We start from the raw sequence: 42,551 nt of genomic DNA on the forward strand, positions 1-42,551 counted from the left end.
TTGTTAGGAGCGCGAATTAAATAACTTACAATTTTAATTGTTATTGTGGGATGGGCGTCCCGCCCGTCCTTTTTGGACGGGCGGGACGCCCATCCCACTTTCAAGAGTGGAAGTTATTTAATTCTCATTCCTTATCAGTTTCCATCGGTGCAGAACCCGGATAAAGCAGCCTTGAGCAATTAGATTCCCCGTAGTCGAGGCCAGGAGACGATCGCCGATAATCGACAAATCAGCCCGATTTTTTGCTGCTTTAGCAGGCGATTGATTGACTTTAGGGTCAGTAGACATTTGATAATTAGTGTATAAATCTCCACCGGCCTTGTGAGGGTTATTCATTTCTCCCATTTGAACGGGAGGATTCTCTTGCCGTGCACCTCGAACGTCGCCAGCATTGCAAGCGGTGCTGGTAAACAGCAGCACACCTGCCCTAAATACAGTCAAAAATTTACCGATACGCAGTCTTTAAAAAAAAGCAGTTACAGTGTTCACAAAAACTTTTCCAAATTTTTGCTACTACTTGTCAAGAGCAAAAGTTAAATCCCCATTCCTGCCTCTAACGGCGGTGATATTTTGGTGCGGGTTGCTATCGACTTTTTTATAACTTTAGAGGGATTGCATAAACTGCGGAAATTTTTCCAAAACCAAGCATAATGGTAGGGTGCGCTAGTTCCAATAGTTGCTGAACTTAAAGAGCTTTTTTGTGTTTGACACACCCTACCAGCGCCTAATCTGGGAATTTTTCGACTTTCGCTTCAGCTTGCAAAGTCAGCACACCAGTTTCCACATTTAGCTGCTGAATTCGCAGGGACATTCCCTCAATTTCAAAATTTCGCAAGTTTAAAACTTCACCAGCTTTGTCCGCCAAAGCTGCTGTTAACTCCGGCGAAAATTCCTTATTTTCGGGATACTCGACATCCTGAAGAGAAATTGCCCAACCGCCCGCTGCGATCTCAGGTTTTGCTGTAAAATAAATTTTTTCAGTTGAGGCAGTTTCCTGCACCAATATCTCAGCATTTAAAGCGATTTTTCCGGCTAGCAATTGGCACTCAATAGTTTTAACGTCTATTGTCAGCAGTTGTCCGTCAACAGTAACTTTTAAGTTTTTCAGTTTCCTGCTGATGTATTCGGAATTAAAAGCGCGGTTGATATCGCTTTCTGTTAAAACTGCGCGCGCCCCACCGAAGGCAGGCCCGTTCAGTTCAATTTTGCCAAACATAGCTGTGAGGGGATTGACAGCAATATCCTTGATGTGGATTTGCAATTCTTCCACGCGCAAATCTTGCTGCATTACCAACCCTGTGCCCTCAACCGCAACGGCCTCTACTGAACCCTGGGCTAGCTGGATGGGATCGGTGTTAACTGTCACAGACAAAGTTTCGGATTCGTCTAATTTGCTAGCAATAGCAATCTCTGCCACTTTGTCGATCGCCTGTTCCCCTAAACTTCTATTTTGTTGAAGCACGCTCAGAATTCCTAATAATATTGTTGTCAAAATAGTAGTTAATACTTAAGTCATTTACCGTCTTCCTCACGGCAGGTTTCTCGTCTGAAAAAAACTCAGCCAAAGACAGAGGGTTTCCAGAAAAATACTAAAATTAATCAGGTAATCTTCGGCGCACTCTACATTAACCGAAAGCATCGAGGATACCCGCCACGTGAGTCATCAGTCCAGAAATAAAAAACCTGTATCTGATAAAGGCGCCCCCGAATTTATCCGTGGGTCAATGCTTCAATTCTAAAATCTAAAATCTAAAATCTAAAATCGATTGACTCGGTGGCGAAGCGGTGAAAAATCAAAAACTTGGATTTTTGCCAAAAGTCTTTTCGAGAAGTTCGCAGGCGTAAGCCGAGGCGTAGCCATCGCCCGCTACAATAAGTAAGAGCCGGCACCGCTTTTTGCAATGAATCCAGAATCAACTCTCGCAAGACTACAAGCTACACTTCCTGACGGAAAACTGCCTTCTAGCTACGGGGTATACTTCAAAAACACCCTAGTAGCCCTGTGTCACGCCCTAGAAGACCACATTTTGCAAACCAGTGGCGGGGACAAGAGCGAACTCCAACCCTTAGTTTTGGTGACATTTCAGCAGGGAAAATGGTATTTACAGGAAGCCGATCGCTACCTAGATATTGCTAATGCCTCTAGGCGCGTTGTCATAGGTGCAGTAGCCGACAGCGGTTTCGCTACCCACAAAACCGGGCAATTAGAAAATGTATCTTTAATAAATCTCGATGAGAACGACCCCATAATCGAAGAATGGAATTTAATCATTCTCGCCCCGACATACAAAGCAATGGTGCTTTGTCGCGAACTTTCAGCCGAGGAATACTTGCCAGAAGGCAAGCCTGAAGTAGATACAGAACGAAAGTTCTACGGTTTGTGGTCGTTTGACCAGTCTTTGGTGTCGGCTGCTGCAGAAATTTTTATAGAACAGACGCGACATTACGACTCTCCCCTGGCAGACAGTTTGCTGGAAATGTACCGCGAAATCCTGGCAACCATTGGCCCGCCATTGGCAGACATTAGCGGCGTGGTATCGCGGATAGTCGCTTACCTGCAAAGTTCTCAGCAGCAAATGGTAGCAATTAACCGCCAAACCCGCGAGTTGTGGGAATTGGAAGGTCAAGCTTTGCGCGTCAGCCGCAATTTGAACGCTAACAAACTTCAAGCTTTTCTGCGGATGGCCCAGCGCGTGGACGAACGCGATACCTCAAATCCTACAGCGTCTTTGCAGGTGGCGGCTTTGTCGGAAACTTTGGGTCAACTGCTGGATTTGCCGGCTTTGCAGTTGCGGAGGCTGCGGCTGGCTGGATTGCTATTTAGAGTCGGTTTAGTTTCGGCCCCGAATGAGGTGTTCGATCGCACTCCCGATGCTTTTGACCCAGCAACTTTCTCTTTTTGGCGCGATCGCAGTTTCATCGGTTCCCAACTGCTGCAAGCAATGCCCGAATTAGCACCTGTGGCGGAAATTGTCAAGCACCAACTCGAATATTGGGACGGCAGCGGCAGGCCAGAGGGTTTGCGAGCCGAAACCATACCCGTTGCTTCGCGGATTTTGGGCTTGGTCGCTGATTTTCAAGAATTGACTCAACCGCGCGGCGATCGTCCGGCTTTGAGTTTGAGCGAAGCTTTGGAAGAGTGCCGCGAACTGTCGGGCACTCGCTTCGATCCGGCTTTGGTGGAAACTCTGGGCAACGTCGTCAGGCTGGCAGAAATGGGTTTGATGGAGTTACCAACTCGCCCGAGCCAACTGCCTAACGTGTGGTTGGAGGATTTGGGCGATCGAACGACCGCGACCGCTCCGGCATTATAAAATAACTGGATTGTTGACTGTTGACTGTTGACTGTTGACTGTTGACTGTTGACTGTTAACCAACAACTGACAACCAACAACTGACAACTGACTAATGACTAATGACCTCGAAGCCATACGCAAGGGCAAAATTTTGATGTTAGCCGGCACCGATTTAGCCGGCAAAGACTTAGCGGGAGCCGATCTCGCCGGTGCTAACCTGTCTCAAGCGAACTTGAGTGGAGCTAATCTCGCCGGCGCTAACTTGCAGCGGGCAGTATTGCGAGCCAACCTCCGCGGCGCTGACTTGAGCGGCGCTGACTTGCGAGGCGCAGATTTTCGGAATGCCGATTTGCGGGGAGCTTCCTTCGCTAACGCTTTAGTCCGCGACGCCAGTTTTGGGGGTGCTTTTTTGACGGGGGCTGCGATCGGCAATTTGGATTTGAGCGGTGTCGATTTGCGGGGTGCCGATTTGCGCGGTGCGAATTTGGCTCGGGCAATTTTGCACTCCGCCGATTTGAGCCATGCCAATCTGTCCGGCGCTGATTTGTCGGGATCTGACTTGGAAGAAGCGATCCTGAATGGAGCCGTACTGCGCGGCGCTAACCTGACGGGGGCTAATTTGCTTTGCGCCTCGATCGAACAAACCCTTTGGGATGGAGCTTTGCTCGATCGCGCCTGTCTCCAAGGCACCCCCCTGAGCGTTTAAATTTCAACAATGTTGTTTTGAAGACAGACAAAAAAACAAGATATGCTTATGAGGTGAATAAGCACAAGCGATTTTTACATTTCTTAATAAAGGGTTATAATGGCGACTGTAGATGAGCAAACGAATAAATGGTAGCAGCTTTGTTTAGCGGTACATCCTTTCAAGGTCAAAGTGGCGATCGCCTTGTTAGTAAAGTAGCAGGAGCTGCGATCGCAGCCTTATTCAAGCGTTCTGAAAAGGCCGAGGCCAACATCCGAGTCGAACCAGTAGCCAAACTCTTGCAGGGAAGCATCGACGGTTTCGACTTCATTGGCAAAGGTATGTTGATGTACAACGGCCTTCGCATAGAAGTGATGGAACTCTACCTGCAAGCACTCTCCATTGATTTTGGGGCGATTTTTGCAGGTCAAGTCAAATTACGGCAGCCTACCCAGGCAAATATGCGAGTAGTCTTAAGTCGATCGGATTTAACCACCTCATTCAATACACCTTTTGTAGTTGAAAAACTCCAGAAGCTGAAGTACCAAGAGCAATCTCTGCACTTTCAAAACACTGAAGTCAGTTTCGGAACCGACAAATCAATTCGGCTTCAGTCCGAAATTACCGTAGGCGAGGCCAGCGAACCCGTCAAAATAGATATTACAGCTCAGTTGCAAGTAGAAGACAGACGCAAAATCCAATTCGTCAGCGTTACTTACGGCGGTGACGGGCAAGCAGTAGACTTGGGCCAAGCTATAATTGCCCACGTAAATAACTTGCTAGACTTAGACAAATTTGCCTTAGAAGGCACTCAACTGCGAGTAGACCGCTGCCGAGTTCAGAACGACGAGCTGGTTTTCTACGGTTGGGCTGGTATCGAACATTTCCCCAAAGGCAAGCGCTAAACCTCAGCCTGCTGAGGTTTACCCAGCCATCTAGTTTGGAAAAAGAGCATTTTTTAGTGAGCAAACAACCCGCACCGGCGGGTTTTGCTTTAGATGTTATATCTAGTCCGGTCGATTCCCTCCGCTTCGCTTCGCCCGAAATCAGGTAGGGGCGGGTTCACCAAAAATATCTGCCAATAATTGACAATTTCAAAAACCCGCCCGGCCGGGATATTAAGGTCAATCGTGAGGACTAGATATTAGATGGGAAGCAAAATCTAATATCTCAAATCTCGCATCTAAGGATCGTCAATTAAATAATTTCCCTTTTTTCTTCTTGTGGGATGGGCGTCCCGCCCGCCCAGAAAGGACGGGCGGGACGCCCATCCCACAACAGTCATGGAAAGTGGATTTTATTTAATTCTCATCCCTAAAGTCGATCGACGCAAAATCAGCACTGAGGTTGATTCGATCCGACAAATTATTTTGATAGATTTAAATAATAAATTAAACCACCCTCAAGAATAAAGATGCTGGGATTTTATTTATTTTGTATCTACGTTGCAGTCTTGTCCGTGTTTGCCGGGCCGAACCACCGCCGGTCTGAGAAATGGTGGGTAGAAATTGTTACTGATTTGCCCCGCTGTACCTACTATTTTGGCCCCTTCGACACCGACAAAGAAGCCTCCAGCAATATTCCCGGCTACGTCGAAGACCTCGAAAGCGAGGGAGCTAAAAGGGTTAGTATCCGTATTAAACGCTGTCAGCCTTCGCATCTTACCATTTGCGAAGAAGAATTATCAGCAAGTGTAGAGATTTAAAAAAGTTGAGTTTTGAGTTGATTCAAACCTCAACAATAATATAAACACACTCTTCTTCTAGTCCTTACCTTGCGGACTTTGTATGTCTAGCAGAGACTTACACTCACCCAGCGTCAAACTCTTCTCCACCAAAAGGCTGAATTTTAGACAGCAGCTACTCTCAAAAATTACCTGCGTCAAATCAGCACTGAGGACGATCCGATCGCTCGCATTGCGTTGATAAATTGAGAAGAGTAAAAACTACTTAAGTCTTCCCAGAGGTAAATATGTTTGAAATCTCTATGTTGGGTATGTTTTTCACGGCTTTTTGGCTGCTAGGTCAACCTACTAGCAGCACTCGACGCGACGAATGGTGGGTAGAAGTTGATACAGATTCGCCAAAACGTACCTATTACTTTGGGCCCTATGACAGCAGAGAGGAAGCTTCTGACAGATCGACCGGCTACATCCGAGACCTGGAGAACAAAGGAGCTAAAAAAATTACCATCAACCTCAAACAAGGTAGCCAACCTACTCAGCTAAGAGCTAGTGAAGAGTATTGAGAAGGTGGGAAACTGCAAATTACGGGCGAATAAAAGTTGACTTATTAACAGGGTATTTTTCAAATGAGATCGCGCTGGCATACACTAGGGACACAACAATGCTGTGTCCCGATGAAATAGTGAAGAAAGAATCTTATTTGCGTCCGAGAAATGCACGCTTTTTCAAAGCACCATCTGATTGAGATTACTGCGAGGATTAAAAGTACGATTTGCTTGGATTTTCTCGTAGCATTCGCGTTCGACAGTGGTGAGTTCTTTCGGCGGCACGATCGCAATTTTTACCAACAAATCAGTCCGCTCGTCTTTCTTGGGTTTCGGCCATCCCTTGCCCCGCAACCGCAAAGACTGACCCGAACGAATCCCCGCTGGAACTTTCACAACGATGGTACCTTCAGGCGCCGGCACTTCAATTGAAGATCCCAACACCGCTTCGTCGGGACTTATCGGCACTTCGCAGACTAAATTCTCTCCCTCAAACTGGAAGAAAGGGTGAGGCAAAACTTCTAATTTTAGGTACAAATCTCCCTGTTGCTTCGTGTACGGGTCAACTTGACCTTTGCCTTTTATCCGAATTTTGCTGCCAGTTTTAACTCCTGCTGGAATCGAAACTTCGCCAGTGGCGACTCGCTTAGAGGTTCCCCGAAATGCTTCCCCCAGAGTCAGGGAAATGGCCACCTCGGTGTCCAGAGAGCTTCCTGCAGTGCGGTTTTCGTACCCCGCGAAATCTTCAAATCCGCCAAAACCTGTGGGCCCGCCGCTGGTGCTGCGGTAGTTGCTGTAATTCCACTTGGCGTTGCGACCACTACCCGGACTACTACCTGCGCGACCTAACAAGGCATTGATAAATTCGTCAAAACTGCCGTACTGGCTGAAGTCAACGCCACCAAAGTCTACAGTCGTACTGCCGCCGCCCGGCCATCCGCCTGGAGTTGTGGCAGCTTGCTTCCAGTATTGACCGTATTGGTCGTATTTTTTGCGTTTTTCAGGGTCTGAGAGCACTTCGTAAGCTTCGTTTACTTCTTTAAAACGAGCTTCGGCTTCTTTGTTGCCGGGGTTCATGTCCGGGTGATATTTGCGGGCTAGTTTGCGGAAAGTTTTTTTAATTTCGTCAGAACTGGCAGTTTTGTTGAGTCCCAAAATAGCGTAATAGTCTTTAAAATCTGTTGCAGCCATTAAGCAATCCCCTCTTTATTAGTTGTTATTTGTTAGTTGTTAGTTGTTAGAAAGAATAAATCCCAAATTAGCCGCAGGATGGCGCATTAGTATAATGCCAGTAGCAGAAGTGCCTGCGGCATCTCATTTAAATTATAGGTTATCAAAGGTTTGGACTCGATCGAGTTCGGTTGTTGCTTGGCGTTCGATCGCAATTTCCGCACTCCCCTGCTGTTTAAGATTTTATAGCATTCGCCTCTCTCGTGCACGAGGGAGCCAGAGCAGCAGCCTCTAGAAATGCTTTTGGCATTCGACAGCAAAAACAATAGCTTTCATCAATTAAGAACGTCCTTACCCTATAGGGCGTTGCTATACCTGTCAGCTTTGAGACGGTGAAACTCCTGGGGCGAATACTTTTGGGGAGTTATCAGGCTTAGGGCTTTCGGGAGGCTGCTGCCCGGTTGAGGTGAGGGGGAAAGCTGCTGCTGTTGCGGGCGCGATCCCCAGAGGGTTGACTGGCGCGGACGATCGATCTTTTTTTGGTCTTTTTTTCCGGGACACGGTGCGATGGCTACGCCCCGGCTTACGCCTACGAACTTCTCGATATGAGCTCGATCGCCCAATCCAAATCTTAGCAGGTTTTTATCACCAAGTTCAGTCAAATCTGGTTTCTAAATTGTGACTATATAATACCCTAAATTGCGCCGTTCTTCCACAAAATTTTTAGATATTTTTTATTCACCCCATAGCCGTCCTATAAAATTTTATTTTTACAACCTCTGAATAGATTTAAATCCCACTAATATAACATAATTTCTCCGCTGTCTGTTAGCTACATCACACACTTTTATAAAACATTAAGATAGGATAGTATAGCGATAAGCTTTTAACGCTACTAGGGTGCTAACATTATGAATTATTTGCTAAGTTGGCCTTGTGGCTGCTGCGACGATTGGAAAGATAGTTCCGAGAGTGCTGTGGTACTCAGAAACGGGCAGCGCATTTGTCAGTCGTGCTACCAGCGCAAATACAAGAATCAGAAGCTATTCGCCAGACGCAGGCGAGCGGACATATCTGTATCGCGGCAGACAGTAACAGAGACTGTCGCTTATTAATAATGCGCGCTCCTTTGAATAAAGCCAAGTATTTCGACAACCTACATCAGCGGTGGGAAGTAATAATCAACAAAAAAAAGAATGAATTTTGTCATCAGTCATCAGTCATCGGCAATTGTTGATCTGTCACTAATTTCATTATTTATCATCAGTCACTTGAACAGGAGGTAACAGATTTTAACTTAAAAAACGAATGACTGACGACTAATGACTAATGACTAATAACTAAATGATAGTTCCATCAGGAATCGTGGCATTTTTCAGGACTACGATAATGCCGCTGCGGATGTAAAAACCTTGGTTTTCGCGGTTTGCTTCTTCCACTCGGTCTTTATTAATTATTTGAACATTGCGGCCAATGCGGGCATTTTTATCCACAATCGCGCGGCGAATTGTAGTATCTGCACCGATACCGAGGGCGACGCCGCCGCTGTCCAAACTCGAATGCCGTTCGGCGTCGGGTTCGTAGAAGTCAGCACCCATTACCAGGGTGTCTTGAATTGTACATCCAGCTTCAATGCGCGATCGAACTCCCAACACAGAATGGTCGATCCGGCACTGTTTGAGAATGCAGCCTTCAGCAATAATCGATTCGGTCACATGAGTATCTAAAAGCTTAGTCGGCGGCAAGAAACGCGGGCGAGTATAAATCGGCGCATTTTCATCGTAGAAACTGAAAGGCGGCTGAGGCTGTTTTGTCAGAGCCAAGTTAGCATCGTAAAAAGCCTCAATGGTTCCGATATCTTCCCAATAATCGTCAAACAAATAAGCTTGAACGTTGTGATCTTTTGCATTATTCGGAATAATCTCTTTACCAAAATCAGTTTGGTTGGGAGATTCTTTCAGAAGTTTAATCAGAACTTCTTTTTTGAAGACGTAAATCCCCATCGAAGCAATGTAAGGACTTTCCTGAGCCTGCTGCGCTGTCAGTCCCAGTTTAGTAGTATCCACCTGCATTTGTTTGAGCGCATCGCCTTTTGGCTTTTCGCTGAAAGAAATAATGCGGCCGTTGTCGTCGATTTTCATCAAACCGAAATCTGACGCCCGCTTCTCGTCCATAGGCAAAACTGAGAGGGTGATATCGGCGTTGGTTTCGCGGTGTCTCTGCACAAACTTCTGGTAGTCCATGCGGTAGAGGTGATCGCCCGAAAGAATTAAGTATTCGTCAACGTCCCACTCTTCTAACAGCCACAGATATTGGCGCACTGCGTCGGCTGTCCCTTGAAACCAGTTGGGGTTTTCCTGAGTTTGCTGGGCGGCGAGCACCTCGGCAAATCCGTCGGTGAAGCCGGAAAACTGGTAGGTGCGAGCAATGTGACGGTTCAGGGATGCCGAGTTGAATTGCGTGAGGACGTAGATTTTGACTATTTCCGAGTTGATGCAGTTGCTCAGAGGAATATCGATGAGGCGATATTTGCCTGCCAGGGGAACTGCGGGTTTGGCTCGCAATTTGGTTAGGGGGTAAAGGCGGGTGCCTACACCGCCACCGAGGATGATGGCTAAAACTTTTTTCAAGGAACTTTCTCCCTAGGGTCGATTAACTCTCCAAGTACAGTGTCGGATGGTGAGGGCTTCTTGACAAGGGGGGGGAGCAAGGAAGTTTTGAGTTTTGAGTGATGAGTTGAGTCGCTTACACAGAAACCGGGTTGTTTAATCCAAATACTTCTTCAAACCCTCAATAAGAGTTAAAAAACTCGGTTTATGAGAGTTGGAGTGCGTCCGGGACAGGAGTTAGAAGTTTTGAGTTGTGAGTTAAAATACCCATCAATCCCTAATGGATATTTAAAAAAGTTTTGAGTTGTGAGTTAAAATACCCATCAATAAATAAAGGCAGTTTAAGGAAAGAATAAGGTTCGGGGTTTTGGCTGTCAATAACAAGTTTTTTAGGTAAATTCCCCGTTTTCACAATTTCTCGATCGAGGCTCATGGCGCTGTTGTTCTTTTTCAAGGCAGGTCGATCGCACCGCCAGGCCCGCTGACCTTCTGTATGGGCCCAAAGTCCGCTCTGGTTCTGCTTGAATTCGATCCGGTTCTTTTTGCTGGCGTTCCTGTTATCTGAGTTTGTCCGACTCCACACCAGTCAGAAAGCGCCGCCCGTCGGGACGATAAATTTCTAGGTAGAGTCAGCTTTCAATCTTAGATTGACTGCAAATTTGTGTAATATTTTATAATTTTTCGCTCTACAAAGCTTGATAAAATTTCTATTCTCTACCAAAAGTTAGATCCCCTAGAAACCTATGCTACTGTAGCCTAAGCGGTAAAAGCTAGAAAAAGTGTATGCAAATTCAAACGCCTGACTGGGTTAAACACGCGGTATTCTACCAAATATTCCCCGATCGCTTCGCCAAAAGCAAACAGCCTCGCAAACGCCTGCTGCAAAACTTCATGTGGGAAGAATGGCACGAAATCCCCACCCTGCAAGGCTACAAAGGCGGCGACTTGTGGGGCGTGATGGAACAGCTAGACTACTTGCAAGACTTAGGCATTAACGCAATTTACTTCACCCCCATATTTCAGTCGGCCAGCAATCACCGCTACCACACCCACGACTACTATCAAGTCGATCCGATGTTGGGTGGCAATCCGGCTTTTAAAGAGCTTCTAGACGCAGCTCACGATCGCAATATCAAAGTTGTCCTCGACGGCGTATTCAACCACGCCAGCCGCGGCTTTTTCTTCTTTCACGACATCCTAGAAAACGGCCCCCATTCTCCTTGGTTGGATTGGTTTAAAATTGAAGGGTGGCCGCTATCTGCCTACGATGGCAATTTTCCTGCTAATTATGCCGGTTGGGATGGGAATCGAGCACTTCCTGTATTCAATCACGACAATCCAGAAGTGCGAGAATACATCATGGAAATCGCCGAATACTGGATTAAATTCGGCATTGACGGCTGGCGGCTGGACGTTCCTTTTGAAATTAAAAGCCCGGGATTTTGGCAGGAATTTCGCGATCGAGTCAAAGCAGTTAATCCCGAAGCTTACATTGTCGGCGAAGTCTGGGAAGATGCGAGAGAATGGCTCGACGGTACTCAATTTGACGGGGTAATGAATTATCTGTTTGCTGCGCCGACAATTGCTTTTGCAGCGGGCGACAGGGTAGATTTAGCTCAACTTGAAGGCCGTTCTTACCATCCCTATCCGGCGCTTTTTGCTAAAGAATACGGCGACAAAATTCAGCACGTTTTGGAATTATATCCTTGGGAAATACAACTAACTCAACTCAACTTGTTAGCCAGTCACGATACCGCGCGGTTGCTGTCAATTGCTGGGGGGGATAAAGCTAGCGTCGAACTTGCTACTTTGCTGCTGTTAACTTTTCCTGGAGCTCCCAGCATTTACTATGGCGATGAAGTAGGTTTGCCCGGTGCTCTCGATCCCGATTCTCGCCGCGGTTTTCCCTTAGAATCTCGCTGGGAACTTGATGTTTTAGATTATCACAAGCAGTTGATAGCTTTGCGTCACAAATATGCTGCCCTCCGCACTGGAGCGTACCAAATTCTGTTTGCTGAGGGAACGGTTTACGTTTTTGCCAGAATTTTGGGGGATGAGGAAATAGTTGTTGCTGTCAATGTCGCGACAGAACCAGCTAATATTAGCTTTGAGCCAGCTAGTTTGAAATCTCCTCACGATAAATTGCTGTATGGGAAAGGCGAGTTTGTTTGGAAAGGTGAAGGGGAAACTCGACATTTAGAATTGATGCTGGCGGCACGCTCTGGCTTGATTTTAGGTTCGGATAATTAATTCAGCAATTACGCAATTATCACGCTCCAATCGACTTGTAGGGTGCGTCAGACCGATTTAGGGACGGATGAGCGATGGCTTGGGATCTGACGCACCTTACTAATTGTGACACTTGCGTAAGTTCTCTAGTTTAAAATGTAAGCTGGGCCCATAAGCACCCTACTAAGGATCGTCAATTAAATAATTTCCCTTTTTTCTTGTGGGATGGGCGTCCCGCCCGTCATGAGTGGACGGGCGGGACGCCCATCCCACAACAAACATGAAAAGTGGAAGTTATTTAATTCTCATTCCTAAATTTAGAGATGCCGCTAGTTTGATTATGCTGCAACCAATGCTGGTAGTAGCACCGAATCAATCATATGAATGACGCCATTGTCGGCAAGAATATCTGAGGTGAGAACTTTAGTATCATTCACTTTAATGCCCTCATAAGTATCAATTCCCACCACAGAACCTTCCACTGTTTCAGGCGAACTTAACTCAAGCAAATTCTCAGTTAGTACCTCGCCAGACAGAATGTGATAAGTCAGAATTTTCTTGAGCTTGGGTATGTCTTCCAGCCAAGAGGTAATAGTGTTCGTAGGAATTGTGGCAAATGCCTCGTCAGTGGGTGCTAAGACGGTGTAGGGGCCCGGACTTTGCAATAAATCTAACAAACCAGCCGCTTCAACAACAGTCACGAGGCTTTTGAAAGAGCCGGCATTGGTGGCAGTCTGGACAATATCAGCCATAATGTTTTTCAGGAGTGCAAATAGCAGAAATTGAATCAGAGGCGACAATCATTTTAGCAATTTACAAATAACAGAAAATGAATCGGAGGGATGATGATTCTTTTAGCCATTATAAGTCAATTCGGTTGGCGACCCTGATGGCGAGGCGCGATCGACCTTTTTGACTTATCCTGGGATCGCATCCTGTCCCTTGCGGAAAAACTGCTTTAAAATCTCTCCGGGCTGTCTGTCCCAGGTATCGATATGTTCGTAAATTAAGCCGTCTTTATCCAGTTTATAAGTAGAGTAGCCGTTAAAAAAAATCCGAGCTTTCCAGGGAACCCGCAGTGTCCCGCGAACAGTCCAATTTGCCACAATAGTATCATGGGCTGTCTGACCTGCGTCGTGCAGGTCGAAGTAAATCTCGTTAAAGAATAGCTGCCCGTGAAATCGCAGAGTCCAAAAGATAATGCGATAGTTGATTTTTCCTTTAAATTTGTTAACAGGGTCTTGAAAATAAACATCTTTTGTGTAGATGTCGTAGGAGATGTCTTTCTCAAAAAGCGTCGGGAGATCCGCTTTCAGGGTATCTACTGCTTGTTCTACCTGGATTTGATATTCGATCGCGCTCAAACTACCACCTTGTGACAGTATTAATTTATAACTTTAAATGAATAATCTCGATCGGCAGCGGGAGGAGCAAAAAATTGATACTTCATCCAGCTCTAATCTTACCTCTAATTATATTGTCCGCGCCGGCCTTTCTGCTGACCCGGACTTGCGACATCGAAACCTTGGCACAGATTTGACAGAAAACCCCCACTCCTCTGACATTCTCGCAGAAATCAACAGCGGCAAGCTGTTGATGGTAGATAGCCGTCGCCGGAACGGCCTAATTTTGATTAAACGCTTCCACGCGGAGTTTGCCGGGCCTGGGGCTGCCGTTGGGGGCGCTTTTGATGTTGACTCTGTGCAGGCGATTCCCGTGGGCGATTTTTGTTTGGTTTGCCCTCAATCTCCCGAAGAAATACAGAAAGCTTTGGGAATTCGGCGGCAGTGGGTGCGGTTAATGGAACAGTTAACGGCAAAGCCTACAGCTTTGGAACGCGCACAAATGGTTTTAACTCAGTTTGAACAATATTTGGATTCGGAAACGGTGGCACAAATTCCCGATGAAGCTTTGGCACTTTTAGTAGGCGTATTTCCCCAAACCATTCGGGCGGCACGACAGATTGATAATTAAAAATGTTATTACATCATTTTAGCCGTAGGTTGGGTTGAGGAACGAAACCCAACGCAACCGATGTTGATGTTGGGTTTCCACTATCGTTCCAACCCAACCTACGCAAGATTTGTTGCAAAATTAATATTCATCATTCCTGACCAACTTCATTGTCCCATTCAATCAGAACATTCGCGCCCCAATCCCTTGAATAAGAACCATCATTCACATAGCGATGAAAACTGGAATATTCCCAATCGCGTGGTGCGGCAACTAATCCATGCTTGACCGGATTATAATGAATGTAATCCACATGATTTGCAAAATCCACTTCATCTCTAATTTGATGCTCCCAAAACCGCCTCTGCCAGATAGCTTGCTCACCTTTTTTCAAACGAGACACTGAACGACTTTGTTTATATTGCTCAGGACAATTACGACTGAAATAATTCTTTATCAATCGCCAGCGAGTTGAAAAATTAGCATCTTGAGCGGGCAGCGTCCAAATACAATGGAGATGGTCGGGTAAAACAACAATAGCATCAATTGTAAAGGGAAATCTAGCTATAACATTGCGGAATGCAGCGCGAAGCAACTCTACCATTTCGGGGTCAGAAAATAAGCTTTGGCGCTGATAGGTAACAATAGTAAAAAAGTAGGTAGCTCCGGGAGTTTTTAGACGACGATACTGCATGGGCTAAGCACTGATTTTTATAGTGTAGGTTGGGTTAAGGAACGAAACCCAACATTCTGTATCAGCCGTGGAGTTGAGGAACGAAACCCAACATTATTAATAAATTGGGTGTTGGGTTTTGCTATCGCTCAACCCAACCTACAGAATGCCAGCTTACTTAATAATGTAGGTTGGGTTGAGGCACGAAACCCAACACTCTATGTAATTTGATTAATTTCGCTGATTCGACAGCATTTTTATGGAGTTTTGTCAAGTCAAAATCCCAGAAATTCGATCGACTGTTCGCTGATTTTCCTCCGGGCTACCCACCGTAATTCGCAAACCTCCGCCAGTATGCCTAATTAAAGTACCTCCCTCTTTTAGCTGCTGCATGATTTGTTTGTGTTCCTGTTCGGCAGATTCGCCCTCACCGGCTTTCACCCGCAGGTAAACGAAGTTAGCCGCACTCGGCCAAACTAGCAATTTTTGATGCTGAGTTAGCGCTGCTATTAATTTGGTTCTTTCTGATAGAGTTTCGGGAATGGTTGCTAGCAATAACTGCCGCTGCGCTAGGGCTAACTCGGCTGCAGCTTGCGAGAAACTGGGAAGGTTGTAGGGGAGGCGGATTTTTTCTAAGGTGGCTGCGAGTTCGGGATGGGCGATCGCATATCCGACTCTCATTGATGCTAATCGAAAAGCTTTGGAAAATGTCCGCAAAATTATCCAATTCGGATGCTGTTGTAACTTTGCAGCTAAAGTATTTTGGCTGAATTCAAAATAAGCTTCGTCAATTACTACTAATATTTCCGACGGCAAAGTTTCCAGCCATTTTATTTCATCTGCTGTCAAAGCATTGGCTGTGGGGGAATTGGGATGGACGACAAAGACGGCGCGCACGGGGGGATTTTGATTTTGGTCTATCGCCCTTTTAGCAGCCTCGATATCGATTTCAAAAGTCTCCTCTTTCCGCTGAGCACTGACAACGGGAATGCCGAGGGTTTGGGCGATTATTCCATACATCGAAAAGGTGGGATTGGCAACGAAAATAGAGCCTGTACCGCCTAAGCAAGTAGCTATTAAGATGGATCTAATTAGTTCGTCGGAACCGTTGCCCACAGAAATATTGTCGGCTGTAATGGCGGTTTTTGGCACTGTAACCCCCCCTAGCCCCCCCTTGTTAAGGGCGGGGACATTTAGGGATTCATTGACGTATTCGGCGATCGCCTGTTTGAGCGCTGCGTGACCTCCGTCGGGATAGCGATTTGTCTCAATTAACTGCTGGTAAGTCCAAGCTAGGTTTTGTTTTAATTCTTCTGGCAAGTCGTAGGGGCATTCGTTGGTATCGAGGCGATCGATCGCACTTTCCGAATGCGCTGGTTCTCCTGATGTGCCGCCCGGATGGGGAGTGTATGCGGTAAGTTCGGCTAAATCTTTTCGGATAAAGGGAAGCATGGTATAATTTAGGACTTTTTATTTTAGATAATCTGCTTAGAAGCATCTGAACTTAGCATAGAGCTTGTTCTATCTCGAAAGCAAGAGGAGAGAAGGAATTGAGTTTCTGTCGATCGATTGATGCGTAGGCTGTAACAAATTGATTATTTTGATAAAGTAACTGCTGATATTTGGAGACCGAGTATGAAAGTCAAGCCTTCCGATATATCTAAAAATGCCGTCGCTACCCTCATAGCTTTGAGTTTGGCTGTTCTCCCTTCAGCTATGCCTGCCTCAGCTCAAACCGAGTCAGCTCCGGCACAGAACAATACTGATTCTAATGGAGTTGTTCTAGACAGAACTCCATTTCAAGAAAGCAAGGAAGACAACAATCATTGGGGTGCTTTGGGTTTGTTGGGCATCCTCGGTTTGGCGAATCTGTTTCGCAAGGATGAACCCAAACGCTACCGCGATCCGATGGGCGAATAATTTTTTAAACGGCATCGTGTTCGAGGACTCCGCTAACGCACAAGCCAAAAAATCAGATCGACTGTCCTCGATTCAGAAACCGGGTTTTTTACGAAAATACTGAATTATTGCGTTTAATTATGGCAAAAAACCCGGTTTCTTTGATATAGATGGGCATTTTTGCCAGAAACTTTACTCAATCCCGCCACAAAGCAATCCCGCCCAACAAACCGCTGACATTCGGTACTATTTTAACCTGCGGCGGTAACTCAACAGCAATCTTTTTAGTATTGCCGCCGCCGATGTAAATGCGATCGCAGTTAAAGAGATTTTGCAGATACGTGAGCGCTTTTTCCAAACGGCGATTCCATCTTTTGGAACCGACTGTATCTAATGCCGATCGCCCTAATTGCTGTTCGTAAGTTTCCCCTTTGCGAAACGGGTGATGTCCTAACTCTAGATTTGGCACCAAGATACCATCGACAAATAAAGCAGAACCGAAACCGGTGCCCAGGGTAATTACTAATTCTACCCCCGTCCCAGCAATTGCTCCCAATCCTTGAATATCGGCATCGTTAGCCACTCGCACAGGTTTTCCCAAGCGATCTTTAAGGGTAGTTTCTAAGTCAAAATCTATCCAAGAGGGATCTAAATTCACTGCGGTTTTGATGACGCCTAGACGCACGACGCCGGGAAAACCGACGGATACTCGGTCAAATTCCCCTTGTCCGCTTGCTAAAGACGCGATCGCCTCTAGTACGGGTTCCGGTTTCGGCGGTTGAGGCGTTTCTAAACGGCTGCGTTCCGTTTGGGGTTCGCCTTCATCGTCCAAAACCATAACTTTGATGCCGCTTCCGCCAATGTCAACGGCTAAGGTGCGAGTCGATCGATCTTGTTCAGTCATTTGAGTGTTAAGACTTGCAAGTTGGTCAAATTTTAATTTTTGAATTGGCAAAACTTTTGAATCGCTTCCCAAATTTCCGCTAGGACATTTCCCAAAGAATGATCGTCTTCTAATTCGATTAATTGCACCCAGGGACGGTTAGCGGCAAAATCTCTGCTAGCTTGAATCGGTATTATTGTATCATGCTTGCCGTGAAGAATTAACGTAGGCACTGAACGGATTAATTTTTGTTCGTGGTATTGACCCATGTCAGCCAAAAACTGATAATTCAGTGGCAGATAACCTTGTTCGCCGTAGTGGTAAACGGGCAAATATTTCTCAGACTGCCATTTTTCTAACTGTTGTTGTCCCAACAGCGGCACCCAGTGGGAGATAAATTCAAAAGCCGGTGCTAACAAAACTATTTGTTTTACTGACAATTGTCGCTGGGCCAACCAAGCCGCTGTCAGCCCCCCAAAACTAGACCCAATTATGGTTACTCCCCCGATATTTTTTACCTTTTCTGTGGGAGATTGGGAGGATTCGGTTGGCAAAAATTCTGTTTCTATTTGGTTTAATTGGCGAGTGAGAGTGAGCCCAGAAAAATCGTTTTGATTGAGATCGGGAGTTTTTAGGTCAATTCCTACGTAAGAAAAGCTATCTCGGAAATATCTTGCCTTAAGGGAATCGGGACTTGATGCAAATCCGTGTAAATAAATGTAACTCGAATGGTTTTTTAAATTCATTCAGTAATTGATATTTAACAACAAATATTAATTATAACACCCACAGCCCCGACTTCTTTAAGAAGTCGGGGCTCTAATAAGCCGTGAACAAAATGGCACTATTACTGCGATTTTTGACGGTTTTGCATCCGGTTTTTAGCATTTTGTCGGCGCTGCTGCATCAGTTGAGCGAATTGGCTGCGCTGTTCAGGCGTGAGCACTTCTCGCAATGCGAGTGTATTTTCAAATTGCACCTCTTCAAACTGCTGTCTCAATCCCATTATTTGACGGTGTTTTTCACGGATTTCGCTGGCATTTGCCGTGCCGGACATCATCGTGTCCAATTCTTGTCGGGCTTGGCGAACTGCTTGCATTCGCTGGGAAAGTTGGTCTTTGTAGCGATCGCGCACTGCCTGCATTTGCTGCTTTTGGTCGGCACTTAAATTCAGTTGCTCAAACATCCCACCTTCCTTGCCAGCGGGTCGATTTGGACGCTGATTTTGGGCAATTGTTTCCGGTTCTAAAGGATTAGGAACTGCTATTGCTGCGGCTGTGCTGCCGAGAGTCACCATTAAAACGGCTAGGGCAGAAATACGACGAATTGACATGAAAATTACCTCTTTGATATTACTTCTTTGTTGGCGGTTCGCTTTCCGAGGAAACTGGGAAATTCAACCAGTCTGTTTGCGGACGATCGGTCATATTTTCTTGGGGAGAATCATGGAGTACACCCTCCCAGTTAGTCACTAAAAATGCTTCTAAGTTAGCTGTTTCCTCATCGGGTAATTGTGCAGTCTCAAACGGACGGTAGCCAGACCAAAAAAGTAGCAGGCTAGCAGCAATCGCAGACGACACAGCCCACTTAGAAACAGATAATATTTTTAACCTGTCCTGAGACTTGGGTGACGTAGTTACTCGCCTTTTTTCCCGGTGGGTTTCATTAAGAATGCTCGCCTGATTAGTTTCTATTGCTGCTAGAATTTTTTGCTCTAAATCTGGTGCAGCTTCAGGAATATGGGCTCGATGTTGCTTCAAGAAATTAACTAACTCTTGGTCGCTGCTTGGGTTATTCATAGCTCGCTGACACCTTCTTTTTGCAAAAATTGCCGCACAGCATTTCGGGCATAAAACACGCGAGATTTGACAGTTCCGGCAGGCAGTCCCAGAATTTGGGCTACTTCTTTTTGCGGGATGTCTTCTAAGTCGTGCAGCACCAAAACGCTGCGGTGTTCAAAGCTCAATTGCTCCAGTCCGCGCTGCACTAAATCTTGATAGTGCAACTGCATCAAGTCCGATGTGTTATCTTTGAGAATAACCCGATCCATTGTTTCTTGATTTTTGAGTTGGGAGTCAAAAGAATGCTGTTTAGCAAATGCTTGTCTTTGGTCGGAAGCCACATTCCAAGTGATTCGATAAAGCCAAGTAGAAAAGTTTTCCTGGTGCTTGAGTTTGGGCAATCCTTTCCAGACTCGCAGGAATACTTCTTGCGCTAAATCGTCAAGAAGCGAGGGGCCGCAGAGTTGGTAAAGGGTTGACCTGACTTTGTGTTGATAGCGTTGGTAAAGGTAGCGAAAGCAAGTGCGATCGCCCTTTAAACATTGAGCAACTAAGTCCGAGTCGGAACAGTCATCGATTAAAACATTGGCTGACACAGCTAACACCTGTGAAGTCTCCCCCACCAGTTCGTTATCTGAAGTGTTTAGACAGGGCGATCGCGAAAAAGGTTCAAATCATTTAAAATTTTATTTTAAGCATGAATCCGCTTGGGGTGTAAAAATGCACCAATGTCAGTAACAGGCTTTCCGGCCTGTTCCACAAAAATTAAATTTTCTTGTGGGGAGTAGGGGTTGGGCTTCTAGCCGGCCCCTAACAGGCTTTCCGGCCTGTTCCACAAAAATTAAATTTTCTTGCGCGCCGTAGGGTTTGCTATGGCGACCCGTCCCCAATATCGGTTCTAACTATTTACAGCATTTTTCCAATAAGTATAAGTTTCTAAACCAATACTTTCTTTATTTTCATTATATATCTTATCTAAACATTTGAAAAGAGCCAAAGCATAATTTTTCAATCCCAACTCTGTCAAACTTGTGAGAATCCTAGTCAGCCGCAGGTAGTTGTGATTAAATTTTTCAATCCACTCTCTTTTTCTTGACAAATATTCCTCGGATTTGGCAATTACAATTTCGGCGTTTTCGCCTTCGCGGCATTCCAGCCCGTAAAACGCCAGCATGACTTTTAGAGATTTGAATAAGCGACTTCTCAACACTTCACTTGTTCTAAAAGCTTGAATTACCTCATCATTTAAAGTCGGAGCGCTGGAATTAAAGCGACTCTTTTCTCTCAAGGGAAATAGCCATTGAATGTAATTGTGTACGGATTCTAGCTTCTGGTAATCCCACGACCAAATATCCTCGATCGCCCGACCTTGCGAATCAGGCTGCTGACCGAGATAGAATGCTAAAATTTTGTTTTGTTTGGTTGAATCACTCATTAATCTGCTATACAAAAAATCAGAAGGTTACTCTTCAGTCGGTTAAAACTCAGATGTTACACCAATATAAATAAAGGAATTTATCGCGGGGTGGGGGCGGGTTTTTGAGTCTTTGGGTATCTCTTTAAGCTATTGGTGAACCCGCCCCTACAGATTTTTAAGAATGTTGTTCTTCAGTCAGTTTTAACTCACATCTTGCACCATTCGCAATTACCTGTAGGGGCGGGTTCGCCAACAGCCTCTCCGGTTGCAGATAGGTTAAATAAACCCGCCCCAACCCCACCAATAGCCCTTTATTGAGATTGGTGCAAGATTTCAGTTTCAACCGACTTTAGCTATTAGCCAGGGGTTTAAACCCCTGGCCGCTTCCCCCGCTTTACCGCAGAGTCACAAACTCTTCAGCAGTCGATGGGTGAATGCCAATAGTCGCGTCGAAGTCTTTCTTCGTAGCTCCCATATTAACCGCGATCGCCATTCCTTGAATAATCTCGCCCGCGTCTTTCCCCACCATGTGCACGCCCAAAACTCTGTCAGTATTAGTTTCAACAACTAACTTGACAAAAGTTTTCTCATCTGCACCTGTCAAAGCATGAAACATCGGTCTAAACTTGGCTGTATAGCACTTAATTGATTCGGGAAACTTGGCTTTAGCCTCTTCTTCTGTTAAGCCAACTGTAGCTGCTTCCGGCTGCGAAAATACTGCTGATGCAACATTTTCGTGACTGATCGATCTGGGGTTATTACCAAATTCAGTATCTGCAAAAGCGCGGCCTTCGGCGATCGCAATTGGCGTTAAATTGATGCGGTTTGTGCAATCTCCCACTGCAAAAATGTGGGGCTGACTGGTGCGGCTGTCTTTGGTAACTGCGATCGCACCTTTATCTATTTCTACTCCCGCATTTTCTAAACCCAATTTTTCTAAATTAGGCTGACGCCCGGTAGCGCACAACAGCGCGTCTACTACTAGCGTTCCTTCGGCTGTTCCCGACAAAGTTAATTTTAAGCCTTCTGGGGTTTTCTCTATTTTGTCGATCGAGCTTTCTGTCAAAATTTCTATGCCGTGCTTAATCATTCCTTCTTGAACGTTGGTGCGAATTTCTGTGTCGAAGTCGTTCAAAATTAAGTCACGGCGGATGATTTGACTTACTTTGCTGCCCAACCCGTTCATGATGCAAGCAAATTCGACGCCGATGTAGCCGCCACCCCAAATTGCCAACCGTTTTGGCTGCTCTTTTAGCAAGAAGATTTCGCGGGAAGTAATCGCGTGTTCGATACCAGGAATGTCAATGCGATGGGCTTCTCCGCCGACTGCAATTAAGATTTTGGCGGCGGTGATTTTTCTGTCACCAACTTCGACGGTATTGGGGTCAATAAATTTGGCGTATCCTGAGATTAATTCGACTCCGGCTTTTTCGAGAAAGCTGATGTGCAGTTTGCTGAGTCGGCGCACTTCTGTGTCTACCGTGGTGACAAGTTTGTCCCAATCAAAGCTGCTTTCTACTGGACTCCAACCGTAGCCCACCGCATCTTCGTAAAGGTGCGAAAATGTGGAGGCGTACACCATGAGTTTTTTGGGGACACAGCCGCGAATTACACAGGTTCCGCCTACTAAGTCATTTTCGGCGATCGCCACTTTTGCGCCGTAGGATGCTGCTCGCTTGGAACTCGCCAATCCGCCGGAACCCGCACCTATCACAAACAAGTCGTAGTCGTATGTCATAATTGTCTGTACCTTCTTATCGCCCACTTACCAATTTTACGCTTTACTTTTCTTAATGATATCTCAAAAAAATTTTGTTTTTTTTTGGGGTCAACTACTTTACTTTTTGCGCTGACTGAGGTATTATTTAATAATAGGAATCTGTGCATTAATTTTAAAATTGCTCACACTCCCATTATTAGACTATAGCACAAGCGACCGACAAGAAACATATAAAAATGTAAATTTTTTTTCTGCGGCAGATGAGGAAATAGCTAATTATAGTTCTCGGAGACAACCACCATGCAAGTCACGACCGAACAAATTATTTATCCATGCAGCGACGGTCAACCAATGGCAGATAGCACAATTCAATACAAATTAATCGTCAAAATCAAAGAAGGTTGCGAATCGCTGTTTAAAAACGACCCAAACGTGTTTGTAGCAGCCGATTTACTGTGGTATCCAGTTGAAGGTAGACCAGACATTTCCCAAGCACCCGATGTCATGGTAATATTTGGCAGACCAAAGGGCGATCGACGTTCCTACCTGCAATTTAACGAAGATAATATTGCTCCCCAAGTTGCGTTTGAGATTCGCTCTCACAACGACAGACAAACCAAGATGTACAAAAAACTTTCATTTTACAATCGCTATGGAGTCGATGAATATTACCTTTACGATCCCGAAAGCAACGATTTGAGCGGTTGGCAAAGAATTGAAGGAAACTTAGAAATAATTGAGCCGATGGAGGGCTGGGTAAGTCCGAGATTGGGAGTACGATTTGAGTTGGGCGAAGCTGGGTTAGAAATTTATCGACCCGATGGACAAAGGTTTCTTTCCTATGCGGAATTGGAGGAACAGGGGGAATTAAACCGCCAGCGTGCCGAACAAGAAGCTCAAAGAGCCGAACAGGAAGCTCAAAGAGCCGAACAAGAAGCTCAAAGAGCCGAACAAGAAGCTCAAAGGGCCGAACAAGAAGCTCAAAGGGCCGAACGTTTGGCAGCAAAACTGCGCGAATTGAACATCGATCCTGAGAGCATTTAAGCGACAAATTGTTTAATTTAGGGCTGACGCATCAAGACCGCAGAAACCGGGTTTTTTATGGTTTATGCGCGCTGTAGCGAATGATTTCAGTGAAAAAACCCGGTTTTTCACCACCCTTGTGTAAGCCCATAATTACAACTTGTCCGACTTGTTTAAAGTCCCGAAGCAATCTCCATTCTTCGGGATTGGTTCACTTCAATCCGCCGCATTTGCAATGAGCCCTGATACTGAAATTAGCGTCCAAACGATCGCCGCGACCGCCGCCAAAACCGATAAGAAGTGTTAAGTTAGTAGTTAGTTGTGTCGATCGCACAGAAAAAAAATGCCTGAACTACAAACCGATACATACCAAGACCTCGACCCGCAAGTCCTCTCAAAGCCCGTTGTTGTCGGTCTGGAAGATGTAACAAAAGTTTACGGGATTGGCGACCTGGAAGTTCGCGCCTTAAACGGCGTCAGCTTGACGGTAAGACAAGGAGAATATTGCTCGATTATGGGCGCGTCGGGTTCCGGCAAATCTACAGCTATGAATATTATCGGCTGTCTCGATCGACCTACGACCGGCAGTTACTACTTAGACGGCGTAGATGTCGCCCAAATGCCCGAATCAGAATTAGCCGGAATTCGCAATCTAAAATTAGGTTTTGTCTTCCAACAATTTCACCTGTTGCCTCAACTGACAGCATTAGAAAATGTCATGTTACCGATGGTTTATGCCGGCATTCCCGCAGCAGAAAGACGCGAACGGGGAATAGACGCTTTAACGAAAGTAGGTTTGGAAAGTCGGCTGCAAAACAGACCGAATCAACTATCAGGAGGACAGCAGCAGCGGGTAGCCATCGCCAGGGCTATTGTCAACCGTCCCGTGTTGTTGCTGGCTGACGAACCTACAGGTGCATTGGATACAAAAACTACTCAAGAAGTAATGGATATTTTTACAGAATTCAATGAAAGTGGCATGACTGTTGTTATGGTAACGCACGAACCCGAAGTAGCGCGCCAAACTCGCCGCGTTGTCTGGTTCCGCGACGGTAAAGTTATTCACAACAATCTCAACCCCGAAGAGCTTTCACACGCTGTATTTTAGTATAATAGTCCGCGAACAGTCGGCGAGTTCAATCGCTTCTAGTCAAACGAAGTTTGCCTGCGCCGACTAAAAAATCAAGAGGGTATCATATCAACTCCGCTAGCATCGGAATTGTAAAATCAAATCAACAGTCAACAGTCAACAGTCAACAGTCAACAGTTGATATGTGATTAATGAAAAGCACTCGGAAAAGCTTCCCAAACTCGATCGACAAAATCTCTAAGTTGCCGAGATGCGATCGTACCATCCTTTTTCTCAGCATCCAGAGAGTGCAACTCAGTCAACAGTGAAATTACTTCAGTATCAAAAGCCTCCCGAAACAAGCTCAGCGGCCACAGCAAATCAGCACCATCTCGCAAATCGGATAAAGTGTATTCTGCCGAAAAATCCTTCCCCGACGCCGATACAACTAACATTAAAGGGCGCACCCAACAAACTTGACGTGCCTCAACCACTTGGATTACCTCGGAATGCAGGCACGCATCTCCACATTTTAAACTGACAATTTGACCAGGCTTAAAGTTCAAAGCACAACCCATTAATGCTGACTTTTAATACATATATAACCAAGCAAAATAAATGCTGCAGCTCTCGACAGCGCCCAAAAACATTATATCATAATTCGTTCTTTCTTCTTCCTGAAATCCGTTATATCCGTTACATCCGTCGAGCGAATCCGTTGCCGAACTTCCTTCTTCCAGACATCCGTTACATCCGTCGAGCGAATCCGTTGCCGAACTTCCTTCTTCTCAACTTTCATCAAGCTTTTTAAGAGCCATTTCGAGATCGGCTGTCAACAATCGTGCTTCTTTTTTACCACCGCCACCATTGGCATAATCCGCCACGGAAATCGGAGCACCGATCGCAATTTTTACCTGAGCACCCCATTGAGGAATCCGCGGGCGATAGCGGATACTCATCGGTACAATTTTCACCCCCAAACCCGGTTTGCTTAACTCTGCTTGCATTGCCAAACGCGCCAATCCAGGCTTGATCGGGTGAACTTCGCCATCCTGAAAAATACCGCCTTCGGGAAAAATCACCAACATTTCCTTGTCGAGGAGTAGTTCCACCCCGTAACGGAGACTCCCAATTGCCGGATGCTTGAGATCCACAGCAAACCCCCCCAAATGTCTGATGAACCAACCTTGCAGTCCTTTGACCTCATCAGCAGTTACCATAAACCGCAAATCGCGTCCAGTCACCTTCTGTCCCGTTGAATAGGGCATCATCAGGGCATCCCACCGGGAGCGGTGCGTAGGGGCTAAGATGACAGGCCCGTCTTTCGGCAAGTGCTCCTGTCCGGTTATCTCAATCTTGCCAAAATGAAACGGTAGGACAACATAGTGACCTAGCGGATAGAGCAAGGAGGTTAACCAAGGAGAAACGCGAGAGGTATTAGATGCTACCTTGGCAGGCATTGGCTTCACTAGAGATGATTTACTGGACTCAACGGCGATCGTGGCGGTGTGGGGCATAGCAATTAAGCTGCTGGATCGATATCTAAAGTCTAAAGTAAGGTGTTGGCCAAATCTTTAGTTTTTGGATCGGGACACTTTTGCTATTGGCCTTGTGCCGATCGAGCGATCGCGCCCGCAAGAGATAATCTCTAACAGGTAAAACCTCAACCAACCGGACAGCAATAATGCAGAGCAGTCTGCCACCTCGAAAGCTTGAGCGGGCCATTACGGATCTATTATTTCAGTTAAAGGATCAATTTCGATTAAACATCGCCCCCAAGAAAGTAAAAAATTTTACCTGTTAATTTTTCCGGCGCGCTTCAAACCAAGAAAGCAACCGATCGCGGCAAACAGACTCCATAATACCGCCGACCACCTCTAAGCGGTGACACGAATAGGCGCTATCGGGAATATTAGCCGCAGTCCGAATCGTGCCAGTTTTCGGGTCATCTGCTCCGTATACCAGCAGACGAATCCGAGCTTGGACGATCGCACCAGCGCACATCGGGCAAGGTTCCAGCGTTACGTAGAGCGTGCATTGGTTGAGATGCCAGTCTTGCAAAACTTTGCCTGCAGCCCGCAAAGCCAAGATTTCAGCGTGAGCAGTCGGATCGCAATCTCGCTCTCGTCGATTTTGGGCTTCGGCAATCAATTTGCCAGTACCGTCAACAATGGCAGCACCCACGGGTACTTCACCAGCATCACCGGCTGCTTGCGCCAGTTCCACAGCCCTAGCCATCCACCGTTTGTGAATAAAATAAGTAGTCTGACTAATAGATAACGGCTCAGCTTTATAATTCACGTCATACCTAAGTAACAGAAAAACTTAAGATCGATAAAGAAAGTTACATTACAGCTTAATCGAGAGTCTTTAATTATGGACACAACTACGATTACCACTGAAATTGTTGAGCTGTTGTGCCGCATTAGCCGGCAAAAGCTGCGCGAACAAGATATCACTCCTTTGGTAGTGTTTCTGACGGCTCTAATTTCCATCCTGCGCGGAGTAATGATTATTGACAGGACGATCGCAGTTGAAGAAGAAGAACGGCTGCAAAAGACTCTCAAAGCCTTTGCCAGCGGCGACCGCGATCGGGTAGAACTAATTCAGCGCCTTGTCAAAGGAGTATCCAAACAGCAGGTTTACTTCAACCCCACGGAATTGCTAACCCTGACAGCTTTGTTCTCAGAATCAGAAAAACTATTGCTCATCGGTTCCGGCTACGAAATGTCAGCGGCCGACGGACACATCGACCTGCGGGAGCAAATGTACCTACAGTCGATCGCAAATCGGCTCGGCCTCGACTCCCGACACATTGCAGTCATAGACACTTTATTTACTAAAGAAGGAACCCTCGACTCAGAAGCTTTTGCCGAAGTTCAAGCTTTACTCGATCCCAGCGAATTCGAGTCCCGCGATCCGGTATTTGGCAAAGCAGCAAAGCACTTGCTGAGTATTTTACTCCGCAAATAATCCAGCGCATATAAATTTTGGGGCAGTACAAAGTAGTGAGAGAGAAGTTCAAGGATTTAACGGTGTTTCCATTTGAGATGGGACTTGGACGCTCTTACCCTCAAAAACCGAGTTGTGCAACCCCTACCAAGAGCGCTGCACGGCGTATCTCGATCGAAAACCTGGTTTCTGCCTAAGTCCCGCTTTATTTTTTGGCAAGAGTCGATCGACCCTTGTATCCCATTGAACCGAATGCCTCTAGAATCTAAAAACGACTTGTCGCTGCCTTGATTGACTCAGCTCAATCTCAAATCTCAAATTGATTGATTATGCAAATTGAATGGCAAACCGCCAAAACCTACGAAGACATTCTCTATCACAAAAGCGGCGGCACCGCCAAAATTACCATCAATCGACCTCACAAACGGAACGCTTTCCGTCCCAAAACCGTGCAGGAACTGTGCGATGCCTTTACTGATGCCCGCGAAGACACAAAAGTTGGCGTTGTCCTGTTCACCGGTGCGGGGCCTCATACAGACGGGAAATACGCCTTTTGCGCCGGCGGCGACCAAAGCGTGCGGGGCTCGGCGGGATATGTAGACGAAGGTGGCATACCCCGGTTGAACGTGCTCGACTTGCAGAAGTTGATTCGATCTATGCCCAAAGTTGTAATTGCTTTAGTTGCAGGCTACGCAATTGGAGGGGGTCACGTTCTGCACTTAATTTGCGACTTGACGATCGCTGCTGACAATGCTATTTTCGGACAGACCGGCCCCAAAGTAGGCAGTTTCGACGGTGGTTTCGGAGCTAGCTATCTCGCCAGAGTTGTCGGCCAGAAAAAAGCCAGAGAAATTTGGTTTTTATGCCGCCAGTACAGCGCGCAGCAAGCCCTAGAAATGGGTTTAGTCAACTGCGTCGTACCCGTCGAACAACTAGAAATAGAAGGGATTCAGTGGGCTGCGGAAATTCTCGAAAAAAGTCCGATCGCGATTCGCTGCTTGAAATCCGCTTTTAATGCCGACTGTGACGGTCAAGCCGGTTTGCAAGAACTGGCGGGAAATGCAACTTTGCTGTACTATATGACCCAAGAAGGCGCCGAAGGCAAACAAGCCTTTTTGGAAAAACGGGAACCTGATTTTAGTCAATATCCTTGGCTGCCATAACTGGATAGAGAAATCAGTTTTTTTTATGCGCTCATATTAAAGTAGATGCTGCTGATTTTTCTGAGTTAGTAAACCCCAATGCACCCTGTAGTCCAAAAGTGTCAGTATTGATACCTGTTGCCAAAAAGAATGAAACTGCTTTGCCAGATCCAAACCATGATAACGATCGGTGATTCCCCAATCGAAAATCGAAAATCGAAAATGGTATCAGCAGCAGGGCAGCCGACGAACTAGACCGAGACTGCAGCCGATTTTTCGGTTAACGTTGTGCCTGTAAGCTGGCAGGCATTGCGCTCGGAAAGAGTGACGGTGGCATCGTGCAGCGTCAGAGTCGATTCTTGCCACAGTCCAATTTCTTCTATGTTTTCCCAAGAAGACCTAAAAGGCGAAACCGCTAAAGCACAAGCTTTCCAGTGACTTTGAACCGGCCCGCCCAGCAAAGCGCAAACACCTCCGCGTCTGCCTTCAGGGGTATAGTGACGGCAGTGACCACAAGCTGAAGTTAAAGGGGCAGTGAATGAGGTTTGCATAAAAGTTCTTAGGGAAATCATTTTCATCTCTAATTCTCCTTTGTAGAGCTAGCCGATTTTAGAGCATCCCAACCTTTATGCTGTCTGGGTTGTAGCGATCCCCGGAGCATAAATAAATTTTATAATTTATTTATAATCTCGTTATATATAGAAACAATTGGCTCGGTGCTTGCTCATTGTATAGGTAAAAACACAGGTTAAAAGTTTATAAAGCCGTTAGGGATCAAGAAAAAGTACAAATGCCCAACGAGTATGAGAGGTTACAAATAAGCGGTAGCTGAGAATACAAAAATTGGCTGAGAGGGTCGGTAAGCTGCCTCCGGGAAACAGCAACAATTAAGTTTTAAAATGAAAATGAAAAATAGCTGCAGGCGATCGGGCCCCTGTTGCATTGACGCCAAAAGTAGCTAATCATAAAATAGGCAAGTTTTCAACTAAAACAGCAGGAGTCCCGCACTCTGACGGTACTCCGTTGAGTGACGGGAGGAATGCGCGTGAGGCTCAAGAGCTGAACAAATTATCTATAAACGCAACAGAATTTATTCAATAAGTGATACACTCTTGTCATGAAACAAGTCCTGACAGTATCTTGCAAACTTCAAGTAACGCCTGAGCAGTCCCTCAAACTTGATGCGACCCTTCAGGCGTTCGCTAATGCTTGTAAATATGTGAATCAAACTGTGCCGCCAACTCTGACAAATGAATTGGCGATGCAATCCTTGGTATATCACGATGTCAGAGATATGTTTGGACTTTCGGCACAGCTAGCAATCCATGCTATTAGACGGGTTTCTGGCAACAGAAAAACAGCTAAAAAAGATGGGAAGCCAGTCCGTAGCTTTGCTCCTACTAGCGTCACTTACGATACCCGTATCTTTTCTTTTAGGGAAAAAGATTGGACAGTAAGTCTGACTACTACTGGTGGTAGGGAACGGTTTGTACTGGCTATCGGAAACTACCAACTTGGATTATTGAAAGGTCAAAACCCCAAGACTGCTACTTTGTGCAAACGCAAAAATGGCAGTTACTATCTTAATATTCAGCTTGAATCTCAGCCAGCCGAGCCTCCACCCAGCAATCAAGTTTTGGGTTGTGACTTGGGTAGGACTGATATTGCAGTTACTTCTGATGGAGATACATTTAGCGGTAAACAAGTTACCAAAGTTAGAAACCATTATGCCAAGTTGAGAGCAAATATCCAGCGAAAAGCCACGAAAGGCACGCGCAGCACTCGGCGTAGATGTCGAGAACTGTTGAAACGGTTGTCGGGCAAGGAAAAGCGCTTTCAGACCTTGGTAAATCACACTATCAGTCACCGTATCGTAACCAAGGCTAAGAACAAAAATCAAGTTGTCGCTTTGGAAGATTTGACGGGAATTAGGGAACGCACAAACCAGCAGCCACGCTCGAAAAAAGAGCGGAGACGATTCAATAGCTGGGCCTTTTTTCAGTTGCGCCAATTCCCGATCTACAAAGCTATAAAGCATAGCGTAAAGATTTTGTTTGTGGAGCCTAGATACACTAGCCAAATGTGCCACAAATGCAATCATATTAACCCTGTAAAGGGTGAATATTATAGAAACGGCAAAAAGTTTGCTTGTGGTCATTTTGGATGGAAAGGTGATGCCGACTTAAACGGCAGTAAGAATATTGCTGCTATTGGGGCTTTCGTAAATAAGCCCTTATGTTCGAGATTGTTTTGCAATGTGCAAGATCGTTTCAGGGCTATTGAAAGCCCACACTGTACCTGTACTCAGGGAGCGTGCGGGGTAATTTACGCTTCTTGTTTATCTCTATAATCAAAACATTAAAATTAATTCAGAGGCGGTAGGAGTTTTGCTAATGAGTAAGCGTTCTTCGGTTGAATCCCCAAATCATCAATCCTCTTCAACCCCAATCAAGCCTGCTTTGCAAGCAGTCCTGGGGAGTCTAGATGTAAACCTAGAAGCAGAACTGGCCACATACAGAAGGCACAGGCGGCGGGCAGAACAGTGGGTGTCGCCCTCAGTTCGTGCCGGCAAGCAGACAGCCACAACCGAGCAACAGCTAGCCCAAAATTTGGCGCCGGAGACTGCGGAGGAAACCCAGCAGCCGCTATCGCTACCCCTATCTCTTGCCGGCACTCAGGGCGATGCCCCGCTAGCAACAACCAGGGGCGGCACAAAATTATCTAGCAGTGCCTTCGCACCCAACAATTATCTCGAATCCAGCGAAAAACTGATCGAAAGTTTGGACGAGTCAAAAGCTGAGCCTACGGTAGAACGAAGTTTAGCCGCCAGTTTGTTAACTCCCTTGGGACTGAGTTCCATGCTGCTGTTTTTGCTGTCATGCACAGCTTTGGGCTACGCAGTCATGTACCCGTCAAATCTAGTTAAGATGGCAGGCCTGAACCGTTTGCTCGATCGCACCTCACCCTCTTCAAGCGACAGTTCCGCCTCTACTCGCATCTCAGATACCAGCACCAAAGAACTGCCGAAAGCTCCAAATCTGGTATCCAAGGAATTTGTCGAGCTAGATTTGAGCACTCTCAGCAACGTCCAGCCGACAGTCAGCCCGATTCCTTCCCCGTCACCAAAAGCATTAATCCCGCCAACCCCGCCAGCGCCTCCGGGCCCGGGCGCGGCTGTGCCGATTCCGACAGAAGACGGCAACCCGGCCAGAGGCAGGGAACAAGGACTCAACAATCTGAGCACGGCTTTGCTTCCCACTCCCAGCCCCAGCGCCGCCCAGCCTGTCCCGACACTGCCGACACTGCCTCCAACACCATCCCCAGCCCAGCCTGCCGCGGCATCCCCAGCCGCCGCCTCCCCAGCAGCAGCCCCGCTGGGAAGGCCTGCACGGGCTGCCGACGGTTTCTATTACGTTGTCACCGATTACACCGACGAAAAATCGCTGCAGCAAGCCAGAACCGCTGTTCCCGATGCCTACGTGCGAAACTTCTCAAAGGGTGTCAAGATCCAAATGGGGGCTTTGAACGATGCTGCCTCAGCAGAACGTTTGGTGAAAGAACTCCAAGAAAAAGGGGTGAAGCCACAATACTATCAACCATAAATTAGGTAAAGGGTGAAAAACTTTAACTAAATTGTTAGACAAAGCTAGACAATGAGGAATGTTTTGTCTAACACAAAATTGGTTTTGTAATTGTCAATTCCCAGTCCTAAATCTAAAATTTAATAAAATCGGGAGACGGGCAAAATGGGATTATTCGATCGCCTATGGCGAGTGATTCGAGCCAATATTAACAGTTTGGTCGGCGCTGCTGAAGACCCAGAAAAAATTCTGGAACAGGCTGTAATGGATATGCAGGAAGATTTGGTGCAGCTCAGACAAGCTGTGGCCGGAGCGATTGCAGCTCAAAAACGCACCGAACGCCAGTGCTCCCAAGCTGAGTCTACGGCAGCAGAATGGCATCAGCGGGCGCAGCTAGCTTTGCAAAAAGGCGAGGAAAATTTGGCGCGGGAAGCTCTGACGCGCAAGAAATCTTATCAAGAAACGGCAACGGCGATGAAAGCCAGTCTCGGACAACAGAACGCTGTTGTGACTAAACTTAAAGAAAATATGCGGACGCTCGAAAGTAAAATTTCCGAGGCAAAATCTAAAAAAGATATGTACATTGCCCGAGCTCGATCGGCCGCATCGTCGGAAAGGCTGCAAGAAATGATGGGCAATCTCAGTACGGGCAGCGCTTTGAGTGCCTTTGAACGGATGGAAGAGAAAGTCATGCAGCTAGAAGCTCGCTCCGAAGCAATCGCAGAACTCGGAACTAACGATTTAGAAAAGAAGTTTCTCTCTCTCGAAGGTGCCGACGATGTGGATACCGAGTTGGCGGCGATGAAAGCACAAATGCTTCCGGGAAATAATACACCCAAATTGCCGTCGAGGGAGCCGCCCGCATCCTGAACCCCGGCAACAGAACAAGAGTCTCGACGAGCAAAAACTTCTCAACAGCCTAGCTAGAGATGGCTCGAAGCCTGTTGGGGAATTCCCGGATCGAAGTTAAACTCAATAGGTAGGTGCATGAATAAGCTTGCCTGCATCACATTACTCGATCGCTTTAAACTGGATTTATCTGTCTGCAAAAATTGCCAAAAACTAAATCGCACTAAAAATCTGACCAGAGTGAATTTCACAACTGCGGGCTAGGGCTATCAAGCCTGCTTTCCGCCTACTTCGTACACCTCACCCAGGAAAAATAGCATTATGGGATTATTTGACCGCATTAGCCGAGTCGTCAAAGCCAATCTTAACGATCTGGTCAACAAAGCTGAAGACCCGGAAAAGATTTTAGAACAGTCTGTTACGGATATGCAGGAAGACTTGGTGCAGTTGCGTCAGGCCGTTGCCAGCGCGATCGCCACTCAAAAGCGCACCCAGACTCAGTACAATCAAGCTGAGTCTCAGTCTAACCAGTGGCAGCAGCGCGCTCAGCTAGCCCTGCAAAAAGGAGACGAGACTTTGGCCAGGGAAGCGCTGGTTCGCAAAAAGTCTCACGCTGAAACGGCGGCTACGCTGAAAGCCAGTTTGGATCAGCAATCGGCTCAGGTGGAAAGTCTCAAGCGCAACTTGATCGGTTTGGAGAGCAAAATTTCCGAAGCTAAGACTAAGAAGGATATGCTCAAAGCGAGGATATCCGCTGCTAAAGCTCAGGAACAGCTCAACAATACCATTGGCACCTTGAATACTGGCAGTTCAATGGCGGCTTTCGATCGCATGGAAGAAAAAGTTTTGCAAATTGAAGCTCGCGCGGGGGCTTCGGCAGAATTGGCGGCCGGCGGGAGCAATTTAGAGGAACAGTTCCGCTTGCTCGAAAGCGGCGGCGATGTTGACGACGAGTTGGCTCAGATGAAAGCTCAACTTACCGGGGGTTCTGTGTCTCAAGGTCAATTGCCGGCAGCGGGTAAAACGGCAGCAGCTAGTAGCTCGGAGTCGAGTCCGGTGATTGACGCTGAGTTGGAAGAATTGCGATCGCAGCTCAATAAAATGTAGTAATCTCTATCAAAATTTACTTATTTCTCAGATCGCAGGTTTGATAGAATGCTCCGCCGACCTACAGGACTAGCTTGGGAGGTCGGAGTTTTTTTGACTAATTTTCCACTAATTTTTATACTCACAAAGTAGGAATTTTGTCAACTATATTTATATTGATTTAAGGAATTAAGTGTTTAAAAAGTGATAGAGTAATTTTATTCCTTGCAAGAGGGCTAGTTTGGGAGGTCAATCGATTTTAGATTTTAGATTTTAGATTTTAGATTTTAGATTTTAGATTTTAGAATTGAAGCATTGGCTTGCGCGAGATAAATTCCGGGGGCAAGTTTCATCGGATACAGGTTTTTTATTTGTGGACGGATGAATTTGGGGGCTTGTATCCTGGATGCTTTCGGTTAGAGTTTTTTAAGTAATTGTGAAGTACACAAACTAGAGTTGCTGTCAACTATCTTTATATTGAGTTAAGGAATTAATTGTTTAAAAAGTGATAGAGTAATTTTATTCCTTGCAATTGCGTCGGTCTCGCCCGATCGTAAGTGTAAATAACTATCAAATATGGCTAATCTGTCATGCCCGTGGAATTTTATAGAGGCTTTTGTAAAATCAAGTTTTTCAAGGCATTAGCGCTTGGTTTTTCAATTGCAGCTATTTGCCCCGCACTGCTATCAGCTCTAAGTCTTGGCGAGTCGATGGTTGCTACCGACTCAGGGGTGCAAGCGCCAATTGTGCAGGAGAATTTACCGTCTCAATTCAAACTAGATCGAGAAACAGCAGACGATCGCGATCGGCTTCGTGATTTATACTCAGGTTCAGAATTAAATAGAGACAGTAAAGAGGAAGAAAATAGCATCCCGGAGTTCGATCGTCGATCCACCCAAACTGAGACCCCAGAAACTCTCCCTCAATTGCCTAGCCGAGGAGAAAACAGACACGAATTTCCGATTCCCAACCCGCGGCTGGCAAATCCGCCTCGTCTCCCGTAACCCTCGCCACCAGCGCCCTTGCTTTCAGGCGAACAGCTTTTGCCGCCGGCTGTTCCCGCGCCGGCACAGCCTCCAGAATTGCTAAGATTCCGGGTACGATAAAAGTCGATTGATTTGAAGTAGTTGGCAGTTGACTTACCGCGAGCCGATCGTGCAAAATCCGAGAAGAGAAATCGCGATCGGTATCGGTATCCGCAGGCGAGAAGTGGAATTGGCTGGGGCAGAGCTTTTGTCGATCGAACCATTCGGTATAGGGGGATCGGACACCTTGCGGGGCTACCGTCAGGAGGCTTTGCTGGCGGATAGCCGGATTTTTGATTCAGCCGAGTTGCGGTATCCGATGCAAGCGCACCCGCGACAACCAAGGAGTTTTGCAGGTGACGGCGTTTGTGGATTTTGGCAATCTTTGGCATCCCAGGGAAAGCGAGGTTTTGGAAGCGAATACTTTGCTGTCAGCCCCATTGCGGCTGCGGTGACTGTACGGCGAAAGGTGAAATGCTCGCGGAGGCGGGGGAATTCCTTTGATTGATATTAAGTCGAGCAACAGGAGTTTACAAGAGCGCGGGCTGTATTTTTATGTATAATTCAAACCTTTTTAGGAAAGCAGTCGTTTTGCCCTTGGCGGAACTGAGCAATTCCGCTATATAGTAATAAGTATCATTTGGCACTCTTCTGTAGCTGCCAAGAGTGCATTTTACTGATAATCTTTAAATTAAACTATGTCTAAGGTGCGGTTGCTGCTTTTAAGTTCTTTTGCTTCCGGTTTTGGGCTTTGCTCAATCATTTTGGCGATCTTTACGATGACTTCCCGGCTGTCGTTTACGTCTTTTTTTACATTTGTTTTAACTTTGGTGTTTTTTGGAATTAATCTGCTTTTTGCGTTGCATTATTATACATCGCTTACTAAGCAATTGAGTGTTAAACATAAAAGGAAAGCGAGAATTTAGCGGTGGTGAAGCAGAAACGGACAAAGGCATGGAGAGTTATTTATGGAATTTGAATGGAATCCAGAGAAAGCGACACTAAATCTTGAGAAGCATGGTGTTTCGTTTCAAGAAGCCACAACCATATTTAATGACCCGCTATCTGTAACTTTTCCAGACCCTCAGCATTCCATCGGAGAAAGCCGGTACGTTATTATTGGTATATCCAGGTATGGACAACTTTTAATTGTTGCACACACCGATCGAGGAGAAACAGTAAGAATCATCAGTGCCAGAAAAGCTACCCGCCAGGAGCAGAGGTTTTATGAAGAAGGATATTGAGAACGAAATGGAAGACGAATTACTTGCTGAGTATGACTTTGCTCAGATGAAAGGAGGTGTTAAAGGCAAGTATGTTGAGCAATATCGTGCAGGAACAAACTTGGTGCTTTTAGACCCCGATATTGCCCAAGCTTTTCCTAATGATGCAGCAGTGAATGACGCATTGAGGATGTTAATCAAAATTGCACAGCGCCAGCAGTTAAATACTGCGGTGCAGCGGAGCCACGAAGGATCTGAACTTTGAGAAGGCGATGTCAGGAGATTGTGCGATCGCCCATATTATTTATTTGCCCAAAAAGCGATCGCCTCTTGATTAAAACAACTATCTAGCTGTCAGCCATAATTATTTAAGGTCTAATTATTTAGGAGGTGCGATCGTGGTTATTGCTTCAACCAACCCGCCAAATCTTCCCGATGCGACAAAGACTCGCTTGACTCCAGATGAATACCGGGCGATCGAGGAAACTGCTGAAGAACGTCACGAATACTGTAACGGAGAGATTATCGCTAGGCCAGGAGGTTCAGAAGTCCACAGCGCGATCGCCTGTAACTTGTTAATTTACTTGGGTTTTTTGTTGAGAGACACCGATTTTCGCTTGTATAACAGCGATTTGCGGGTTTGGACTCCCGAACATCGGTGCGGAACCTATGCTGATTTGATGGTCGTCAATGGCGAACCTGAATTCAATGGATCTCGCACGGACGAAATTCTCAATCCTTTACTGATTGTTGAGGTTCTTTCGCCCTCTACTGAAGGCTACGATCGAGGTGAAAAGTTCAGAAAATATCGCTCTCTTGCTAGTTTTTGTGAATATTTGCTGGTTAGTCAAGCTGAACCCTATATTGAGCAATATTATAATGGCGATCGCCCAAGTAGCGAGCGCTGGCAATGGCAAGTTTGCGATCGGCGCGATCGGGCGATCGTCCTGCACAGTTTAAATATAGAACTTCGGATGTCTGAAGTCTATCGCCACATTAATTTTTAATGGCGATTTTTTAGACTTTGAAATGGATTCTATTGAACGAGAAATATAATTTTAGGAAAAAGCGATGGCTACTCTAATTCAAAACCAAAGGTCAAACCTCACTGAAAACCAAGTTGAAACACCTGCAGATAAAAAAATCTGGACTGATGCAGAATTCATGGCACTCAACCGAGATGGACACCGCTATGAAATTGTGAATGGAGAACTAATTGATATGGGAAATTCGGGTGCAAAACACGGTTATGTTGCCGTTATTTTGAGTGCAGCCTTGTTTAACTGCGTATCAACGCGAAAATTAGGCGCAATTTTCGATTCCAGCACTGCTTTTAAGATGAAATCAGGAAACAAGCGATCGCCCGATGTTTCCTTCATGGCAAAAGAACGCCTGCAAGGGCTAGACGAACTCCCCGACGGCTTCCTAGAAGGTGCGCCGGATCTGGCCGTAGAAATCCTTTCTCCTGGCAATACAGTGGCAGAAATTCACGACAAACTCGTAGAATATTTCGAGAATGGGGCGCGTTTAGTCTGGGTGATTCATCCTAAAGAACAGTATGTGCTAGTTTATCGATCGTCCCAAGAGCCCGATCGCCTGCTTAAGTCCGTTAACTCCCTCGATGGGGAAGAAATCGTCCCCGGCTTTACTCTTCCGATTGCGGAGTTATTTCAAAAACTGGCTTTTTAATGAAAGTGCGATCGGACTCAGGAAAATTGCGAGTAGTATTGATAATTTAACTTAGGCAGCTAGTAAGACTGAATCAGAAAATTGCGGGTAATCAGCTAGTAATATAAAGATAACTTCTAGGAGGCTATAACGATGACAAACATATCCGACGAACAAACAGCGATCGTCCGTACAGAAAGAGGACTGACGATCGCAGGTACGCGCATCACTATCTACGACATCATGGACTATGTGACGGCTCAATATCCGCCTAAGTTTATCAGGGGATTGTTTGACCTTACAGAGGAACAAATTAACGTGGCTTTAACTTATATTGAGGCAAATCGCGCTGATGTTGAAGCTGAGTATCAAATGGTTCTTAAGGAAGCTGAGGAACTGCGGGTGTACTACGAAGAAAAAAATCGCGATCTCATTGCTCGAATTGCCGCCCAACCACCAAAAGCTGAAACGGAAGCTGCTTCGGAAAAACTGCGAGCGGCTAAGGCAAAACGTGAGGCTAAAGCGTGATTTTTTTGATAGATGATAATTTCAACGGACACGCGATGATTTTCTTTGGCTCTATTTAATGATTATGACGCTTCTTGATTTGCCGTTCTATTAAATATTTGACACCCCCTAATGCTAAATCAGTAAGACCATGAACTATATTGTGCCCCTGCCCATGTTCGTTTCCTTTAGGTAATAAGCCAAATACTTTCATGCCCACTTCTGCGGCTTCAACAGTTTTTAGGATTCGTTTTAGAATTTTAAGGTCGGGATCATCAATCCACTCAAAGTAATCCTGTAAATCGTCAAATCCGCCATATTTAACAGCTTTCTCAGGATTAGTATGCCAAGTATATAATGTAAAATTATTTTGGGACTTTGGACAGCCTAACTCCTGTAAATGGGGGAACATAACCTGCACGGGACAAACTTTATCTTTCTCCCATGATGCAGGAACTTTAAGGCAAACGGCAGGATGAAGCCAAGGGATCTGCGAAGTGATTGATAGTGCAAAACCTGTAGCAGGTTGTATTTCAAATACCTTGCCGTCTTCATACCACAAAAAACCTCCACACAGCCATATTATTTTGGGATCGTGCTTATAATACCAGTTTCCCTGGAAATAAGTTGAGCCATCAGAGTTTCGGATGATTGCCTTGCCGTAAGGTTGATTACTGCTGGAAACTTCACCTTCATAAAAAGAGCCATCTGGATATACTATAATTGCCCTACCGTCAGCTAACTTTCCGTTACGAAATTCATATAAAAATGTATTTCCATTGGGCAAAATAATAGTTCCTTTTCCATGAGTCACACCTTGATAAAACCCCCCTTTGTAGATGACACCAGAAGGAAATATCAACCCCTCGTAATATCCACTGTCAATTAATTCTTTAATTTGTTGGATTTCTTCTTGGTTCATCTGGCTTCATCCTTTGTTCAGATATGTTTTAATTTTTATTAAAACATATCTGAACGCGAACCTTCTACATAAAAATGAATTTTGTTTCGATCTGTACCACCAGTCCTTGACACCTTAATTTTTAAATTTAAGGTCTGAGGTAGAACAAAATTAACCATTTGAAATGGAAACGAAAAAACATCTCTGCTTGATGCAATACGCTGACCTGATTCAGTAAATAATTCCAGGCAGAGATACCCGTATTTTTCACGGTCATAGCTTTGATGGATAGATAATCTGCCATGATGTGCGGTTAGCCTATAAACTCCTTCTGTCAAAGAAACATATTTTTCCTTTGATTCTTCAGAACCAATTTCACCGCATTCTTTCTCTGAGTCAAAAAGAGTTAGGTTGACTGTATTTTTACCAGAACCCAAATTGAACATTGAATTGACCTCTCTGTAATAATTGTAGTCAACGGTTTGTGGAAGTGTCAAAATTAATAATTAGCTATTGTTCCTAATAGTAGCTTCTCATACCTATAATATTGCAAGTCTAAAAAGTACGATTAAGTCAGGAGTTTTCTAAATTTTTGTATGATTTTATTGATTTTAATTGTCAAGGTACGGAAAAGTATGATAAATTAAGATAACCTTAAGCTATACTTCAACCAAAACTCAGCCTATGAATAGTGAGGAACTCTTACAGTGGGCGGATGATCTTGTATTTACAAAAGCTGCAAAACACCTCGATTCTCTGCAAATGGCTATCCTAGAAGGGGCTTGGCAAGGATTAAAATATGAAGAAATTGCTAAAAAATGCCATCGCAGTAAGTCCCATGTTAAAAATATAGCTGCCGAATTATGGCAGACTTTATCCGATATGTTAGGAGAAGATATCAACAAAGTGAATGTTCGCTCTATTTTAGAAAGAAAAGCATTATGCAATATTTACAACAATAATGGTTCACAGATTGTGGGTTACATTAATAGTCATATCAATATCTGTGGAGAAAAACGGCAAGAGGTAGAAGATACTAAACAGCGATCGCCCTTTCCCCCTGAATCTCCCCAAAATCAAGCCCGATCGCCCATAATCGATTTAACCGACGCACCCGAACTCCCTTACTTTTACGATCGCACCTCAGAACTCTCCACCCTCAAACAATGGATTTTGCAAGCCCACACCCGCTTGATTACCGTCTACGGCTTAAGCGGAATTGGCAAAAGCGCGATCGCCCTCAAACTCATCGAACAAATTCAAACCGAATTTGATTATATTATTTGGTTAAGCCTCACCAACACTCCCGCACTTTCCACCCTCCAAACCGAACTCAAGCAATTTTTTGGGCGATCGCAACAACTCCCATTACCCACAATCATCGATTATTTCCGATCTTCTCGCTGTCTAGTAATTCTTGATGACGTACAGAATATTTTTAGTAGCAGTCAATTAGCAGGTCAATATTTAGCAGGCTATGAAGACTATGGCAAATTTTTCAAACAAATTGCCACATCCTCTCATCAGAGTTGTTTAATCCTCCTCAGTTGGGAAAAACCCAAAGAAATCGCGAATTTAGAAGCCGAAAACCTCTCCACGCGAAGCTTACACCTCAAAGGGTTAGGAGAAGAAGCCGCAGAAATTTTTCAACAAAAAGGATTAGTCGATGAGGAAAAATGGTCAGACTCGATCGCCCTTTATCAAGGTCATCCTTCCTGGCTAAATATCATCGCTGCAACTATTTTGGAGTTGTTTGATGGTAGCGTTTCCCGGTTTTTATGCGATGTAAATGATTTATTCTTAGGTGACTTACAACCCATCTTAGAATCTCACCTAGAGCGTTTATCAGACTCCGAAAAAAAGGCGTTATACTGGTTAGCCACTCAAAATGAAACTGTAGATATTTCCCGAAAAACTACTGATAGTGAATTATCCCAATCAGAATTTTGGCAAGCCATACAATCTTTAGCGCGACGCGGCTTAGTGGAAAAAGTGTTAGTAGGAGGGCGATCGATGTTTTTTCTCAATCCCGTATTCAAAGCATACATTCAGTGCAAGTTAAATCTTATATAAGCTATGGGTAATTTCACCCTATCGCAACGCAATTAAACCACAGAATTACTCTTTTATATTCTACAACGATCGCATAAAAGCATTCACCGCATCATATTGGTCGGCCATACGCGAATAGAACTCGATCGATCGCAAATCCAACTCCGGCAACAGTTCGCTCTTACTCACCAACTCATATCCCGTTGGACGCAAACAATAAACCGAAATTACACCATCCTCCCAAAACCAAACCTCCTGCACACCAACCCGACGATAGATTTCCAGCGTATCAATTCCACCACTCGTCACTGTCACCTCGATCGCCAAATCTGGAACCGACTTGCGCGGACCCAAACAGTAAGACTCATCTGGTTCCTTCCGCGCGCCTAATTTCTTCATCCCGATAGTTGTACTGCCGCGCCCGTAGAAACGAATATTTCTCATCCGCATATAAATTTCTAAAAGCTGGCCTAAAGTGTTTTTAGGTTCTTCGTGGGCCTCAGATAAAGGAGCCATAATTTCTAAACACCCATCCAAATAAGTTAAACGCGCCCCAGTGTCCGCCAAATCAGCATCCAATTTTTCCAGAGTCTCCCATGTCACGTTTGACAGGAAAGCCGCACCTTTACCCAATCCTGCTTTAGAAATTGCGACAACCATCTGACTTACCTTTCACAATCATTTTTCCATAATATACGACTTCAAAAATTTGGAGTCTATCGCCATACTAAATCCGGCTGTAATATTCTATTCTTTAGTCTCGCGTTGCGCGGACTTCGTTTGTGTAGTAGCGGTTTCAACCGCCGAGTCATCGCAAAATTTTTTCCCAAAACAAAAAGCGCCCCTATTTCGAGGAGCGCTTTTTGTTAATCAAAAACTAAAACTTAGCCATTGATAGAAGGAGCAACCATTGCTACTGGAGTGACTTC

51 protein-coding genes are annotated in these 42,551 nt (G+C 45.5%); 26 read left to right on the plus strand and 25 right to left on the minus strand.

Annotated features, from left to right (window positions below; translation table 11 throughout):
• Nucleotides 1-117: 117 nt before the first annotated feature.
• Both QUA50_RS21500 and QUA50_RS21505 read right to left on the minus strand, forming a co-directional pair.
• A complete protein-coding gene (locus QUA50_RS21500; protein WP_333266716.1) occupies nt 118-441 on the minus strand; it encodes a DUF6658 family protein in 324 nt (107 codons plus the stop codon).
• A gap of 283 nt (nt 442-724) precedes the next feature.
• Nucleotides 725-1,492 (minus strand): DUF2993 domain-containing protein, encoded by a 768-nt coding sequence (locus QUA50_RS21505; RefSeq protein ID WP_333266715.1) that lies wholly within the window; start codon nt 1,490-1,492, stop codon nt 725-727.
• A 409-nt stretch (nt 1,493-1,901) separates the two neighbouring features.
• On the opposite strand from QUA50_RS21505, the gene QUA50_RS21510 reads away from it, so the two are divergent.
• From QUA50_RS21510 to QUA50_RS21535, 6 genes are all read left to right on the plus strand, one after another.
• Nucleotides 1,902-3,314, plus strand: a complete 1,413-nt coding sequence (locus QUA50_RS21510) for an HD domain-containing phosphohydrolase (RefSeq protein WP_333266714.1) — start codon at nt 1,902-1,904, stop codon at nt 3,312-3,314.
• 94 nt (nt 3,315-3,408) lie between these two features.
• The gene (locus QUA50_RS21515; RefSeq protein ID WP_333266713.1) at nt 3,409-4,002 is read left to right on the plus strand and encodes a pentapeptide repeat-containing protein; all 594 of its coding nucleotides are present in this window, start codon (nt 3,409-3,411) and stop codon (nt 4,000-4,002) included.
• Between the two features lie 128 nt (nt 4,003-4,130).
• Nucleotides 4,131-4,886 carry a DUF2993 domain-containing protein gene (locus tag QUA50_RS21520; RefSeq protein ID WP_333266711.1) on the plus strand — a complete coding sequence of 252 codons (756 nt, stop codon included), beginning with the start codon at nt 4,131-4,133 and terminating at the stop codon, nt 4,884-4,886.
• A 378-nt stretch (nt 4,887-5,264) separates the two neighbouring features.
• Complete coding sequence (locus tag QUA50_RS21525; protein ID WP_333298759.1) at nt 5,265-5,393, plus strand: hypothetical protein; 129 nt, start codon at nt 5,265-5,267, stop codon at nt 5,391-5,393.
• A 2-nt stretch (nt 5,394-5,395) separates the two neighbouring features.
• Nucleotides 5,396-5,686, plus strand: a complete 291-nt coding sequence (locus tag QUA50_RS21530) for a DUF1816 domain-containing protein (RefSeq protein ID WP_333266709.1) — start codon at nt 5,396-5,398, stop codon at nt 5,684-5,686.
• Between the two features lie 266 nt (nt 5,687-5,952).
• A complete protein-coding gene (locus QUA50_RS21535) occupies nt 5,953-6,228 on the plus strand; it encodes a DUF1816 domain-containing protein (RefSeq protein WP_333266707.1) in 276 nt (91 codons plus the stop codon).
• Between the two features lie 162 nt (nt 6,229-6,390).
• Here QUA50_RS21535 and QUA50_RS21540 read toward each other — a convergent pair whose 3' ends face one another.
• Nucleotides 6,391-7,401 carry a J domain-containing protein gene (locus tag QUA50_RS21540; RefSeq protein ID WP_333266704.1) on the minus strand — a complete coding sequence of 337 codons (1,011 nt, stop codon included), beginning with the start codon at nt 7,399-7,401 and terminating at the stop codon, nt 6,391-6,393.
• Between the two features lie 335 nt (nt 7,402-7,736).
• On the minus strand, nt 7,737-8,042 hold the full coding sequence (locus QUA50_RS21545) for a hypothetical protein (protein WP_333266702.1): 306 nt from the start codon (nt 8,040-8,042) through the stop codon (nt 7,737-7,739).
• A 249-nt stretch (nt 8,043-8,291) separates the two neighbouring features.
• On the opposite strand from QUA50_RS21545, the gene QUA50_RS21550 reads away from it, so the two are divergent.
• Complete coding sequence (locus QUA50_RS21550) at nt 8,292-8,495, plus strand: hypothetical protein (protein WP_333084483.1); 204 nt, start codon at nt 8,292-8,294, stop codon at nt 8,493-8,495.
• A gap of 225 nt (nt 8,496-8,720) precedes the next feature.
• On the opposite strand, the gene QUA50_RS21555 is transcribed toward QUA50_RS21550, so the two are convergent.
• Nucleotides 8,721-10,010, minus strand: coding sequence for a glucose-1-phosphate adenylyltransferase (locus QUA50_RS21555; protein WP_333266701.1), 1,290 nt, complete (start codon nt 10,008-10,010; stop codon nt 8,721-8,723).
• Between the two features lie 762 nt (nt 10,011-10,772).
• On the opposite strand from QUA50_RS21555, the gene QUA50_RS21560 reads away from it, so the two are divergent.
• On the plus strand, nt 10,773-12,239 hold the full coding sequence (locus tag QUA50_RS21560; RefSeq protein ID WP_333266699.1) for a glycoside hydrolase family 13 protein: 1,467 nt from the start codon (nt 10,773-10,775) through the stop codon (nt 12,237-12,239).
• 317 nt (nt 12,240-12,556) lie between these two features.
• Here the strand turns inward: QUA50_RS21560 and QUA50_RS21565 are convergent, their stop codons facing one another.
• Both QUA50_RS21565 and QUA50_RS21570 read right to left on the minus strand, forming a co-directional pair.
• Nucleotides 12,557-12,970, minus strand: a complete 414-nt coding sequence (locus QUA50_RS21565) for a fasciclin domain-containing protein (RefSeq protein ID WP_333266697.1) — start codon at nt 12,968-12,970, stop codon at nt 12,557-12,559.
• Between the two features lie 165 nt (nt 12,971-13,135).
• A complete protein-coding gene (locus tag QUA50_RS21570) occupies nt 13,136-13,582 on the minus strand; it encodes a DUF2358 domain-containing protein (RefSeq protein ID WP_333266695.1) in 447 nt (148 codons plus the stop codon).
• 37 nt (nt 13,583-13,619) lie between these two features.
• Between QUA50_RS21570 and QUA50_RS21575 the strand changes: the two genes are divergently transcribed.
• Nucleotides 13,620-14,192: a hypothetical protein gene (locus tag QUA50_RS21575; protein ID WP_333266693.1), complete on the plus strand. Its 573-nt coding sequence runs from the start codon at nt 13,620-13,622 to the stop codon at nt 14,190-14,192.
• Between the two features lie 130 nt (nt 14,193-14,322).
• Here the strand turns inward: QUA50_RS21575 and QUA50_RS21580 are convergent, their stop codons facing one another.
• Together QUA50_RS21580 and QUA50_RS21585 are read right to left on the minus strand one after the other, a co-directional pair.
• Nucleotides 14,323-14,865: an REP-associated tyrosine transposase gene (locus QUA50_RS21580; RefSeq protein ID WP_333266691.1), complete on the minus strand. Its 543-nt coding sequence runs from the start codon at nt 14,863-14,865 to the stop codon at nt 14,323-14,325.
• A 249-nt stretch (nt 14,866-15,114) separates the two neighbouring features.
• The gene (locus tag QUA50_RS21585) at nt 15,115-16,296 is read right to left on the minus strand and encodes a histidinol-phosphate transaminase (protein ID WP_333266689.1); all 1,182 of its coding nucleotides are present in this window, start codon (nt 16,294-16,296) and stop codon (nt 15,115-15,117) included.
• A gap of 183 nt (nt 16,297-16,479) precedes the next feature.
• On the opposite strand from QUA50_RS21585, the gene QUA50_RS21590 reads away from it, so the two are divergent.
• Nucleotides 16,480-16,764 (plus strand): WGxxGxxG family protein, encoded by a 285-nt coding sequence (locus tag QUA50_RS21590; protein ID WP_333266687.1) that lies wholly within the window; start codon nt 16,480-16,482, stop codon nt 16,762-16,764.
• 175 nt (nt 16,765-16,939) lie between these two features.
• Here the strand turns inward: QUA50_RS21590 and QUA50_RS21595 are convergent, their stop codons facing one another.
• The 7 genes from QUA50_RS21595 to gor form a co-directional block, all read right to left on the minus strand.
• Entirely contained in the window at nt 16,940-17,647 is a 708-nt protein-coding gene (locus tag QUA50_RS21595) for an ROK family protein (RefSeq protein WP_333266685.1), read from the minus strand.
• Between the two features lie 32 nt (nt 17,648-17,679).
• On the minus strand, nt 17,680-18,372 hold the full coding sequence (locus QUA50_RS21600; RefSeq protein ID WP_333266684.1) for a YqiA/YcfP family alpha/beta fold hydrolase: 693 nt from the start codon (nt 18,370-18,372) through the stop codon (nt 17,680-17,682).
• A 101-nt stretch (nt 18,373-18,473) separates the two neighbouring features.
• Entirely contained in the window at nt 18,474-18,959 is a 486-nt protein-coding gene (locus tag QUA50_RS21605; RefSeq protein WP_333266682.1) for a Spy/CpxP family protein refolding chaperone, read from the minus strand.
• A gap of 19 nt (nt 18,960-18,978) precedes the next feature.
• Nucleotides 18,979-19,425, minus strand: coding sequence for a hypothetical protein (locus QUA50_RS21610; RefSeq protein WP_333266680.1), 447 nt, complete (start codon nt 19,423-19,425; stop codon nt 18,979-18,981).
• A complete protein-coding gene (locus QUA50_RS21615) occupies nt 19,422-20,012 on the minus strand; it encodes a sigma-70 family RNA polymerase sigma factor (protein WP_333048729.1) in 591 nt (196 codons plus the stop codon). Before QUA50_RS21615 ends, QUA50_RS21610 begins: the two co-directional genes overlap by 4 nt.
• A gap of 293 nt (nt 20,013-20,305) precedes the next feature.
• Nucleotides 20,306-20,842: an opioid growth factor receptor-related protein gene (locus QUA50_RS21620; RefSeq protein ID WP_333266678.1), complete on the minus strand. Its 537-nt coding sequence runs from the start codon at nt 20,840-20,842 to the stop codon at nt 20,306-20,308.
• A 376-nt stretch (nt 20,843-21,218) separates the two neighbouring features.
• Entirely contained in the window at nt 21,219-22,562 is a 1,344-nt protein-coding gene (gor, locus tag QUA50_RS21625; RefSeq protein WP_333266676.1) for a glutathione-disulfide reductase, read from the minus strand.
• Between the two features lie 282 nt (nt 22,563-22,844).
• Between gor and QUA50_RS21630 the strand changes: the two genes are divergently transcribed.
• Nucleotides 22,845-23,588: a Uma2 family endonuclease gene (locus tag QUA50_RS21630; RefSeq protein WP_333266674.1), complete on the plus strand. Its 744-nt coding sequence runs from the start codon at nt 22,845-22,847 to the stop codon at nt 23,586-23,588.
• A gap of 322 nt (nt 23,589-23,910) precedes the next feature.
• Nucleotides 23,911-24,675, plus strand: coding sequence for an ABC transporter ATP-binding protein (locus QUA50_RS21635; protein WP_333266672.1), 765 nt, complete (start codon nt 23,911-23,913; stop codon nt 24,673-24,675).
• Nucleotides 24,676-24,845: 170 nt separating this feature from the next.
• Here the strand turns inward: QUA50_RS21635 and QUA50_RS21640 are convergent, their stop codons facing one another.
• The 4 genes from QUA50_RS21640 to tadA all read right to left on the minus strand — a co-directional run bounded on the left by QUA50_RS21640 (nt 24,846) and on the right by tadA (nt 26,937).
• Nucleotides 24,846-25,202, minus strand: a complete 357-nt coding sequence (locus QUA50_RS21640) for a hypothetical protein (RefSeq protein ID WP_333266670.1) — start codon at nt 25,200-25,202, stop codon at nt 24,846-24,848.
• An 83-nt stretch (nt 25,203-25,285) separates the two neighbouring features.
• A complete protein-coding gene (locus QUA50_RS21645) occupies nt 25,286-25,435 on the minus strand; it encodes a hypothetical protein (RefSeq protein WP_333266668.1) in 150 nt (49 codons plus the stop codon).
• Nucleotides 25,425-26,153: a lysophospholipid acyltransferase family protein gene (locus QUA50_RS21650; protein WP_333266666.1), complete on the minus strand. Its 729-nt coding sequence runs from the start codon at nt 26,151-26,153 to the stop codon at nt 25,425-25,427. Before QUA50_RS21650 ends, QUA50_RS21645 begins: the two co-directional genes overlap by 11 nt.
• 283 nt (nt 26,154-26,436) lie before the next feature.
• The gene (tadA, locus tag QUA50_RS21655) at nt 26,437-26,937 is read right to left on the minus strand and encodes a tRNA adenosine(34) deaminase TadA (protein ID WP_333266664.1); all 501 of its coding nucleotides are present in this window, start codon (nt 26,935-26,937) and stop codon (nt 26,437-26,439) included.
• A gap of 75 nt (nt 26,938-27,012) precedes the next feature.
• Here tadA and QUA50_RS21660 point away from each other — a divergent pair, with 75 nt between their 5' ends.
• Together QUA50_RS21660 and menB are read left to right on the plus strand one after the other, a co-directional pair.
• Complete coding sequence (locus QUA50_RS21660; RefSeq protein WP_333266662.1) at nt 27,013-27,609, plus strand: TerB family tellurite resistance protein; 597 nt, start codon at nt 27,013-27,015, stop codon at nt 27,607-27,609.
• Between the two features lie 308 nt (nt 27,610-27,917).
• Nucleotides 27,918-28,751: a 1,4-dihydroxy-2-naphthoyl-CoA synthase gene (gene menB, locus QUA50_RS21665; protein ID WP_333266660.1), complete on the plus strand. Its 834-nt coding sequence runs from the start codon at nt 27,918-27,920 to the stop codon at nt 28,749-28,751.
• 230 nt (nt 28,752-28,981) lie between these two features.
• Here the strand turns inward: menB and QUA50_RS21670 are convergent, their stop codons facing one another.
• Nucleotides 28,982-29,308 (minus strand): hypothetical protein, encoded by a 327-nt coding sequence (locus tag QUA50_RS21670; protein WP_333298756.1) that lies wholly within the window; start codon nt 29,306-29,308, stop codon nt 28,982-28,984.
• A 539-nt stretch (nt 29,309-29,847) separates the two neighbouring features.
• On the opposite strand from QUA50_RS21670, the gene QUA50_RS21675 reads away from it, so the two are divergent.
• The 3 genes from QUA50_RS21675 to QUA50_RS21685 all read left to right on the plus strand — a co-directional run bounded on the left by QUA50_RS21675 (nt 29,848) and on the right by QUA50_RS21685 (nt 33,181).
• Nucleotides 29,848-31,080, plus strand: a complete 1,233-nt coding sequence (locus tag QUA50_RS21675; RefSeq protein ID WP_333266656.1) for a transposase — start codon at nt 29,848-29,850, stop codon at nt 31,078-31,080.
• Nucleotides 31,081-31,123: 43 nt separating this feature from the next.
• Nucleotides 31,124-32,332, plus strand: a complete 1,209-nt coding sequence (locus QUA50_RS21680; protein ID WP_333266654.1) for a hypothetical protein — start codon at nt 31,124-31,126, stop codon at nt 32,330-32,332.
• 144 nt (nt 32,333-32,476) lie between these two features.
• The gene (locus QUA50_RS21685; RefSeq protein ID WP_333266652.1) at nt 32,477-33,181 is read left to right on the plus strand and encodes a PspA/IM30 family protein; all 705 of its coding nucleotides are present in this window, start codon (nt 32,477-32,479) and stop codon (nt 33,179-33,181) included.
• A gap of 53 nt (nt 33,182-33,234) precedes the next feature.
• Here the strand turns inward: QUA50_RS21685 and QUA50_RS21690 are convergent, their stop codons facing one another.
• A complete protein-coding gene (locus tag QUA50_RS21690) occupies nt 33,235-33,411 on the minus strand; it encodes a hypothetical protein (protein WP_333139302.1) in 177 nt (58 codons plus the stop codon).
• 70 nt (nt 33,412-33,481) lie between these two features.
• Between QUA50_RS21690 and QUA50_RS21695 the strand changes: the two genes are divergently transcribed.
• The 8 genes from QUA50_RS21695 (at nt 33,482) to QUA50_RS21730 (ending at nt 38,690) form a co-directional block, all read left to right on the plus strand.
• Nucleotides 33,482-34,267: a PspA/IM30 family protein gene (locus tag QUA50_RS21695; RefSeq protein WP_006635936.1), complete on the plus strand. Its 786-nt coding sequence runs from the start codon at nt 33,482-33,484 to the stop codon at nt 34,265-34,267.
• A 569-nt stretch (nt 34,268-34,836) separates the two neighbouring features.
• Complete coding sequence (locus tag QUA50_RS21700) at nt 34,837-35,250, plus strand: hypothetical protein (protein WP_333298754.1); 414 nt, start codon at nt 34,837-34,839, stop codon at nt 35,248-35,250.
• A 130-nt stretch (nt 35,251-35,380) separates the two neighbouring features.
• Entirely contained in the window at nt 35,381-35,779 is a 399-nt protein-coding gene (locus QUA50_RS21705) for a hypothetical protein (RefSeq protein WP_333266648.1), read from the plus strand.
• Nucleotides 35,780-36,239: 460 nt separating this feature from the next.
• Nucleotides 36,240-36,515, plus strand: coding sequence for a BrnT family toxin (locus QUA50_RS21710; protein ID WP_333266646.1), 276 nt, complete (start codon nt 36,240-36,242; stop codon nt 36,513-36,515).
• Nucleotides 36,499-36,759, plus strand: a complete 261-nt coding sequence (locus QUA50_RS21715; protein ID WP_333266644.1) for a hypothetical protein — start codon at nt 36,499-36,501, stop codon at nt 36,757-36,759. Before QUA50_RS21710 ends, QUA50_RS21715 begins: the two co-directional genes overlap by 17 nt.
• Before the next feature lie 133 nt (nt 36,760-36,892).
• Entirely contained in the window at nt 36,893-37,501 is a 609-nt protein-coding gene (locus QUA50_RS21720) for a Uma2 family endonuclease (RefSeq protein WP_333266642.1), read from the plus strand.
• Nucleotides 37,502-37,565: 64 nt separating this feature from the next.
• Nucleotides 37,566-38,183, plus strand: coding sequence for a Uma2 family endonuclease (locus QUA50_RS21725; RefSeq protein WP_333266640.1), 618 nt, complete (start codon nt 37,566-37,568; stop codon nt 38,181-38,183).
• A 132-nt stretch (nt 38,184-38,315) separates the two neighbouring features.
• Nucleotides 38,316-38,690 (plus strand): DUF433 domain-containing protein, encoded by a 375-nt coding sequence (locus tag QUA50_RS21730; protein ID WP_333266638.1) that lies wholly within the window; start codon nt 38,316-38,318, stop codon nt 38,688-38,690.
• Nucleotides 38,691-38,745: 55 nt separating this feature from the next.
• On the opposite strand, the gene QUA50_RS21735 is transcribed toward QUA50_RS21730, so the two are convergent.
• Entirely contained in the window at nt 38,746-39,591 is an 846-nt protein-coding gene (locus QUA50_RS21735) for a hypothetical protein (RefSeq protein WP_333266636.1), read from the minus strand.
• Between the two features lie 38 nt (nt 39,592-39,629).
• A complete protein-coding gene (locus QUA50_RS21740; protein ID WP_333298752.1) occupies nt 39,630-40,016 on the minus strand; it encodes a hypothetical protein in 387 nt (128 codons plus the stop codon).
• A 238-nt stretch (nt 40,017-40,254) separates the two neighbouring features.
• On the opposite strand from QUA50_RS21740, the gene QUA50_RS21745 reads away from it, so the two are divergent.
• Nucleotides 40,255-41,643, plus strand: coding sequence for an ATP-binding protein (locus tag QUA50_RS21745; RefSeq protein WP_333266631.1), 1,389 nt, complete (start codon nt 40,255-40,257; stop codon nt 41,641-41,643).
• A gap of 60 nt (nt 41,644-41,703) precedes the next feature.
• Here QUA50_RS21745 and QUA50_RS21750 read toward each other — a convergent pair whose 3' ends face one another.
• Nucleotides 41,704-42,282 (minus strand): Uma2 family endonuclease, encoded by a 579-nt coding sequence (locus QUA50_RS21750; RefSeq protein WP_333266630.1) that lies wholly within the window; start codon nt 42,280-42,282, stop codon nt 41,704-41,706.
• Nucleotides 42,283-42,551 lie beyond the last annotated feature (269 nt).

This window comes from Microcoleus sp. M2_D5 (genome assembly GCF_036701935.1).
Lineage (GTDB): Bacteria > Cyanobacteriota > Cyanobacteriia > Cyanobacteriales > Microcoleaceae > Microcoleus.

Coding starts and splice junctions, on each gene's coding strand:
- QUA50_RS21530 (WP_333266709.1), top strand. CDS start 5,396: ATGCTGGGATTTTATTTATTTTGTATCTACGTTGCAGTCTTGTCCGTG.
- QUA50_RS21565 (WP_333266697.1), bottom strand. CDS start 12,970: ATGGCTGATATTGTCCAGACTGCCACCAATGCCGGCTCTTTCAAAAGC.
- QUA50_RS21745 (WP_333266631.1), top strand. CDS start 40,255: ATGAATAGTGAGGAACTCTTACAGTGGGCGGATGATCTTGTATTTACA.
- QUA50_RS21535 (WP_333266707.1), top strand. CDS start 5,953: ATGTTTGAAATCTCTATGTTGGGTATGTTTTTCACGGCTTTTTGGCTG.
- QUA50_RS21590 (WP_333266687.1), top strand. CDS start 16,480: ATGAAAGTCAAGCCTTCCGATATATCTAAAAATGCCGTCGCTACCCTC.
- QUA50_RS21645 (WP_333266668.1), bottom strand. CDS start 25,435: ATGAAAGTTGAGAAGAAGGAAGTTCGGCAACGGATTCGCTCGACGGAT.
- QUA50_RS21575 (WP_333266693.1), top strand. CDS start 13,620: ATGAATAATCTCGATCGGCAGCGGGAGGAGCAAAAAATTGATACTTCA.
- QUA50_RS21650 (WP_333266666.1), bottom strand. CDS start 26,153: ATGCCCCACACCGCCACGATCGCCGTTGAGTCCAGTAAATCATCTCTA.
- QUA50_RS21595 (WP_333266685.1), bottom strand. CDS start 17,647: ATGACTGAACAAGATCGATCGACTCGCACCTTAGCCGTTGACATTGGC.
- QUA50_RS21730 (WP_333266638.1), top strand. CDS start 38,316: ATGACAAACATATCCGACGAACAAACAGCGATCGTCCGTACAGAAAGA.
- QUA50_RS21670 (WP_333298756.1), bottom strand. CDS start 29,308: ATGAAAATGATTTCCCTAAGAACTTTTATGCAAACCTCATTCACTGCC.
- QUA50_RS21515 (WP_333266713.1), top strand. CDS start 3,409: ATGACTAATGACCTCGAAGCCATACGCAAGGGCAAAATTTTGATGTTA.
- QUA50_RS21580 (WP_333266691.1), bottom strand. CDS start 14,865: ATGCAGTATCGTCGTCTAAAAACTCCCGGAGCTACCTACTTTTTTACT.
- QUA50_RS21725 (WP_333266640.1), top strand. CDS start 37,566: ATGGCTACTCTAATTCAAAACCAAAGGTCAAACCTCACTGAAAACCAA.
- QUA50_RS21585 (WP_333266689.1), bottom strand. CDS start 16,296: ATGCTTCCCTTTATCCGAAAAGATTTAGCCGAACTTACCGCATACACT.
- QUA50_RS21635 (WP_333266672.1), top strand. CDS start 23,911: ATGCCTGAACTACAAACCGATACATACCAAGACCTCGACCCGCAAGTC.
- QUA50_RS21520 (WP_333266711.1), top strand. CDS start 4,131: ATGGTAGCAGCTTTGTTTAGCGGTACATCCTTTCAAGGTCAAAGTGGC.
- QUA50_RS21510 (WP_333266714.1), top strand. CDS start 1,902: ATGAATCCAGAATCAACTCTCGCAAGACTACAAGCTACACTTCCTGAC.
- QUA50_RS21560 (WP_333266699.1), top strand. CDS start 10,773: ATGCAAATTCAAACGCCTGACTGGGTTAAACACGCGGTATTCTACCAA.
- QUA50_RS21620 (WP_333266678.1), bottom strand. CDS start 20,842: ATGAGTGATTCAACCAAACAAAACAAAATTTTAGCATTCTATCTCGGT.
- QUA50_RS21685 (WP_333266652.1), top strand. CDS start 32,477: ATGGGATTATTCGATCGCCTATGGCGAGTGATTCGAGCCAATATTAAC.
- QUA50_RS21700 (WP_333298754.1), top strand. CDS start 34,837: ATGCCCGTGGAATTTTATAGAGGCTTTTGTAAAATCAAGTTTTTCAAG.
- QUA50_RS21660 (WP_333266662.1), top strand. CDS start 27,013: ATGGACACAACTACGATTACCACTGAAATTGTTGAGCTGTTGTGCCGC.
- QUA50_RS21600 (WP_333266684.1), bottom strand. CDS start 18,372: ATGAATTTAAAAAACCATTCGAGTTACATTTATTTACACGGATTTGCA.
- gor (WP_333266676.1), bottom strand. CDS start 22,562: ATGACATACGACTACGACTTGTTTGTGATAGGTGCGGGTTCCGGCGGA.
- QUA50_RS21540 (WP_333266704.1), bottom strand. CDS start 7,401: ATGGCTGCAACAGATTTTAAAGACTATTACGCTATTTTGGGACTCAAC.
- QUA50_RS21710 (WP_333266646.1), top strand. CDS start 36,240: ATGGAATTTGAATGGAATCCAGAGAAAGCGACACTAAATCTTGAGAAG.
- QUA50_RS21680 (WP_333266654.1), top strand. CDS start 31,124: ATGAGTAAGCGTTCTTCGGTTGAATCCCCAAATCATCAATCCTCTTCA.
- QUA50_RS21740 (WP_333298752.1), bottom strand. CDS start 40,016: ATGTTCAATTTGGGTTCTGGTAAAAATACAGTCAACCTAACTCTTTTT.
- QUA50_RS21750 (WP_333266630.1), bottom strand. CDS start 42,282: ATGGTTGTCGCAATTTCTAAAGCAGGATTGGGTAAAGGTGCGGCTTTC.
- QUA50_RS21735 (WP_333266636.1), bottom strand. CDS start 39,591: ATGAACCAAGAAGAAATCCAACAAATTAAAGAATTAATTGACAGTGGA.
- QUA50_RS21715 (WP_333266644.1), top strand. CDS start 36,499: ATGAAGAAGGATATTGAGAACGAAATGGAAGACGAATTACTTGCTGAG.
- QUA50_RS21605 (WP_333266682.1), bottom strand. CDS start 18,959: ATGTCAATTCGTCGTATTTCTGCCCTAGCCGTTTTAATGGTGACTCTC.
- QUA50_RS21525 (WP_333298759.1), top strand. CDS start 5,265: ATGGAAAGTGGATTTTATTTAATTCTCATCCCTAAAGTCGATCGACGC.
- QUA50_RS21610 (WP_333266680.1), bottom strand. CDS start 19,425: ATGAATAACCCAAGCAGCGACCAAGAGTTAGTTAATTTCTTGAAGCAA.
- QUA50_RS21695 (WP_006635936.1), top strand. CDS start 33,482: ATGGGATTATTTGACCGCATTAGCCGAGTCGTCAAAGCCAATCTTAAC.
- QUA50_RS21550 (WP_333084483.1), top strand. CDS start 8,292: ATGAATTATTTGCTAAGTTGGCCTTGTGGCTGCTGCGACGATTGGAAA.
- menB (WP_333266660.1), top strand. CDS start 27,918: ATGCAAATTGAATGGCAAACCGCCAAAACCTACGAAGACATTCTCTAT.
- QUA50_RS21630 (WP_333266674.1), top strand. CDS start 22,845: ATGCAAGTCACGACCGAACAAATTATTTATCCATGCAGCGACGGTCAA.
- QUA50_RS21675 (WP_333266656.1), top strand. CDS start 29,848: ATGAAACAAGTCCTGACAGTATCTTGCAAACTTCAAGTAACGCCTGAG.